The sequence below is a fragment of the Brevibacterium sp. CFH 10365 genome (assembly GCF_009299785.1).
Taxonomy (GTDB): domain Bacteria; phylum Actinomycetota; class Actinomycetes; order Actinomycetales; family Brevibacteriaceae; genus Brevibacterium; species Brevibacterium limosum.
The window spans coordinates 57672-115342 of sequence record NZ_VIGO01000004.1 but is presented as its reverse complement, the minus strand read 5'-3'; the positions used below and the strand labels follow the sequence as shown (position 1 = coordinate 115342).

Here is a 57671-nt window from a genome sequence, read left to right as displayed (position 1 = left end):
CAGTGGGGTGGAATTGGAAGAACTCGAGGTCGGCGACCTCGGCGCCGGCACGGATGGCCGCGGCCAGACCGTCTCCGGTTGCAGCGGACGGGTTCGTCGTGTGCGCAAAGAGCTGCCCGGCGCCGCCTGTGGCAAGCACGATCGCATCGGCGCTCAGATGTTCGAGGCGGCCGTTGCGGAGAACAGTGACTTCCGTGGCTCGAACCGGTCGGCGATTGTCGTCTTCGGTGAGGATGTCGACGAGCATCGTGTCCTCGCGCAGTGTGACCCGCCCTGCGGCCACCTCGGCTCGCAGCTTCTCCGCCAGCGCGGTGCCGATCGCCCGCCCGGTCGCATCGCCTCCGGCATGGAAGATGCGCGGATGCGAATGTGCCCCCTCCAGCCCTCGGGACCAGGCCCCGGTCGGACCGGTGTCGAAGTCCACCCCCGCCTCGGCGAGGGAGACGATCGCGTCCCCGCCTGCCTCGCACAGGGTGCGCACGGCCTCAGGGTCACAGTGCCCGGCACCTGCCGTGAGCGTATCCGAGACGTGGGAGCCGACCGTGTCATCAGGACCGATGACACCGGCGATGCCGCCCTGCGCCCATTCCGTGTTCGACTCGCCGAGGCGGTCCTTCGTCACGAGCGTGACCGTATGGCGGTCGGAGAGGTGCAGTGCCGCGGTCAGCCCCGCGATCCCGGAGCCTGCGATGATGACCCGGCTCATCAGATCCGCGGCTTCGCGGCGAGCATCCGTTCGAGGGACACGCGGGCAGGGTCGGCCACCTCGACGTCGACGGAGATCTGGTTGACGACCTGACCGGCGATGAGGGATTCGAGGACCCACGCGATGTAGCCCGGGTGGATGCGGTACATCGTCGAGCAGGGGCAGATGACGGGATCGAGGCAGAAGATCTCGTGCTGCGGATGCTCGGCGGCCAGCCGCTGGACGAGGTTGATCTCGGTTCCGATGGCGAACGTGGTCGGTTCGGTCGCCGCGGCGATGGCCTTCGTGATGTAGGCGGTCGACCCGGCCTCATCGGCGGCCTCGACGGTCTCACGCGGGCATTCGGGATGGACGATGACGCGCACGTCCGGGTGCTCGGCGCGAGCCTTGTCGATCTGGGCGGGGGTGAAGCGTTTGTGCACGGAGCAGAAGCCCTGCCACAGGATGACGCGGGCCTCACGCAGCGTCTGCTCGTCGTTGTTGCCCAGCGGTCGGGCGGGATTCCACAGGGGCATCTCATCCAGGCCGATGCCCATGTTCACCGCGGTGTTGCGGCCGAGGTGCTGGTCGGGGAAGAACAGGACGCGCTGCCCGCGTTCGAAGGCCCATTCCAGGACCACCTCGGCGTTCGACGAGGTGCACACGATTCCGCCGTTGCGGCCGCAGAAGCCCTTGATCGCGGCCGAGGAATTCATGTAGGTGACGGGGATGACCGGGACGCGACCGTCCGCGTCGGGTTCGGTGCCGAAGAGCTCGGCCAGCTGCTCCCAGCAGTCCTCGACCTGATCGATGCTTGCCATATCGGCCATCGAGCAGCCGGCGGCGAGGTTGGGCAGGATGACAGACTGCTCCGGTTTCGACAGCAGGTCGGCGGTTTCGGCCATGAAGTGGACGCCGCAGAAGACGATGGCCTCGGCTTCCGGGTGGTTCTGGGCGGCTTGGGCGAGCATGAACGAGTCGCCGATGTAGTCGGCGTGTTCGACGACCTCGACGCGCTGATAGTGATGGCCGAGCATGACGACACGATCGCCGAGGGTGGCCTTGGCGGCGCGGATGCGGGCATCGAGCTCGTCCGGCGCTGCCAGCTTGTACTCCTCGGGAATGTCGCCCTGACGTGGGGCGATGGCCGGAATCGGGTCGGCCATCGAGGACCCGGGCCCATAGCCGGGGCGTTCGTCGACGTCCCACGGGGCATCGAGCAGCTCCGTCGAGCACATGTCGTCCTGTCTGCCGCTCGCCGAGATGTCTTTGAGGGTGAGTTCGATCGACGCTGTCGTGGTCATCATCGTCCTTCGCTCGGTGGGCGGAGCTCGTGCCTGACGTGTCTCGCACCGGGGTGAGAGCCGCCCGAAATCTTTTGCGCACTTGTGCGCTTAATTCTTTGCGCAGATTTGAGCTTAATCCTGTGGGCGGGCAATGTACAACTCTCAGGCGGTGGTGCGGCGCCGGAAGTCCGGTTGTGTCGCTGTCGATGGCTCTGCGCCGGGGGATGCAATAGGCTGTGGTCTGGCTCGCAATCCGAGTCGATGCGCACTGCGGTGGGCGCCCCCGTGAGAGTTACTGAGGCTTCGGACCGGAGCGTCGGTCTCGCCCCGCCCGCGCCGGCACCGACGACATCGCATATCTGAAGGATTCTCATGCCCGAAGCGGCACATTCGAACCAGTCCACCTCCACCGCCGACGTAACCGGCGCCCCCACCGCCGACGCCAACGGCAGCGCGACTGCCGGCTCCGATGCCACGGCGGGGGCCGCCTCGGCGGAGCAGCCCGCCCCGTACGGCAGCCCGCAGACCTCGGCTCCCGCGGCGCCGCCTCGGCGAATCCGGACCCTCGACCTCATCAAGGCCAAGGCCGAAGGCCGACGGTGGGCGATGCTGACCAGCTACGACCAGTACACGGCGGCCCTGTTCGAACAGGCCGGGGTCGAGGCCCTGCTCATCGGCGATTCCGCGGCGAACAACGTCTTCGGCCACGCGACCACCCTGCCGGTCACCGTCGACGAACTCATCCCGCTGGCCCGGGCCGTCGCCTCGGCGACGAATCGTGCGCTCATCGTCGCCGATCTGCCCTTCGGCAGCTACGAGATCTCCGATGAGCAGGCCGTGGCCACGGCCGTGCGCTTCATGAAGGAAGCCGGAGTCCACGCGGTCAAGCTCGAGGGCGGGGCGCGGATGGCCTCACGGATCAAGGCGATCACGGCGGCGGGCATCCCCGTCATGGCGCACATCGGCTTCACCCCGCAGGCCGAGCACAACCTCGGCGGATACAAGGTCCAAGGCCGCGGCGACGCAGGCAACGCGCTGCTCGACGATGCCCGCGCCGTGGCCGAGGCCGGAGCGTTCTCCGTGGTCATGGAGATGGTCCCCTCCGGGCTGGCCGGGCAGGTCACCGCCGAACTCGACATCCCCACCGTGGGCATCGGCGCCGGTGCGGACTGCGACGCCCAGGTCCTCGTGTGGCAGGACATGGCGGGCCTGCGCACGGGGAAGGCCCCACGCTTCGTCAAGCGCTACGCCGACCTGCATTCGGTGCTCACCGAGGCGGTCGGAACGTATGTCGAGGAAGTGAAGTCCGGGGTCTTCCCCGAACCCGAGAGGAGCTTCGACTGATGGAGGTCGGCGGCATCCAAGCGCTGCGCCGGTGGAGGGCCGAGCAGTCCGGCCGCATCGGTCTCGTCCCGACCATGGGTGCCCTGCACTCCGGGCATCAGGCGCTCATGACCCGTGCCCGCGCCGAGTCGGATCTCGTCGTCGCCTCGATCTTCGTCAACCCGCTCCAGTTCGGCGCCGACGAGGACTTCGTCCAGTACCCGCGCCCGATCGAAGAGGACCTGAAGAGGTGCGAGGAAGCCGGAGTCGACTTCGTCTTCGCCCCGGCGCTGGCGGAGATGTACCCGTCCGCGCCCGAGGTGCGCGTCGTCGCCGGTCGCATGGGTGCCGTGTTCGAGGGCGCGGCCAGGCCCGGGCACTTCGACGGCGTGCTCACCGTCGTGGCGAAGCTCTTCACCCTCATCGCCCCCGATATCACCGTGTTCGGGCTCAAGGACATCCAGCAATTCGTCCTGGTCAAACGCATGATCGCCGACCTCAACTTCGATATCGAGATCATCGGCCTGCCCGTCGTCCGCGACGCCGACGGCCTGGCGATGTCGAGCCGCAACTCCTATCTGGACTCCGAGGATCGGGCCCGTTCCCTGGCGATTCCGCGGGCTCTCGACGCCGCCGCCGAGGTGGCCGAGGGTGGCCGTGAAACGGCGGGTTCGGATGCCGGCGGCGGCGCGGGTGTGGGCCTGCCTGCCGCGGTCGAGGCCGCCGCGCTGGCCGAGCTGGAACCGGCCGCCGAGCGCGGGGATCTCGAGATCGTCTACTGCAGCCTCGTCGAGGCTGCGACCCTGCGACCGTGCCCGCCGGACTTCACGGGACCAGCTCTGCTGCTCGTGTCCGCGACGGTCGGCGGGACACATCTCATCGACAATCTGCCGCTGGAATTCTGATCACACAGGTGCGCGTCTGAACGTCCCGCGGCGAGGATCAGCCTCGGCGCCCCGCCCTTTCAGCGGTCCGGCGGGCCTCAGAGGGGGATCGCGATGACGGCGATGCCGATGATGAGCAGGATGACCGTGGAGGCGGCCTCGATGAAGAAATCGGCGCTGCGGTGCGCCATCGCAGAGGCGGCGAGACTGGCCATGCACGCAAGCACGAGCTGGTAGGACAGGAGCACGCCGAGAATGAGGAGGACGAGCACCGTATAGTCCACGCCGGTCGGGGAGGCGGGGACGAGGGTCGGCAAGATTGCGAGGAAGAACAGGCCGACCTTCGGGTTGCTCAGCGACGAGATGATGCCGCGGCGATAGGACACGACCGAGCGCAGGTGACCCCGCGAGGTCGACTCCATGACTGAGGCGATCTCGGTGACGGGGCCGTCCGCGGGGGCGGTCGACGAGGCGGGGGAGACGTCTGTGGTGGATCCACCTGTCGCCTCGGCGGTCTTCAGCTCACGGCGCAGGCGAAGGGCCTGCCGACCCGCGAGGATGCCGAGGAGACAGAGGTAGAGACCGCCGCCGATCTTGAGCACCTGCACCGCGGCCGGGTAGACGGTCAGCAGTGCGGAGACGCCCGTGAGCGCGAGCACCATCCAGATCACGGTGCCCGTGGCCGTGCCGAGCGCATAGACGAGTCCGGCCTTGCGGCGCAGCGAGGACAGACGGATCGTGAGGATCGTCTCGGGACCGGGGGTGACGGCCAGTGCGGCGGCGGCTCCGGTGATGGTGAGGATCTCGGGTCCGGTCACGGCGCTCCTTCGGAAGATGAGTGAGTCGACGGGGATGAGGCACAGGGGTGTTCTCCGATCTCAGTGGAGACGAACACTATTCTGCCTGAGCCGATCAATCGGGAACAGCAACTGATCATGAACGATCATCAGGCAGTTCCTAACGATTTTCCGGTGATCGGCGGCTACCCTTGGGAACATGTGGGATCTCAACCGGCTGCGAGTCTGGCGGGCCGTCGCCGCCACCGGCTCCGTGGTCGCAGCGGCGAAGAGCCTCAACTACACACCGGCGACCGTCAGCCAGCACATCACCACCCTGCAGAAGGCCGTCGGGGCACCTCTGTATCGGCGTTCGGGACGCGGCATCGAGATCACCGAGCTCGGCAGACGCTTGGCCGATGATTCGGCGGAGGTCTTCACCGCGGTCGGCCGCCTCGACGACCTGGTCGAGAGCTTCCGCAACGTCAGCCGACCCCGTCTGCGGATCGCAGCATTCACCTCGTTCAACGCACGTCTGCTGCCGGGCATCATCGAGACCGTGGCCCGCGACCATCCGCACCTGCGCTTCGACATCCAACTCAACGAACCGGCGAAGAACCGGCGCGGGCACTGCCTCATCGAAATCCGGGCCGAGGTCCCGCAGGACGGTGAGATCCACCTGCCGGAGATGACGCGCATCCCGCTCTTCGACGACGACTACCGGGTCGTGGTCCCCGCAGATCACAGGTTCACAGGCCGTGAGACCGTGCCCTTCATCGAGCTCGAGGACGAGCACTGGGTCGACTACGACATGTGGGCCGGGCCCTCGAGCAAGGTCGTCGACCATGCGTGTGCCGCGGCCGGTTTCGAACGCAGGAGCTTCGCCGCCTGTGAGGATGACTTCGCAGCACTGGCCCTCGTCGCCTCGAGCTTGGGCGTCACGGTGCTGCCGCGGCTGTCGACCGTGCAGCTGCCGCCGGGACTCGTCGCCGTCGACCTCACCGACCCCGTCCCGAAGCGCCGGGTCGTCATGCACGTGCGGGAGAACGATGCCCACCTGCCCCACGTCCGCGCCTTCGTCGCCGCCACGGAATCCGCCGTCCGAACCCACCTCACCACCCCTTAATTACTACCCGACGGCGGCCCAGCAACCTCGCGCGAGGTTGCTGGGCCGCCGTCGGGTAGTCCTGGGAGGGGAGATGCGCTGTTCCTCATAGTGGGCTGAGATCCCGCCGGGAGGGTGGTGGGATAGGCTGTTGGGGTGAGTTCTGAAATCGAAATCGGCAGAGGCAAGCGCGGCCGTCGCGCCTATTCCCTCGACGACATCGCCATCGTCCCCGCTCGGCGCACCCGCGATCCCGAAGACGTGTCCCTGAGCTGGCAGATCGACGCCTACCAGTTCGAGCTGCCCTTCATCGGCGCTCCCATGGACTCGGCCATGTCACCGGAGACGGTCATCGCCCTCGGCAGATTCGGCGGCCTCGGCGTCCTCGACCTCGAAGGCCTGTGGACCCGGTATGAGGACCCGACGCCGCAGCTGGCCGAGATCGCCCAGCTGCCGGCAGAGATGGCGACCGCTCGGATGCAGGAGCTCTACTCCGCACCCATCCAGGCCGAACTCATCACCGCTCGCCTCGAGCAGATCCGTGAAGCCGGAGTCACCGTCGCCGGCGCCCTGACCCCGCAGCGGACTCAGGAGTTCTACAAGACCGTCATCGACGCCGGAGTCGACATCTTCGTCATCCGCGGCACCACGGTCTCGGCCGAGCACGTCTCGACCCACTCCGAACCTCTCAACCTCAAGCAATTCATCTACGAACTCGACGTGCCCGTCATCGTCGGCGGAGCCGCCACCTACACCGCGGCCCTGCACCTCATGCGCACCGGTGCCGCCGGCGTCCTCGTCGGCTTCGGCGGGGGAGCGGCGGCCACGACTCGCAAGACTCTGGGCATCCATGCTCCGATGGCCACGGCCGTTGCCGATATCCACGCCGCCAGGCGGGACTATATGGACGAATCCGGCGGCCGCTACGTCCATGTCATCGCCGACGGCGGGCTCGGCACCAGCGGTGAGATCGTCAAGGCCTTCGGGGTCGGCGCCGACGCCGTCATGCTCGGCACCGCCCTGGCCCGGTCGACCGAAGCTCCCGGCCGCGGAATGCACTGGGGCGCCGAAGCTCACCACCCCGAGCTGCCGCGCGGCCACCGGGTGGAGCTGGGCACCGTCGGCAGCCTCGAGCAGGTGCTCTTCGGGCCCGGGCGCACCGCGATCGGCGAACTCAACCTCGCCGGCGCCCTGCGTCGGGCACTGGCCACCACCGGCTACCTCGACCTCAAGGAATTCCAACGCGTCGACGTCACCGTCTCGCCCTACCAGACTGGTTCGGTGGTCTGAACTGTTCCGCCTGGCACTGACCCCCAAATGGCTGGGGTCCCTGCTCCTCGTGCTGGTGCTCGTCACCTGCTTCGTCGGTCTCTCCGCGTGGCAGGTCGACCGAGCCCAGCACAAGAACGACGTCGCCGAATCCTCCGGAGTGAATGAGCTCAAGGACTTCAATGACGTCATGGACGCCCAGGCTCCGATGCCCGGCATCCTCGCCGACCAGCGGGTCAGCCTGTCCGGGCACTGGATCCCCGACGCTCAGATCGTCATCCCCGGCCGCGTCCAGGACGGCGAGTCCGGGTATTGGGTGGTGACGATGTTCGCTCCCGACGGGGGCCACCTCGGTGAGGGTGTCGACGTCGCGAACGCGGAAGAGAAGACGATCGCGATCCCCGTCGTCCGCGGATTCACCACCGACGAGGACACGGCGATGACCTCCGAGGCCCGGGACGGCCAGGTCGAGCTGACCGCGCGGATCGGACCCATCGAAGGCCCCGTCGAGGGCAATGATCTGCCCGACGGGCAGGTGCACACGGTCTCGACCTCGCAGATCATCAACATGTTCCCCGACCTGCTCACCTACTCCGGATTCCTCATTCCCGAAACCGCCGACGGGGCGGCCGCCTCGGTGGGCACCGACGGCCTCGAGCAGGTTCCGACCACGACGACCCGCGACGAGGGCGGATTCGATCTGCAGTCGGCGGTCTACGCCCTCGAATGGATCATCTTCGCGGCCATGGCCCTCTACATGTGGTTCCAGCTGCTGCGCGATGACTACTTCCGGCGCCGCCTCGGCGAGGATTCCCAGGATTCGGAGAAGAGCGTCGAGTATGTTGTCGTCAAGCCCGCGGGCGATGCGACCATCGACCCCGAGGTGATGTCCGGGCTGACCGGACTGCCGGCCCACCGCCACGGCGGGAAGAAGCCCGGGAAGAGACCCGGAAAGCAGGCCGGCACGACCGTCGGATCGACCTCGACCGACGATCCCGCCGACACCGACCCAACCGACACCGACACTTCCACGACCGGAGGAAACTGAGCGTGAGCGAAGAACACGAGTCCTTGGACTCCCGCCCCGACTTCGACGAGAACGATGTGTGGAGCGTCAAACGCTTCACCTCCGCGCGCAATGCGCTGAAGTTCTACCGTGTGATGGCACTCATCACCGGCACGATGCTGCTCATCCTCACGGTCGAGATGATCTACAAGTACCTCATCGCCGCCGATTCCGAGACCGCCCTGACCTTCGGCGACTTCAACCTCGCCGCGGCCATCGCGATCTGCCACGGCTGGTGCTACGTCGTCTACCTCATCGGCTGCTTCTGGCTCAATCAGCAGATGCGCTGGTCGCTCGGCCGCTACCTCATCCTCGCCCTGGCCGGCGTCGTGCCCGTGATGTCGTTCATCTTGGAGCGCCGCATCCACCGCCAGGTCGACGCGGAGCTCGAAGCCGCCGTCGTCGTCGCACCCAAGTCCTAGGACTCAACCCACCCTCGCCGAGGCGGCCCACCGGACCGTGGGCAACCGCGGCTGCTGTGCCGTCCGCACCCACCCTCGCCGAGGCGGCCCACCGGACCGTGGGCAACCGCGGCTGCTGTGCCGTCCGCACCCACCCTCGCCGAGGCGGCCCACCGGACCGTGGGCAACCGCGGCTGCTGTGCCGTCCGCACCCACCCTCGCCGAGGCGGCCCACCGGACCGTGGACACTGGCCGGTAGTTGGTGCTTGCCCCGAATTCGGGCGTCTGGTCGCCGACGCTTAGAATTGGATCATGACGCAATCCCAGAGCACGCAGGTGCCCCCTGTCCTCGTCGTCGATTTCGGCGCCCAGTACGCCCAGCTCATCGCACGGCGCATCCGCGAAGCCGGCCTGTACTCGGAGATCATCGCCCACGACGCCCCCGCCGTCGAGTTCGCGGCGAAGAACCCCGTGGCCATCGTGCTCTCCGGTGGACCCTCGAGCGTCAACGACGCCGCAGCCCCGAACTTCGACACCGAGGTGTTCGACCTCGGCATCCCGACGATGGGCATCTGCTACGGCTTCCAGCTCATGTCGACGGCGCTGGGCGGCCGCGTGGCCAAGACCGCTAAGCGCGAATACGGATCGACCCCGGTCTCCGTGTCCCAGACCGGCGCACTGCTGGCCGAGACCCCCGAGAACTACAAGGTCTGGATGTCCCACGGGGACTCCGTCGCCGAGGCGCCCGCCGGCTTCGACGTCCTCGCCTCCACCCCGGACACTCCCGTCGCGGCCTTCGAATCCGCGGCGAAGAGGTTCGCCGGTGTGCAGTGGCATCCCGAGGTCCTCCACTCGGAGAACGGACAGCAGATCCTCGAGAACTTCCTCTACAACGTCGCCGGCCTCGAAGCCGACTGGACGAACGAATCCGTCATCGACGAGCAGGTCGAACTCATCCGCGCCCGCGTCGGATCGAAGAAGGTCATCTGCGGACTCTCCGGAGGCGTCGACTCCTCCGTGGCCGCGGCGCTCGTCCACAAGGCCATCGGCGACCAGCTCACCTGCGTGTTCGTCGACCACGGTCTGCTGCGTCAGGACGAACGCGTCCAGGTCGAGCAAGACTACGTCGACTCGATCGGGGTCCGCCTGGTCACCGTCGACGCCCGTGAGCAGTTCCTGTCCCAACTCGCCGGCGTCACCGACCCGGAGGAGAAGCGCAAGATCATCGGCCGCGAGTTCATCCGCACCTTCGAGACCGCCGCCGCCGATCTCGTCCTCGAGGCCCAGGAGGGTGAGGGCGAAGACATCGCCTTCCTCGTCCAGGGCACCCTCTACCCCGACGTCGTCGAATCCGGCGGCGGCTCGGGGACCGCGAACATCAAGAGCCACCACAATGTCGGCGGCCTGCCCGACGACATCCAGTTCCAGCTCATCGAACCCCTGCGTGCCCTGTTCAAGGACGAGGTCCGGGCCATCGGCCGCGAGCTCGGCGTGCCCGAGGGCATCGTCTCCCGGCAGCCCTTCCCCGGCCCCGGCCTGGGCATCCGCATCATCGGCGAGGTCACCGAAGAGCGCCTGACCACCCTGCGCAGGGCCGATGCCATCGCCCGCGAAGAGCTGACGAAGGCCGGCCTCGACGGGGAGATCTGGCAGTGCCCGGTCGTCCTGCTCGCCGATGTCCGCTCCGTCGGCGTCCAGGGCGACGGCCGCACCTACGGCCACCCCGTCGTGCTGCGCCCGGTCTCGAGCGAGGACGCGATGACCGCCGACTGGACGCGCATCCCCTACGATGTGCTCTCCGTGATCTCCAACCGCATCACCAACGAGGTCGACGACATCAACCGCGTCGTCCTCGACGTCACCTCGAAGCCCCCGGGCACCATCGAATGGGAGTGATCCTCCGCGACCGTTGACGGGTGAACGTGCGGACGCCCTCACCGAGGCGGCCTCGAACGCGACCCCCGACTACTCGTCCTGAACACCGTTCAGTTACAGTGGTAGGGTGCTCGAGGCCGCCTCGGGCGTTCCCGATCCCGGTCCGGGAGGATCACGAGCAATGGAGTACTCATGACACAGGCCCACAGCGCAACCTCGGCGGGGATCACCCGTCCCCGCTCCACCGCCGGCGATATCGCCCTCATCGCGGTCTTCGCGGCGATGCTCGCGGCTTTTGCGATGATGCCCCCGGTCCCGGTGGGTCCCCTCGGTGTGCCGATCACCCTGCAGACCTTCGCGATCGCCCTGTGCGGAATGGTGCTCGGACCCTGGCGCGGATTCGCAGCCACCCTGCTCTACGTCGTCCTCGGTCTCATCGGTCTTCCGATCTTCTCGGGAATGCGCGGCGGAATCGGCGTCCTCGCGGGCCCGAGCGCCGGCTACATCCTCTCCTTCGCCCTCTACGCTCTCCTCGCCGGCCTCATCGCCGGCTGGGCAGTGCGTCGCTTCAGCGGAATGAAGCTCGGTGCGGTGCTGTTCCTCGGCGGTTTCGGCGGCAGCCTCCTGCTCAATCACCCGCTGGGCATCCTCGGCATGTCGATCAACGGCGACCTGCCCCTCGGCGTCGCAGCCGTCGCGGACCTTGCCTACTGGCCCGGTGACGTCGTGAAGAACATCCTGGCCGCCTCGGTGGCGGTGCTCATCCACCGCGCGTTCCCCGACGTGCTGCGCCGCCGGGGTATCAGCGTCGAGTCGGTGTCGGCCAGGCAGGCGCAGGGCACGAAGTGACACGGGAGATCCGGATGAGCGACGTCGGCGTCGGAGTCCTCGACGACGGACCCGACGGCGATGTCGTGCGCCCGATCCTGCAGGACGTCAACCTCACCCTGACCGAGGACATCGTCGCCGTCATCGGCGCGAACGGTTCGGGGAAGTCGACTCTGCTGCAGCTGTTCAACGGACTGGTCACCGCGAACGCGGGGCAGGTCCTCGTCGACGGGGTCGATCCGCGTCGGCAGCCGGCGAAGGTGCGTTCGCGGGTCGGCTTCGTCTTCACCGATCCGGCCGCGCAGCTGGTCATGCCGACCCCGATCGAAGACATCGAACTGTCCCTGCGCAAGTCTGTGCCCAAGCGCGAGCGGCGGGCCGCGGCCCTGGCGGTGCTCGACGAGCTCGGCATCGCTGACCTCGCCGAACGCAGCGTCTACGAACTCTCCGGCGGTCAGCGTCAGCTCGTGGCCCTGGCCGCGGTGCTCGCCGTGGATCCGCAGATCCTCGTCCTCGACGAGCCGACGACCCTGCTCGATCTGCGCAACAGGGAGCGGCTGCGCGTGCATCTGCACGACCTCGTGGCCCGCCGCGGGGTGCGCATCATCCTGACCACCCATGACCTCGAGTTCGCGCAGATCGCCCAGCGTGCGATCGTCGTCGAGGACGGTCGGATCGCTGCCGATGCCACCCCCGCCGAGGCGATCGAGACCTACCGGGACCTCATCATGAGCGATACGCCATGACCGGGCAGGTCACGTGGCGCAGGAACGCCGGCATCAGGGCCCGACCGCAGCTCTTCGGGAAGGTGGCGCATCCGCGGGGATGGCTGCACGACGTGCCGACGGGAGTGAAGCTGGCGGTGATCGCCGTGATCGGCATCGTTGCGCTCATCTTCCGTGACGCGGTCATCAACTGGTCGATGTTCGCCGTCCTCGTCGTCATCGGCTTCACCGCCCGGCTGCGGCTGAAGCACGTCCTGCGCACGTGGATCTACGTGGCGGTGCTCGTGGCGATCGTCATGGGACTGCAGTACCTCTTCGGCTCCATGGAGTCGGGTCTGGCCGTCGGCGGGACCGTGTTCGCCTGTGTGCAGGCGGCGCTGATCCTGACCCTGACGACGTCGGTGGCACAGCTGCTCGACACGTTCACCGTGCTCGTCTCACCGCTGCGATTCTTCGGGGCCAACACCGAGGCGATCGCGCTGACGGCGAGCCTCATGGTCCGAGCGATCTCGCATATCTCCGGACTGCTCGGGGAGGCCGAACGCGCCGCCCGCGCCCGTGGGCTGGATTCGAGCATCAAGGCCCGGATCGTGCCGGCGATCCTGCGGTCGGTGAAATATGCGCAGGACACGGGGCGGGCGCTCGATGCCCGCGGCGTCGTGGACTGACCTGCAGCGTCGACTATGTCCGGACCGACTCTGCAGACGTCAGGCACCGGATTCTCTCGGCTCAGCCGGTCTTGAGCCGGGACTCAGTGGAACACCCGGTGTGAGGAGTAGCCTCGGCGGAAGAGGACTCGAACCCCTCCAGAACCGAAGGAGACATGATGACCGGCACCGAGAACACAGTCCTGTTGGCCATGGACTTCCAGAACGGCATCGCCGGCGACGACGCCTTCGCCTCCACCGGTGTGCTCGAACGAGCCAGAGACGCCGTCGCCGCAGCGCGTACGCACGACATCCCCGTCGTCTGGGTGCGGGTCGCCCTGCGTGCGGGGCACCCGGAGTTGGCGGCAACGGCTTCGTTCGCGCAGATCGCCGCTCACGGCGACGTCGACGAAACGCATGCCTCGACGAGCATCCACGAGACTCTCGACCGCCATCAGGGTGAGCCGATCGTGACCAAACGTCGCATCAGCGCCTTCACCGGCAGCGACCTCGAGGTCCTGCTGCGCGGCTATGGGGCGTCGTCTCTCGTACTCGCCGGAGTCGCCACGAGCGGAGTCGTGCTCTCGACGGTGCGTCAGGCCGCCGATCTCGACTTCGAACTCACCGTGCTCTCCGACGCCTGCGCCGATCGCGACCCCGAGGTCCACCAAGTGCTCACCGAGAAGGTGTTCCCCAAGCAGGCGAAGGTGGTCACTGTCGCCGACTGGACGATGAGTCTCGGCTGAGGCGCCGGCCTTTCAGTAGGGGAGAGGGTTCTCCAGCCCGGAGTTGACCATCGAGCTGAACCCGCGACCGAGCACCTGCGGGGCGGGATTCTCGATCGCCCGCGAATAGTGGCCGACGAGCTGTGAACACACGCTCTTCCAGCTCCGCGCCTGCACCTGCTCACGACCGGCGACACCGAATGCCCGACGCTTCGCCTCGTCGCCGAGGAGATCGGCCGCATGCGCTCGCATGGCGCGCAGGTCCTTCGGGGTGTAGAGCCACCCGGTGTGGGAGGAGTCGACGAGGTCGAGCGGGCCGCCTCGGGCAGGGGCGATGACCGGCACCTCGGAGGCCATCGCCTCCTGGATCGTCTGACAGAAGGTCTCGAGCTCACCCGGAGCGACCATGAGGTCGAAGCTCGCCACCGCTTGGGCGAGGGCATCCCCGCCGAGGAACCCGGTGAAATGAGCCTCCGGCAGCAGCCGCTGCAGACGTGACCGCCAGGGACCGTCACCGACGATGACGACCTTCGCCCCGGGCAGGTCGGTGAGCGCGGCGAGATCCTCGACCTGCTTCTCCGCCGCCAGGCGGCCGACGAAGCCGATGATCTTCTCACCGTTCGGGGCAGCGGTTCGTCGCCACACCTCTGACCGATGGCTGGGATCGAACCGGGAGGAATCGACCCCACGGGCCCACAGGGCCACCTCGGCGACACCGAGCCCTTCCAGCTGATCGATCGTGTACGACGATGGGGCCAGCGTCAGGGAGGAATGCTGGTGGAGGTTGCGCACGTGATTCCACAGCATGGCCTCGATGCCGTGCATTCCGTACCGGGCGGCATAGGCGGGAACCTCGGTCTGGTAGATCGCCACGGTCGGCAGGTCGAGCGCCTGAGCGGCGAGCACCCCGCGCCAGCCGAGGACGAACGGGCTGGCCAGGTGGACGACGTCGGGGGCGAAACGCTGCAGCAGCCGGCGGATGCGGGTGACACCGCCGGGGGCGACGCGGATGCGCCGATACTTCGGCAAGGCGATGGAGGGGACCCGGACGATGCGGGCGCCTGCGACCTCCTTCGGTCCGTCCCTGCGCGTGCCCGGAGCGATGACGAGGACCTCGTCGCCGCGGTCGGCCAGATGGTCGAGGACGCGCAGGAGTGAGTGGGTGACCCCATTCATATTGGGGAGGAAGGATTCTGCAATGATCGCTACTCTCACGGCTTCCAGCTAAGGCCCGTCGAGTGACGAACGTGTGACCCGAAGGCGACAGGTCGGCGACATCTGGCCGAAATCGGCCCGGCACTTCCCGCCTCGGTGTCCGGATGGTGACCTGTTCGCGACGATTCTGAACCCCGCGTAAACTGAGGTGTCGGAAATGCTCGCGCAGCACATGGAACGAGGGGAATGGCCGTGGTCTGGTTCATCGTCGGCGGTTGTGTACTCGCTGCCCTCATCGTCCTCTTCCTCATCCTCACGGTCCTGCGCTTCAATCAGCTGTCCATGGCCCGGTCGGTGTGCGACGAAGCCAAACGCCAGCTCATCGGCGAGATCCGCGCCCGCCACGCCCTCGTGCCCGCCTATCTCGGCACCCTCCAGCAGATCGCCGGGCAAGACCTGTCCACGCTCGAACTCGCGCTCGCCTCCGCCGAACGCGCACCCTTCGACCACCGCGGAGCCGCCGCCGAAAACGCCCTGACGGCTGCCGTCAACGACGCCGCCCTCATCCCCGCGGCTCTCACGGAGAGGTCTCTGACCTCGGACTACGCCCGTTCCCAGCAGGCGGCGGTCAACGAAGAGATCGACACGACGATCCAGCTGCTGCACGGTCAGCTGCAGGTGCTGACCGAACGGATCCTCGCCGGCGCCCGCTTCTACAACACGAACGTCGAACGCTATCACCGGCAGCGGATGCGCCCGGTCTCCCGACTCTTCAGCAACGTCTTCAAGGCCCGCGCCCCGTTCACCGAGGCGATCGATGACGATGGCAGTCCCGGCACGGCGGGCCCCGCCTCGGCGAGGATGACGCCATGACCCGCTTCCGCCTCGATCTGGGCTACCGCGGCACGGATTTCCACGGCTGGGCCAAGCAGCCGGGTCTGCGCACGGTCCAAGACGCCGTCGAATCCGGGCTCGAACGGATCACCGGCACCGAGGCGGCCACCGTCGTCGCCGGACGCACCGACGCCGGAGTCCACGCCCGACGCCAGGTCGTCCACATCGATCTCGGCGATGAGGCGATCGAGAAGCTCATCGGCCAGTCGAATCGATCCGCCGAGGCGGCCCTCCTGTCCCGGCTGCGCGGAGTCCTCGCCGCCGACGGGTTCCACGACATCGTCATCCACGCCGTGACCGAGGTGCCCGATGACTTCGACGCCCGGTTCTCCGCGTTATGGCGGTCGTATCAGTACCGGCTGGCCGATCACCGATCCTTCATCGATCCGCTGCTGACCCCAGTGACCCCACGCCACAAGGGTGAGCTCGATGCCGAAGCGATGGCCGAGGCCGCGAGCGAAGTCCAGGGCCTCCACGACTTCCTGCCGTTCTGCAAACCCCGCGAGGGAGCGACGACGATCCGCACCCTTCACGAACTGCGAGTCGAACGCGATCAGGACGCGGTCATCACCATCGATCTGCGAGCCGATGCCTTCTGCCATCACATGGTCAGGGCACTCGTCGGCGGACTGATCAAGGTCGGATCCGGCAATTGGGCGGTGACGCGTCCGGCCGAACTCATCGCCGAGGCCGACGCCGGGCTGACCCCGGACGTGCCCATGTTCGTCACTCCCGCCGAAGGCCTGGTCCTCACCGAAGTCGGCTACCCGGCACCCGAGGACTATGCCGCCCGTGCCGCGCAGACCATGGCCCGCCGCGACCAGGAGTAGGTCCGCTGCCGACCGGGAAAACGCGGTCTGCCTAGCCGCTCTTGACGACCGATGTCGTGTTCATGTGAGAATTCCTCTTTCCAGGTGTGAGAATCCTGTGTAGATTTACATCCAGGTAACCTTACGTTCGCATTGGCACTGCAGGATGGGCACGTCTCCCTCTCCACCGCACGGTTGATGTGTGCACCACGAAATCCTGAAGGAACTGAATATATGTCCAAGCTTGTCTCCAAGGTCGTGGCTACCGGGGCGGCGGTGTCGATGCTGACGCTGCCCGGCCTCGCTCCGGCCATCGCCGCACCCGGGCTCGGCGAGGGGCAACCCTCGACAACGACGACCTCTCCTGCCGACGATTCCCAGCCGAACGCGGACGACGCGGCAACCGCGGCGAACGACGCTGCCACGTCCTCGGACGACGCACAGACCGATGGCGCTGCCACGCCGACCGACGAATCCGCCTCGGCGCAGGCAGCCGAGGCCGGCACCCAGGTGCAGCTGCTCAACATCACCGATTTCCACGGACGCATCTCCGACGCAGGGGCCACGGTGGCTTCCGTCGTCGAAGAACAGCGCGATGCCTTCGCGGACAAGGGCGGAACGGCGATGCTGTCCGCTGGTGACAACATCGGCGCCTCTCCGTACAACTCGTCCTCGGCCAAGGACACGCCCACGCTCGACGTGCTCAACGCGATCGGCGTCGAAGCCTCGGCGGTGGGCAACCACGAATTCGACCGCGGGGTCGAGGACCTCACCTCGCGCGTGAACACCGAGGCGGACTTCCCGCACCTCGGCGCCAACGTCTACGACAAGGGCAGCAAGAACGTCGTCGACGGCCTCGACGAGTACACGATGGTCGATGTCGACGGAGTCAAGGTCGCCGTCATCGGCGTCGTCACGAAGGAGACCGCCACACTGGTCTCCCCGGACGGCATCTCCTCGATCGATTTCGGTGACCCCACGGACGCCGTCAATCGGGTCGCCGACGAGATCGACGAGTTGCCGACCGACGAACAGCCGGACATGACGGTCGTCGAGGCCCACCTCGGCGCCTCATCGACGAAGAGCCTCGAGGATGCGAAAGCCTCGAACGCGGAGTTCGACAAGCTCGTCACCGAGGCCGATGCCTCGATCGACGTGCTCTTCACCGGCCACACCCACCTGCCCTACAGCTTCGAGGCCCCGGTGCCCGGCGATGCGGACCGGACCCGCCCGGTCCTCGAAGCCGGCAGCTACGGTTCGCATGTCGGCCAGGTCCAGCTCACCGCCGACGGCGACGGCGAATGGTCGACCGATGCCGCCGAGCTGCTGAGCACCGAGGACAAGAGCTATGACTCGCCCGTCGTCGACGAGGTCGAGAAGATCGTCGCCGAGGCGGACGAAGCGGCCAAGGTGCCCGGGTCGGTCGTGCACGGAAAGATCTCCGAGGACATCACACGCGCTTTCACCGACGGCAACGAAGACCGCGGTGGCGAGTCGACCCTGGGCAACCTCGTCGCCGATGCACTCAAGGACGGCGTGAAGGGGTCGCAGCTGGAAGAGGCCGACTTCGGAATCACGAATCCCGGCGGTCTGCGCACCGACCTGCTCTGCGATCACATCTACAACACCGAGGAGAAGTGCGAGGTCACGGCCGCGGAACTCAACGAGGTGCTGCCCTTCGCCAACGATCACGGAGTGGTGACGATGAAGGGTGCCGACGTCATCGGGCTCTTCGAAGAGCAGTGGCAGCCCGAGGGCGCGCGCAACCAGTTCCTTCACCTGGGCATCTCCGACGAACTCGACGTCGTCTACGATTTGTCGGCCGAGCGCGGCGAGCACGTGAAGTCGGTCAAGGTCAACGGCGAAGCCATCGACGCGGACAAGGACTACCGGGTCGCGACCCTGAGCTTCCTGGCCGCCGGCGGTGACAACTTCTCCTCCTTCGCCGAGGGCACATTCGAGCAGTCGGGACTGACCGACTTCGACGCGTGGGTGAACTACTTCGAAGAGAACACCCCGGTCTCACCGGATCAGAACGAGCGCCAGGCCGATGCGGTCAAGGACGTCATCAACAGCGGTGATCTGAGCGCCGAGCTGACCGGCCCGGACACCATCAAACCTGGTGAGAGCGCCGAGTTCGTGCTCAAGACGAATGCGAAGTCCGAGGTGGCAGGTCCCGTCGACGTCACCGTCGACCGGCCGGACGGCTTCACCGCCGAGGCGGCCGCGCGGTCCGAGGATCAGTCGGCTTCCGCCGGTGCCACCACGGACAAGGCCCCTGAGGTCAGCGCCGAGGCGGCTGCGAAGACGATCACCCTCGACTCGATCCCAGCGGGGGAGTCCGAGACCCCTGTGACCGTGACCGCACCGGACGACGCTTCGGGTGAGGTGACCGTCAAGGTCAGCCTGCAGGCCAACGCCGAGGGTCCGTGGTGGGATGACAATCCGCTGCCTCTGGCGCATGAGTTCGAGGCCACCGCCGCAGTCGGTGACGACGCGAATGCTGCGGCCGGCGATGACGGGTCGGCCGACGGCGGCAACGCAGACGGTGGTGCCGCAGACGGCGGGTCGGCTGATGGTGGCGACAACGCCGCAGGCAGTGCCGATGGCGGCGACAGCGCTGCCGGCGGCAACGCCGATGGTGCGAACGCGTCGGCCGACGGCGGTTCGGCCGACGAGTCCGGAAGCGATGCGAGCGGTTCGAAGGACGGCGGCGACCTGCCGCGCACCGGCTTCGAGACCTTCAACATCGTCGCTGCGGCCCTGGCGCTCATCGTGGCCGGAGGCACCGCGGTCACGGTGGTCCGTCGCCGCAAGCTCAGCCTCCAGAGCTGAGTCGGCGGCCGCCGTTCATGCGGCGAAGCTGCTGCCAGCTGAGCGAAGCTGATCTCCCGACGGGCCGGTCGGGAACAGGCTGAGCCGTGCTAGGGCCAGAGCCACGGGGCCGGGCTGATGCCAGAGTCACGGGTCGGGGCTGATGCCAGACAGGCGGGGCCGGAGTGTCTATCTCCGGCCCCGCCGTTGTTCGCAGGCGCATTTCTCGCGGAACCATCCCGCACCGTCACTGCCGAGTCCACCACCTACGTGCCGGAGACTGTGGTTCGCTCGGGAGATCTGTGCGTGGCATCCCTCACTGTCAGTGCCGTATCGAACAGGTGGTCGCAAGGTGCACCGGTGCAAAGGGGTGTTATGCCGCTGCGGAGGGGTGTTGCGAGGAAAGCCGGGTGCTGCGGCTGACGGTGAGGGATGCCCGGGGGAGTCAGCGGCGGGGCGGTGCGTCGGTCCCGGCTTCAGCTCCGGCCCCAGCCTCGGCCCCGACCTCGCCCTCGGCCCTGGCCTCGGCGTCGGCCTCGGCCTCAGCCCCGGCCCCGGCCTCAGCCCCGCCCTCGGCCCTGGGGTCGGCGTCCGGCTCGTCCGCGGCAGTCGGGGCCGGCGGGAGACCGGCGCGGAAGGTCTCGAGGTGAGTGAGCACCGGGACGAGGAAGAGGATGCCGACGGCCGGCACCACGATGCCCGAGTCGTTGATGAGGGTGCCGACTCCCAGCAGGATCGCCAGGCTGATCAGCGTTGCCCGCAGCAGCGGGATCCGCCGGTAGGCGTCCTGGAGTCCGCGCAGTCTGAATCGCGCAGGATCGAGCGCCATCCAGAACACGCCGATGATGATGAGCGGCAGCACCAGAGTCATCCACGACTGAGTGAGGATGTCGATGTTCATCCCGATCTTGCGGGCCAGGACGCTGAGCGCCTGACCGCTGATGATCGAGTCGAAGAAGCGGCCGAAGTGCGTGCGCTGGTCGGCCGGACGCAGCCAGTCTAGGAACAGCACAGTGAGCATGACGACTCCGGCGACGCCCACCGTCAGCCCCAGGCGCTTGAGCGAGAAGCGGATGCTCGCCGCGGCCAGCACGAGGTAGGCGACTCCGATGATGAGCGTCGGCACGGAGCCGAACTTCGTGCCCAGACCGGGTGCGGCGAGGATGACGCAGGAGACGAGCACGGGCAGAGTGACGATGAGGACGCGATGGAGCGGCTTGGTCACCAGGGATGCGAACCCGGCGACCGCCAACAGCAGCGCACAGCAGTACAGCGCCAACGCCGAGTTGCCGATCCCGTAGAACCGGGACGCGATGAGCAGCGGCTCACCCAGCAGAGTCGACATCTGCAGCTGGGAACCGGTGACGACGTCGTAGGCGAGAACGGCGACGGTCACGGTGGAGACGAAGAGCACCGGCCCGAACTTGTGCCGCCGCCAGGGGCCGACCAGCGCCGCCACTCCGAGCAGCAGCGCCCACCCGGCCAAGGCTCCGAGCATCGCGATGTCCGGGTTCGTCGCCCGCTCCCACGGCACCGTGTTGACCAGGTACGTCGAGATCGGCATCGCCGCGAAGACCACGCCGAGGCGGTACGCCCCGGAATGGACGAGCTCACGATGGTTCTTCCGCATGAACCACGCCAGCGCCAGAAGGCCGACCATGAGCACGGCGACGACGGGGAAGAACCACGTCGACAGATCGTTCTGCGTCTTCACCGCCACCTGCCGGTCGAGCACCGCCTGATAGCGCGATTGCCAATCGGAGCCGTCCGCCCCCGAGGTCATCGGTGCCCCGGCCGCATTGTCCATCTCCTCGGCCCCGGACAGAGCTACGAGCGTCGGCGCCAGGTCAGGCACCTGCACCAATCCGGGCTGCCGCGTCGATGACGATGTGAGCAGCCCCGCCGGCTTCCCCGGTTCGACCACCATCGTCGCCTGCATCGACGAGCCCTCATGGGTGCCGTCGGCGATCGAGGAGAACACCACCGGAACACGTCCCTCGCCGAGGCGGTTCGGCTGCTCCGCACTCATCCACCCGGTCGATTCGAGGATGTCCCCGACCTGAGCGTCGAGGTCCTTCAGCGAATAGCCGTCGGCAGCGGTATTGCCGAGATCGACGAGGGTGAGCTCACCGTCCCCGGCCGATCTCGCGACGTCGGTGCCCAGGTCGGAGCCGACGGGCGACCAGCTCTCGACATGCCCGGAAGGAGTGGCGGCGGCGATGGCGGCACCGTTGCCGAAGGCGCGGATATCGGGCACCGCCTCGGCGAGGGCACCGAGCGACGCATCGTAGTTGTCACCGCGGGCCACCTGCGCGTACACGTCCCAATCGGCGACCCAGCCGTCGAGCGGTGACGCCGGTACGCGGCATTGGTCACGCGGTTCGTCGGCGGCCCGCCGGCCGGATCCCAGACCCAGCCAGCCGTCGACCGGGCAGCTCGTCGAGCGCACGGAGCGCGGTGTGATCGTCCCGATCTGCCCGCCCTTCATCATCACCCACAGGTGCGGGGTGGTGCGCGGATCGAGGTCCTCGAAGCTGAACCCGGAGACGTTGATCGACACGACCCCGGAATTCGCCGAGGCGGCCCCACCGTCGTCCTGGCCCGCAGCCGGGGCCGCCTGCCCTGCTTGGGGCAGGCCGAGAACGAGCAGGGCGATGGCCAGAATCCCGAGGAGAAGCCGGGCGGCGGGAGAGGTCACGGGGGCTGTCACCGGTGAGCCTCCTCGGCGTGTTCAGCACTGAGGGCCAGCAGGAAGGGCAGCAGCACCATGGCTCCTGTCGACGGCACAGCGACCCCGGAATCGGTGAGCACGAGCCCGACGCCGAGCCCGGTGGCGGCGGCGAGGAAGCCGAAGTGCAGGTCGGAATCGGTGAAGAGCTGGGGGAGTCGTCCCCGCCACTTGTTGACCAGGCGTCCGGTGCGGCTGCCCGCGTGGACGCGGGGGAAGTGGAGGAGATAGCGGAGGAAGACGAGGACCGCGATGAGCGCGAGCGGGGTGACGATGGCCAGGGCCGGGTTGACCTGGATGATGTGGAGGTTCGCCCCCAGCTTGCGGCCGACCACCTGCAGGGCCTCGCCCGTGACGATCTGGTCGAAGAACGTGCCGAAGTGCGAACGTGCCCCGGCCGGGCGCAGCCAGTCGAGGAAGGCGATGCCGATGAGGATGGCCAGCGACGCCACACCGATGAGGGCGAGGCGGAGGAGAGTCAGACGGATCTTCGACAGCAGCGCGAGCAGGACCATGAGGCCGGCGAGGATGGCGATCGTACCGCCGAACTTCGCACCCCAGGACGGATTGCCGGAGACGAACACGGCGGCGAGACCGATGATGACCGGCACGATGATCACGGCACGAGTGTGGCCGCGTGCTCGCAGCCAGGACACCACGAGTCCCAAGAAGATGAAGAGGCTGACGATGAAGATCGCAGCGCCCTGATTGCCCAGTCCGTAGTAACGGCCGCCGACGATCGGGTTGTATCCGAGCAGCGAGTTCGCCTGCAGGTGGGACCCGGTGGCCAGGTCGACGGCGAGGATGAGCAGGTTCGCCCCGGCCAGCGCGCCGACGCGTCCGCGCCAGGTCCGACCCCACGGCGGGATGAGAGCGAGGACGAACAGAGCGGCGGCCGTGCCGATGACCGAGAGGAACAGACCGAGCCCGGGATCGGCCGTCCGCGACCAGGGGACGAGTCCGGCGAGGAACGCACCCATCGGCAGGGACGCGACGCCCAAGGACACCCAGCCGAGGAATCGGTGCACGCGCGGGGCCCGGGTGGCCCCGCCTCGGCGACCGAGGATGGAGCGGTTGAGCAGAACCGCACACGCGATGAAGAGGACGTAGAAGATGATGTCGAGGGTGATCGAGAACGTCGAGAGGTTCTGGTGGATCGTCGTCGACTTCTGCGCCTCCGCGACGAGATCGTCGATGCGCTGCTGCGGATCATCATCGGTTGGGGTGAAGTCGAAGCCGACGGCACGCGGGGAATCGACATCGAGGACATCGAGGATGCCCGGCGCCAGATCGGTGATCTGCAGCAGCCCCGGGGTGCGGGTCGTCGCCGAGGACAGAGACCCGGGTTCGAATCCGGGTCCGGAAGCGATGAACGCCCGCAGCTGCGGCATACCGGAACTGTCGCCGAGGCCCGCGACGATGATCGTCGGATCGGCCGCCCCGTCCTTCGCGTTCTCCCGCATTTCTGTCAGACGCACGCCGAGGCGGCGGTCGGCTTCGGCGACGCGGGTCTCCCGGTCGAAGTTCGGCGGCACGGTGTAGGAGTAGTTCGGGATCGGGTCGAACAGCCAGGAGCGGATGCCGATCGCGCCGAGGTCGACGACGTCGAGGCGGCAGTCCGTGGCGGTCGCGTTCTCCGTGAAGTTCGTCACCACCCCGCTCTCGTCCGCGGTGGCATAGGCGGCGCCGGGGCCTTCGGCGGCGACGCAGGATTCGAGCAGAGAGTCCTCATCGTCCGCCTCGGTGCCGGCAGGCACGGCCGTGCCGGATTCGGCGACGGTGCGCGCGAGCATCCCGAAGTCGACGGAGTACCCGGAGCCGACATTGGGCTCCTTGACCGCGTCGAAGCCCTCGATCCGGGCCGTCGTCGCTCCTGCCGCAGATCGATCGGCATGGGCTTCATCACTCTTCTTCGCCTCCTTCGCTGAGGCGGCCCCGGAGCCCTCGCCCTCGTGCGCCGGTTCTGCGGCACCGGCATCGGAGTCGAGGGAATCGTGATCGACGTCCGTGGTGGGGGCGATCATCGTCGGGCAGCGGGCCGAGTCATCGGGGTCGGCATCCTCGGCGACGGGGGAGGGCCCGGCCTGGGCACGGGCGCCCGCGCCGAAGGACAGCCAGCCGGAGGCGGGACAGGTGGCCGCGCCGATCGTGCGCACATTGAGATTCGCGGCCGCACCCTCGGAGAGAAGGCGATAGAGGTTCGGAGTGCGCTCGGGATCGATATCATCGATGGTCAGACCCGGAATGCCGAAGACGACCGTCTTCCCCGCCGGGGAGCTGCTGGGGTCCGTGGCCTGGGCCGAGGATGCGCTCACGTCCGCAGTCGGGCCTCCGCCCGATGCCTGAGCGGAGACGGGACCGACGCCGAGCCCTGCCGTCAGGAGCCCGACCAGGAGACCCAGCATCAGGATTCTCAATGCGGGAAGTCGGAAGGGCAGGCTGGAGAGAGTCGGCACAGATCAATACTATCGGCTCAGGTTTCGACTGGTCCTGAGACCGCTCTGGGCGTTTGCTCCCCGGGCCTGGGGCCATGTATATTTGATTGTCGTTGTGTGTGCTTGTCGCACTCCCTTACATAGCCTCATGCGTTGCAGGCCCGTAGGTGAGGGGAATGCGTCGATAGGCTCACCCGATTGAAGACAACCAGCGCTTGAGACCCATTGGACTCACGACCCGATGAGGATCCGGCGCTGCACTGAACAAGATACGAAAAGAAGGCTACTTTTGCGTACGTACACAGCTAAGCCCGGTGACATCGAGCACCAGTGGCACGTCATTGACGCCACTGACCAGGTGCTCGGTCGCCTTGCTTCGCAGGTTGCACGCCTCCTGCGCGGCAAGCACAAGACCACGTTCACTCCGAACACCGACACCGGTGACTTCGTCATCATCATCAACGCCGACAAGGTCGCGCTGACAGGTGCGAAGCTCGAGAAGAAGCGCGCTTACCGTCACTCCGGTTACCCGGGTGGCCTCAAGAGCGTGAACTACGCCGAGCTCCTCGCCACCCACCCCGAGCGTGCAGTCGAAAAGGCTGTCGCCGGTATGGTCCCGAAGACTCGTCTCGGACGTGCCCAGATGCAGAAGCTGAAGGTCTATGCAGGTGCCGAGCACCCGCACGCCGCTCAGAATCCGCAGCCGTACGAACTCAGCCAGGTCGCGCAGTAAGCGCCTGAGCTCTAGACATCCCGAGGAGAACCGTGGCTGATACCACCAACGCGACAGAAACTGTCGAAGAAGAGATCACCGAATACACTTCCGAGACTCCCGCATCCGCTGGCCTGGGCGAAAGCACCGCCGGCGGACGTGGACAGTCCCTGACCGCTCCCGGCAACGGAGTGGGCCGCCGCAAGCAGGCAATTGCTCGCGTGCGCCTCATCCCCGGTACCGGTGAGTGGACGATCAACGGACGTACTCTCGAAGAGTACTTCCCGAACAAGCTGCACCAGCAGCTCGTCAACGAGCCCTTCACGCTGCTGGACCTCGGCGGACGTTTCGACGTCGTCGTGCGCATCTCCGGCGGTGGACCCTCCGGCCAGGCTGGCGCCGTCCGCCTGGGAGTGGCTCGTTCGCTCAACCAGATCGACGCGGAGTCCAACCGCGCCGAGCTGAAGAAGGCCGGATACCTCAGCCGCGATGCTCGCGTTCCTGAGCGCAAGAAGGCCGGTCTCAAAAAGGCCCGCAAGGCACCTCAGTTCTCGAAGCGCTGATCTCACTGGCGAACCGACTGTGGCTGGTCTGCCACTGAGTCGCAGTCATCGACAGTTCAGCATCATGAACATGAGAATGCGGTCCCGAACCAGGTTCGGGGCCGCATTTGTCATATCCGGACTCGGCGGCGCACGCTCGCTGCCGTCACCGTTGGGGCGGTGACCCCCGTCGCGCTCACCCCGCGGCGCTCAGCTCTGCGGCGCGCAGCCTCGCGGCGCGCAACCTCGCGGCGCGCACTCCTGCGGCGCTCACCCGCGCGGCGCGCAACCCGTCGTTCAAGCCGAAGCGCAGATAGCGAAAGGTGCACGGGTCGATTTCTGCGCTCCGTCTTGAACCAGCCATTGGCACGCTGCGATCGGCCGCCTCGGCGAGGGTGCCGTGACGCACCCAGCGGATCGACTAAGATCGACTCCGACATTGACGAAAGGATCCTCACATGTCTCGACTCTTCGGCACCGATGGAGTACGCGGTCTGGCCAACCGCGACATCACGGCCAAACTCGCGCTCCAGCTCTCCGTCGCCGGCTCCCGCGTGCTCAGCCGCGGCTGGACCGGTGAGAAGCGACCCTTCGCGGTGGTCGGTCGTGACACACGGGTGTCGGGCGAATTCCTCTCCGCCGCCTTGAGCGCAGGAATCGCGTCGACCGGAGTCGATGTGCTCGACGCGGGAACGCTGCCGACTCCTGGCGTCGCCGAGGTGGTCAAGGACACCGGTGCCGCATTCGGCGTCGTCATCTCCGCCTCCCACAACCCCATGCCCGACAACGGGATCAAGTTCTTCGCCGCCGGCGGCACGAAGCTCGACGACGCGGTCGAGGACGAGATCCTCGAGATCTTCGACCAGGACTGGGACCGCCCGACCGGTGCCGACGTCGGCCACATCTCCCGCTACCCGGCCGCCGCCGATGAGTACACCGAGCACCTCGTGCGCAGCCTCGGCGCCGAGAGCGCGCGCCCCCTGTCGGGGCTCAAGGTCGTCGTCGACTGCGCCCACGGCGCCGCCTCGATCGTGGGACCTGCCGCTCTGCGCCAGGCCGGTGCCGAGGTCATCGTCTCCGCCGCCGAACCCGACGGCTTCAACATCAACGACGGAGTGGGATCGACCCACCTCGAACCGCTGCAGCGCCTCGTCGTCGAGACCCAGTCCGATCTGGGCGTGGCCTTCGACGGCGACGCCGATCGCTGCCTGGCCGTGGACTCCCTGGGCCGCGTCGTCAACGGCGACCAGGTCATGGGCATCCTGGCGATCGGACTCAAGGAACTCGGTGTGCTGAAGGGCAGCACCCTGGTCACGACCGTCATGTCGAACCTGGGACTGAAGCAGGCGATGGACAAGTACGGCATCAGGACCGTGCAGACCGCTGTCGGAGACCGGTATGTGCTCGAGCGGATGCTCGCCGACGGGTATGTGCTCGGCGGGGAGCAGTCCGGACACGTGCTCATGCTCGATCACGGCACCACCGGCGACGGAGTGCAGACGGCCCTGCACCTGATGAAGCGGATGGCCGATGCCAAGCGGACCCTGGCCGACCTCGCCGCGGAGATCCCCCAGCTGCCGCAGGCGCTCGTCAACGTCAAGGGCGTCGACAAGAACAACGTCGATCATCCGCAGGTCGCCGCCGAAGTCGCCGCCGTCGAGGCCGAACTCGCCGACACCGGCCGGGTGCTGCTGCGGGCCTCGGGCACCGAGCCGCTCATCCGCGTCATGGTCGAAGCCGCCACCGAGGACACCGCCACCGCCCAGGCCGATCGCCTGGCCGCGTCGGTCAAACAGCACCTCGCGCTGTAGCGGCTGAGGGGCTTCTGTCCGAGCTCCGCGGCACTCACCTCACCGTCGCTCAAACTGCCTCACCGCCGCTCAACGCCGCTCAACTTCGCTCAGGTAACGCGAAGCTCGAAAAAGTCGTCACTGGCGACGACTTTTTCGAGCTTCGCGTTACCCGAGCCTGTGGATTCGAGTTCGCGTTTATCCACAGGTGCGGAATTGACTGTTGTGGTGGATTGCTCGGCTCCGGAATGCTTGACGCATGTTCGCGTGTCTGACCTCGGCCGAGCTCAACGCAGCCGGATTGAGCTCCCACCAGCTGCGAGTCGCCGAACGCTGCTGCCTGAGGAGAGTCCGGCGCGGCATCTACGTAGTGACGGCGGTCTGTACCGATCCGGCGCATCAGTTCATCGCTGCCGTCGGTGCAGTGTCCGGAACCACCTTGCCGCGTGAGTCGGCAGGGGCGCTGAAGAAGAATGAAGATCTGCGCATCCTCGTGCGTTCCTATGTCGATGACCTTCCGGACGGAGCGGTCTTCTCTCACCGGAGTGCCCTGATCGCCCACGGCCTCTCGATCCCGTTTTTCGACAACGACGCACCTTCCCGAGTTGAATTCGCCCATCCGGAGATCGGCGCGCGGCGTTCCTTCGTCCACGTCTGGAAGAGGCCGCTGGAAGGGGACACCGAGGTCGTCAATGATTGCCGGGTCACCACATTGCTTCGGACCCTGCTGGACGTGTCCCGCGACTGCCCTCTGGCTTTCGCCGTCGCTGTCGTGGACGAGGCGATCCGGCGAAATCTCGTTTCTGCCCGAGAGTTCGCGGACTACTGTGCCCACAATCCGGTGAGAACCCGGCAGGGACGCATCAACGCAGCAGTTGCGAATGTCGATGCTCGGCGGGAGTCTGTTGCCGAATCGATCACAGCGGTCCGGTTCGTCGAATACTCAGTGCCGGGATTCGAACCGCAAGTGGTGATTCGCGATGAGAATGGGGACTTCGTAGCGAGGACCGACTTCGCCAACCAGAAGGCGCATGTCATCGCTGAATTCGACGGTGCCGGCAAGTACTATCTCGACGGTGCCGACCCGAAACAGGCGTTCGAACTTGAGCGCCGCAGAGAGTATTCTCTACGCAATCTTGGCTTTCAGGTCTTCAGAATCACCTGGAAGGACCTTTTCAAAGGTGACCTCTTCCTGCGCATCAAGGACAGCGTCAAACGGCGCAGCACACAGACGGCCTGACGCGTGACCTCTGCAGCCGATCTTGCAAGCCGACGGCACACTGCTCACGCGAGAAGTTGTGACTACCGGCCTGCCGAGTCGCATGGCCTCCCTCAGGTCACGCGAATCTCGAAAAAGTCATCACCGGCGACGAGTCTTTCGAGAGTCGCGTGACCTGAGCGGCGGCCGGGGTGGCTCACGGTCTCCGGAGTGGGCTTCCGCGACCGGATGGCAGGACGAAATCGCTTCCCGAACTCCCTCGCAGCGCTCCGACGTAAGTGCGATGTAAGTGTCGGCTGGCAGCATCGGGGCATCCGACGGCGGGTCAGAGTCGACTGTCGTCGGATGAGAACCTCACCTCTTCCAACGATCGGAGATCCATGACTCTGCAATCCCAAACTGTCCTCAGCGATGCCAAGCGTGAGGACCCGGCCGATCCCACTGCACAGCTTGCTGCGATGGTCGGCCCGACGATGATCCACCTGCCCGGCGACCCCGGCTACAACGAAGCGAGGACGCTGTGGAACACAGCCGTCGATCTGCGGCCCGCCGCAGTCGCCGAACCGGCCACCGCAGCTGAGGTGTCAGCCGTCGTCACGGCCTCCAGTCAGCTCGGGCTCCAGGTCGCACCGGTGAGCACCGGCCACAACGCCGGTCCGCTCGTCCAGCACGACCTCGCTTCGACCGTCCTGGTCAAGCTCGCAGCCATGGACGGCATCGAAATCGACCCGTCGGCAGCCATGGCGAGAGTCCAGGGTGGTGCGCTGTGGGGCGACGTCACCGAGGCGGCCGGTCGTCACGGACTCGCCTGCCTGCACGGATCGTCCCCCGATGTCGGCGTGGGCGGGTACCTGCTGGGCGGAGGTATCTTCCTCTACGCCCGTCGACTCGGCATGGCCACCAGCAGCCTCACAGCCGTCGAGATCGTCCTAGCCGACGGAGAACTCATCCGCGCCGACCACACTCAGCATCAGTCGCTGTTCTGGGCTCTGCGCGGTGGCGGCGGCAACTTCGGCATCGTCACCGCTTTCGAATTCTCGCTCTACCCGCTGGAGACGGTGCACGCGGGAATGATGGTCTGGGACATCGACGACGCCGACCGTGTGGTGTGTGCCTGGGCCGACTGGGCGCCGAATGCGCCGCACGAGATCACGACGTCGATGCGCATCCTCAACCTGCCCGAGGCACCGGGCATACCCGAGTCCGTGGCAGGCCGACCCGTCGTGTGCATGGACGGGGCCGTCCTGGCCGATAAGAAGCGTGCAGGAAGGGTGCTTGCGCCGCTGCGGAATCTGTCCCCGCGGGTCGACACCTTCGCGCAGGTGTCTCCGAGTTCGATTGCCCGGCTCCATATGGATCCGGAAGGGCCGACCCCGGTCACCGGGGACACTGCACTGCTGGGACGACTGACAGACGAGGCCGTCGATGCGTTCCTTTCCGAAGTCGGCCACGGGACGGAGCACTCTCTGCTCTCGGCCGAACTGCGACAGCTCGGCGGAGCTCTGGCCAGGAAACATCCCGACGGTGGGGCGCTCAGCCGGATGGACGGGAGCTTTCTGCTCTTCGCCGCAGCGATCGCCGACACTCCTGAGAACGAAGATCGGGGGAAGCACGATGCTTCCGAACTGGTCCGGGCCATGGCGCCGTGGAGCACCGGACGTCAGTATCTCAACTTCGCTGAGGAGCCGGTCGACGTCGGCGACAGCTACGGCGAACGTGAGTGGCTGACGCTGACCAGGGTCAAGAGCGCCTACGACCCTGAGAACGTGTTCGCGGCTAATCACCCGGTGCCGCTGGCTCACACGTGAGCCTGGCGTCAGCACCCGGACTCGCCCCGGTGCGGTACGGGAACGGCACCGGGAAGTCGATGCGGCGGTAGAACGACTGGGACTCATGCCGGTGGCGGAGAGCGGAGGATGTATCTCCCATCCGCTCTTCCGCCTCGGCGAGGCGCGCGGCAGCCTTTCCGGCGAACAGCCAGCATCCGGACCACTGGGCGAGTTCGAGGCCCGCGCGGGAGTGCACGATCGCTGTCTTCGGTCTGCCCCACATCAGCTGCGCCTTGGCCAGCGAAGCATGGGCACTGGCGGCCAATGGCAAGCGCACGCCCTCGTGGGCGAACCGGAGCGCGGTGCGGTACCAGTCGAAGCATTCGGCGTCACCGTCATCACGCATCGAACACGCGACGTCGAGCAGAATCGGACCCACATCGGCTTCGGCCGCGTCCTGTCGCGCGATGGTCCAGGCCGTGAGTGCTCCGACAACTGCGTCGTGGCACCGACCAGATCGCCGATCGATCTGACTGCGGGTGCGCCACCACATCACCTGCCGTGCCTTGGGCCCGGTCGCTTCGCCGGCGGCCCTCAGCGATTCCTCGGCCCTGTGCAGGCGTGACATGTGGGTGAGGACAAGGGCCCGGATGATGCGCAGCATCGCATCGGTTCCCGTCGTCCGCTGGTCGAGTCTTGACGCTTCTCCGAGGAGCCGCAGTGCGCGACGGAGGTCTCCGGTCAGTGCCATGACTGTCACCATGTCTTGGAGCAGGATCGCACACAGATTCTCGTGCCCCAGTCCGGAGTGGAGGGCTTCCAAGCGTTCCAACAGCGACAGCGCCTCGTTGTGACGCCCCTTCGCCATGAGGACATAGGCGAGTTCGCGGCGCAGGACCGATCCACGCATCGTCGGATCCGCTGCATCCTCATTGCGGGGCGTGAGGTCGCCTGCGGGGTCGATGACGGCGAGGTCGGACCGGATCTCGTCTTCACGATTGCGAGCGAGTGTTCGGTGGGTGTAGAGCAGGTCCGAACTCGGATCGAGTCCCAGTTCGTCGAGTGCACGGTGTGCCTCGGCGAACGCGCCGGGCAGTTCCGCATCGTGACCCGTCTGCTGCAGAGCCGAGATCCTCAGAACCTGAGCGTGCTCGTTCTCCGGGTGCTCATGCGTCAGGCGAGTGAGTAGTCTGAGCGCAGTGTTCCCGTCGCCGAACTCCAGATGGAATTCGGCGCATCTCTCCCGAATCCGGGTGTGCAGACCGCTGAGCTCGGCCTGCCAGTCCGCCGTGTCAGGCAGGTCGACGTCGGGAAACGGCTCGCCGCCCCACTGGGCGGCGGCCGCCTCGAGGCATCGGAGCGTCTCCAGGTCGTGGTCGGGCATATCCTCGGCGAGGGCGGTCCGGGCACTTTGCTCGAAACGCCACGCATCGACAGAGCTCCGATTGAGGTCGAGTCTGTAGCCGTTCGGTGAACTGAGCAGAACACCGTGCCCCAACTGCTTGCGCAGACGGTGGATCTGGACGTGCAGGCGAGTGGTGACACGCTCGGACCACTCATCCGGCCACAGCGCTTCGACGATGCGTGACGCCGGCGTCCAGGCGCGGAGCCGGAGAACCAACAGAGACAGAAGGGCTCGCTGGGTGCGTCCCTGTATCCCGCGAGCCACACCATCATGGAGAATCTCCACGCGTCCCATTACGCGCATATCCATCCGGTCAGCGTAGAGTCTCGCGATACCGTGAGGAATACCTCGACGAACCTCACAGTTTCTGCCTGCGTGTCCCTCGTCCTGATCACTCCGTCGCAGCGGACGCCTCTCAGGTCACGCGAATCTCGAAAAAGACGTCACTGGTGGCGACTCTTTCGAGATTCGCGTGACCCGAGAGGAAACGGGACGGAAGTAAGCCCGACGGACGGCCCCGGTCCCCGGTTGCACGCACGACGTTAGGCGGAGGCCGGTCGACAGCCGGCGCGGCCGCCGAGCGTCCCGTCAGCTCGAAGCGTCCCCGCCGGCGCGGCCGCGAAGCGTTCCCGTCAGCTCGAAACGTCCCCGCCGGCGCGGCCGCGAAGCGTTCCCGTCAGCTCGAAACGTCCCCGCCGGCGCGGCCGCGAAGCGTTCCCGTCAGCTCGAAACGTCCCCGTCAGCTCGAGGCGAACTGGGTGGCGTAGAGCTCAGCGTAGCGGCCGCCGCGACCGACCAGCTCCTCGTGAGTGCCCGACTCGACGATGCGCCCGGCCTCGACGACGAGGATCGTATCGGCCTGCCGGATGGTCGACAGCCTGTGCGCGATGACCAGAGCCGTACGACCGTGCATCGCCTGGGCCAGGGCCTGCTGGATCGCGGCCTCATTCGTCGAATCCAACGCCGAGGTGGCCTCATCGAGCACGACGATCTCTGGGGAGGCCAGCAGCATCCGCGCGATCGTCAGCCGCTGCCGCTCACCTCCGGAGAGCCTGTACCCGCGCTCGCCGACGACCGTGTCCAGTCCGTCGGGAAGTGCGTCGATGACTCCTCGCAGCTGTGCGCGGGAAAGTGCGTCCCACATCTGCTCCTCGGTGGCCTCGGGATTGACGAGCTGAAGATTCGCACGGATCGATTCGTGGAAGACATGACCGTCCTGCGTGACGACGCCGACGGCTTCGCGCAGGTCGGCAAATGACAGATCCCGGACATCGACGCCGCCGATGGTGATCTCACCGTCCGTGACGTCGTAGAGGCGCGGCAGAAGTGAGGCGATCGTCGACTTGCCCGCCCCGGAGGAACCGACGAGGGCGACGGTGTGCCCGGCGGGAATGGTGAAGCTCAAGTCGTGGAGGACCTCATCGCCGCCGCGGGTATCGAGCACGGAGACGTCCTCAAGACTGGCCAGGCTGACCTGAGAAGCGCTGGGATAGGCGAAGTCGACGTGATCGAACTGCACATCAAGCCCACCGGCGGGCAGAGCCTTCGGCTGCGAGGGTTCCTTGAAGTACGGCACGAGATCGAGGATCTCGAATACACGCTGGAAGGACACGACTGCGCTCTGGATGTCCAGGCGTGCATTGGCGAGCATCGTCAGCGGAGTGTAGAGCCTGGTCAGCAGCAGTGCCAGGGTCACGACCTGACCGGCGTTGAGGTTGCCGACGACTGCCTGCGCACCTCCGACGCCGTAGACCAGCGCGAGCGCCAGGGCAGAGACCAAAGTCAGCGAGGATACGAACGTCGACTGCAGCATTGCGACCTTGACCCCGATGTCGCGGACCTGACCGGCGCGGTCGGCGAACTCCTCGTTCTCCTTGCGGGGACTGCCGAAGAGCTTGATCAACGTGGCACCGGCCGCGGAGAACCGCTCCGTCATCCTCGTCGACATGTCGGCTGAGTTGTTCGCGGCCTCGAACTGCAGTGACGCGAGCTTTCCGCTGAGCATGCGAGTCGGGATGATGAACAGCGGCAGCAGGAGGATCGACATCACGGTCACCTGCCAGGAGATCGTGACCATGACGCCGACGGTCAGAACCAGGGAGACGAAGTTCGACACGATCCCCGACAGGGTGTTCGAAAACGCCCGCTGAGCACCGATGACATCCGTGTTCAGCCGTGAGACCAGCGCACCGGTGCGGGTGCGGTTGAAGAACGCGATCGGCATCGACTGGACGTGGTCGTAGACAGCCGTGCGCAGATCGAAGATGAGCCCTTCGCCGATCCGGGACGAGAGGTATCGGTTCGTGATCGAGATGGCGGCATCGGCGATGGCCAATCCGCCGATCGCCACGGCCAGCCACACCACAGTGGAGACGGGCCCGCCGCCGGTGATCGCATTGACGACGTCGCCGGCGAGCACCGGGTTGAGCACGCCGATGACAGCGGTCAGGACGGAGAGGACGAGGAAGATGATGAGCTTGCGCTTGTGCCTGGCCGCGTAGCCGGCGATCCTCTTGTAAATGCCCGGCTGGATGGTCGTCTGCGGAGTCTTCTGGTTTTTGACGGAGGAGTACATGACGCGGTGCGCGGAAGGCATACTCATGGCGGGTCCCTTTCTGCTGCCGAAGCGACCGAGCATGCACGGACATCGTCCGTGCCGGTGCGGGGATCGCCCGCGTCCGGTCGCCGCCGCGGGCGGGTGGCCCGGCGGCGGAGAGTAGAACAGTGCACACAGTGCAACTGATGTCAGGGCGAAACTATTTCCTCACCCGCAGGCGAGCCCCATCACAGCACGCGCCGCACTGCCGCATACTCTCGGCCGGGCCCCACCGATCCCCGGCGACCAGCTTCCGCAGCTGCATCTTCCGGTCACAGCTTGCGCAGCTGCACCTTCCGAATGGTGTGATCGGAGGATTTGTGGAGCACGAGGTCGGCTCGGCCGCGGCTGGGCTGGACGTTCTCGCGCAGGTTCGGGAAGTTGATGGAGTCCCAGATCTCCGTGGCCAGGGTGATGGCCTCCTCATCATCGAGCTGCGAGTAGCGGTGGAAGTAGGAGTCCTCGTCCTGGAACGCACCGTGCTTGAGCTTGAGGAAGCGCGAGATGTACCACTGCCGGATATCGCGGGAGCGCGCATCGACGTAGACGGAGAAGTCGAAGTAGTCGCTGATGGCCAAGCCCACGGTCCCGTCCTGACGGGGACGGGCGGGTTGGAGGACGTTGAGGCCCTCGACGATGAGGACATCGGGGGAGCGCACGACCACCTCGGCGCCGGGGACGATGTCATAGGTGTGGTGCGAATACACGGGCGCGCGGACCTCGGGAGCCCCGGACTTCACGGCGGAGATGAACTTGAGCAGTTTCCGCCGGTCATAGGATTCGGGGAACCCCTTCCGCCCGTTCAGGCGCCGGCGGTCGAGTTCGGCGTTGGGGTAGAGGAACCCGTCGGTGGTGATGAGCTCGACGCGCGGAGTGTCGGGCCAGCGGGCGAGCAGCTCCCGGAGCACACGTGCGGTCGTCGACTTGCCCACGGCCACCGATCCGGCGACGCCGATGACGAAAGGTGTGCGCTTGGCGTCCTGCGGTTCCAATCCGCGTTCGTGCAGGGGAGAGAAGAATTCCCTGGTCAGGTCGTGTTTCGCTCGCCGTGCGGAGACGTAGAGGTTGAGCAGCCGTGACAGGGGCAGGTAGACCTGCGCGACCTCGTCGAGGTTGATACGATCGCCGAGTCCGCGCAGCCGTTCGATATCGCGCTGCTTCAGCGGCAGGGGAGTGGCCTGGGCGAGCGTGCCCCACACGTCCCGGTCGAATTCCCAGAACGGGGACGTCGTGTCCGGCTCGCTGCGCCGGACGGTGTTGAGTCCGGCGAGTCTGCGCGCACGGTCCAGCTGAGGGTCGACATGGCTCATTCCCCCATTGTGTCATGCGTCATGTTCGCGACCCGCGCCAGGGCGGCGATCGCACTCACCCTCGCCGAGGCGGCCGCTTCGACCCGCAACCACCCCAGCCGAGGCGGCCCCGTCCCGCCCCGTCCCAACGCGCCCGCGCGCGTGCAGTTCGTCACGTTGACCCGATCGTGACTCGCCGGAATACACGAGAACGCCCGCGAGTGCGTAAAATCTCCCTCATGTGTGGAATCGTTGGCTATGTATCCAAGGCCCCCGTTGACAATGCCGATCATTCGGCGCTCGATGTGGTGCTCGGCGGCCTGAAGAGGCTCGAGTACCGCGGCTACGACTCGGCAGGAGTCGCGCTCGTGACGCCCGACGGTCAGCTCGCCTCGGCGAAGAAGGCCGGGAAGTTCTCCGCCCTGACCGAGGAGATCCAGGCCAACCCGCTGCCGGCGGCACAGACCGGAATCGGCCACACCCGCTGGGCCACCCACGGCGGACCCACCGACGTCAACGCCCACCCGCACCTGGCCGACGGCGGCAAGCTCGCACTCATCCACAACGGGATCATCGAGAACTTCGCCCACCTGAAGAAGGACCTCGTCGCCGACGGCGTCGAGTTCCTCTCCGAAACCGACACCGAGGTGGCCGCCGCCCAGCTGGCCAAGAACTACCGGTCCACCGGTGACCTCACCGCCGCGATGCGCAAGACCGCCGGCGAACTCGAAGGTGCCTTCACCCTGCTCGCCGTCCACGCCGATGCGCCCGGTCGGGTCGTCGCCGCACGCCGGAACTCGCCGCTGGTCATCGGACTCGGCGAAGGCGAGAACTTCCTCGGCTCCGACGTCGCCGCGTTCATCGACTACACCCGCACGGCCGTGGAGATCGGCCAGGACGAGGTCGTGACGATCACCCCGGAGACGGTCACGATCACGGATACGCAGGGCAACCTCGTCGAGGGTGAGCAGTTCGAGGTCGATTGGGACACCGCCTCGGCGGAGAAGGGCGGCTTCGCGTCGTTCATGGACAAGGAGATCCATGATCAGCCGCAGGCCGTGGCCGATACTCTGCTCGGCCGCCTCGACACCGACGGCCGCCTGACACTGGACGAGATGCACATCGACGAGTCGGTGCTGAAGTCCGTGGACAAGATCGTCGTCATCGCCTGCGGCACCGCCGCCTACGCCGGGCAGGTCGCGAAGTACGCGATCGAGCATTGGTGCCGCATCCCCACCGAGGTGGAACTCGCCCACGAATTCCGCTACCGGGACCCGGTCGTCACGGAGAAGACGCTGGTCGTGGCGATCTCGCAGTCCGGGGAGACCATGGACACGATCATGGCCGTGCGCCACGCACGTCAGCAGGGTGCGAAGGTCATCGCGATCTGCAACACCTTCGGATCGACGATCCCACGCGAATCCGATGCCGCGCTCTACACCCACGCCGGCCCGGAGATCGCCGTGGCGTCGACGAAGGCATTCCTGTCGCAGGTCGTGGCCTGCTACCTGCTCGGCCTCTACCTCGCCCAGCTGCGGGGCAACAAGTTCCGCGATGAGATCGGGTCGATCCTCGCCGAACTGCAGACCATCCCGGAGAAGATCCAGCACATCCTCGATGAGACGAAGTCGCAGGTCCTCGCCCTGGCCGACCGCAATCAGGAAGTCGGTTCGGTGCTGTTCCTCGGCCGTCACGTCGGCTACCCGGTGGCGATGGAAGGTGCGCTCAAGCTCAAGGAGCTCGCGTACATCCACGCCGAGGGCTTCGCCGCCGGTGAGCTCAAGCACGGGCCGATCGCGCTGATCGATGACGGTCAGCTCGTCATCATCGTCGTCCCGTCGAAGCGCGGTCGGGATTCGCTGCATGCGAAGGTCATCTCGAACATCCAGGAGGTGCGCGCACGCGGTGCGAACACCGTCGTCATCGCCGAGGAAGGCGACGAAGAGGTCGATCAGTTCGCCTCCGAGGTCATCTTCGTGCCCGAGACGACGACGCTCATGGCACCGCTGCTGACAACCGTTCCGCTGCAGATCTTCGCGATGGAGCTGGCCACGGCCAAAGGCCTCGACGTCGACCAGCCGCGCAACCTCGCGAAGTCGGTCACGGTCGAATGATCCGCTTCGGTGCCGGATCCGACGATGTCCGGTCCGGCACCTGAGTCGGTCGGAGTTTTCTGAGGAGGTCCGGTTATGGCGATTCTGGGGATCGGCACTGACATCGCCGATGTGCCGCGCTTCGCCGAGCACATCGAACGGGTGCCCGAACTCCTCGACCGTCTGCTCACCCCCGGTGAGCAGCTCAAGCGCAACGGCAAGCGCAGGACGGATGCCTCCTTGGCGGCGCGGTTCTCCGCGAAGGAGGCGCTGAAGAAGGCCATCGGCTTCCCCGGGTGGCTGCCCTGGCAGTCCGCCGAGGTGGTCCCCGCCCTATCCGGTGCGCCGAGTTTCCGCCTGCGCGGGCTCGTGCTCGACCACTTCCGCGCCATCGGCGGGACGAACATCCACCTGTCGATCACCCACGATGCGCACCTGACGATGACCTTCGTCATTGCCGAGGGGGAGGGTCCCTCGCTGAGCCCCGGCATCGAGGGAGCCGCAGAACACTTCACCCACTCGATGTACGGGAAGGGATCGCGCCTCGGTGACAGGCCTGATCACTGAACGCCCGAGCGTCGGACGGCCCTCCGCCGGGTTCGGGAACCCGGCATAGACTCAGGGCATGAGCACTCTTCCTGACACAGCCGAGCCACGTCCCGTCCACCTGCCCACCGCCGATGACGCGAACGACATCGCTGCCGGCCTGGTCACCCTGCGTCGGGCCCTGCACGAGAACGTCGAGGTCGGACTCGACCTGCCGGTGACGCAGAAGCTCGTCCTCGAGGCCATCGAAGGCCTCGACGTCGAGGTCACCGCGGGGGAGCGGCTGTCCTCGATCGTCGTGGTGCTTCGCGGCGGCGCGCGAAAGACCGACTCGTCCGGGGTCGTTCCGGCCGTCCTTCTGCGCGGGGACATGGACGGACTGCCCGTCACCGAGGCGACCGGATTCGACTTCGCGGCCACCTCGGGGAGGATGCACGCCTGCGGCCACGACCTGCACACGGCCGGCCTCGTCGGCGCGCTCAAACTCCTCCACCGCGACCGCGACTCACTGCCCGGCGACGTCGTGTTCATGTTCCAGCCCGGCGAAGAAGGCTATGACGGGGCCGGGAAGATGATCGACGAAGGCGTCCTCGATGCCGCCGGCCCCCGCGTCAGAGCCGCGTTCGGCATCCATGTCTCCGCCGACGCCGACCTCGGTGTCGTCAGCTCTCGACCGGGCCCGTACATGGCGGCGTTCTCGAAGATGACGATCACCGTCAACGGCAAGGGCACGCACGCCTCCCGCCCGGCCACCGGCAAGGACCCCATCCAGGTCGGCGCCATGCTCGTGGGCCAGCTGCAGGAATACGTCACCCGCCGTTTCGACATCTTCGACCCGCTCGTGGTCACCGTCGGCCAGTTCAACGGCGGCACCGCGCCCAACGTCGTCCCCGACTTCGCGACGTTGGTCGTCAGTGTGCGCACCTTCTCCGAATCCGTGACGTCCCGCGCCGAGGTGGAGCTTCCTCAGCTCGTCCGTGACCTCGTCGCCGCCCACGGTCTGTCCGCCGAGGTCGAGTACGAACAGATCCTTCCCCCGACGATCAACGACGACGCCGAGGCGGAGTTCTTCCTCTCCACCTTCACCGACCTCTTCGGTGAGGAGCGGATGGTGCGCAAGGCGAATCCGCTGCCCGGCTCCGAAGACTTCTCCCGCGTCCTCGACGCCGTGCCGGGTGCGTACGGACATTTCGGAGTCGCCCTGCCGAACCTGCCGGTCGACGAACGCGAAGCCAACCATTCCCCGCGCGCACGCCACAGCGACGACGGCCTGGCCGACCAGGCTCTGTTCCTCGCGCACCTCGCCGGGCGCAGGCTCGCGCAGCTGGTCGAGGACTGATCCGGACGGCGCCGGCAGAGAGCACCCGGGCAGACATGTGCTGTTCTGAAAGGCTCTGCCCCGACCGACTCTGGCCTCGAAGAGCGAGAAGGCATACGGTGCAAGGAAGAACCGAACCGTGACGATGTGCAGGAGCAGCCGATGAGTGTGTTCGCCTACCCGAGCGAGATCATCCGGGAAGCCGAGGTGCCTCTGCTCGAGGCCGGTGTCCCGCTCATGGCCCGTGCTGCGCGGGCGCTGGCGAACATCAGCATCGACACCCTCACCGCCCGCTTCGGGCGGGTCACCGGAGCCAGGGTGTGCGTGCTGGCCGGTCCGGGAAACAACGCCGGCGATGCGCTCTTCGCCGCCTCGACACTGGGCAGGCGCGGTGCCGCGGTCACCGTCATCACCCTCTTCGACCGCACTCACGACGAGGGGCTGACCGCCGCGCGCCGTGCCGGAGCACAGGTCCTCGCGTTCACGACGGCCGAGGCTGACGCCACCGACGCCTTTCGGGAACTCTCCCGCGCCGACCTCGTCCTCGACGGCATTCTGGGCACCGGCGGCAGGCGCGGACTGCCCGAGCACATCGCCGACCTCGTCGCCGATTGGGCCCCGCACCGCACCGGGAGCCTCATCGCCGTCGATGTGCCCTCCGACCTCAGCCCGGATAGCGACGGCGCCGAGGCCCGCCTGCATGCCGACCGCACCGTGACCTTCGGCGGCTTGAAAGAAGAGCTCGTCGACCCGCGCGTGCACGAGTTCACCGGCAGCATCGACGTCATCGACATCGGCTTGGGACTCGACACCGAGCAGGCCGTGGCTGAACTCCTCGACGCAGACGACCTCAGCAGGGACTTCCCCCGCCCGCAGGCGGGCGGCCACAAATACTCCCGCGGCGTCGTCGGGGTCCTCGCCGGCTCCGAGGACTATCCGGGTGCGGGCGTGCTCACGACCACCTCGGCGGTGAGCACCGGGGCGGGGATGGTCCGCTATCTCGGCTCTCCGCTCGTCGCCGAGTACGTCATCGGTGTCCACCCCGAGGTGGTCAGCGCCTCCGGCCGGGTCAATGCGTTCGTCTTCGGGCCCGGCGACCCCGAACCCGAATTCGTCCAGAGCGCCACCGACGCCCTCAGCGACTCACACATTCCCGTGATCATCGACGCCGGCGGACTCGAGATGGTCGGGCGTGCCGAGGCGATGGTCGGCACCTGGATGGCCGAGCGGCCGATCATCATCACTCCGCACGCCGGTGAGCTGGCCCGCCTGCTCAGCCGACTGCTCGGCGAGATCATCACGGCCGGTCGCATCGGACAGGACCCGGCCGGGTGGGCCCGGCAGGCCGCGGATCTGACCGGGACGATCGTGCTCCTCAAGGGCCACCACACCGTCATCGCCGCTCCCGACGGTCTGGTCGTCCTGCCCGAGCCGGGTCCGGCGAGCCTCGCCACTGCCGGGTCCGGCGACGTGCTGGCCGGGATCCTCGGCACGCTGGCCGCGATCGCATCGGCGCGGCACCGTTACGACGGCGATGACCAGCCCGTTCCGAGCCGCGAATGGGCTCGGCTGGCCGGTCTCGGCGTGCTCGTACACAACGCTGCCGGAGGGCGGGCCGTCACCGCCTCCGGGTTCGCCGATGCCCTCACCGAGGTGGTCGAGGAACTCATCCACGGAGCGAGCTGAGCCGCAGCCCACCGGCGCCGAGGCGGCTGCCTGCCGATGCGGACGCGGAGCCGGAGGACGCCTACCGCGGCGCCATCGGACTCAGTGGATGAGGATCTGCGTCGGCGTCGATCCCTCCCACTTCATCGCTTTGACGAGGCTGGATTCGTACATCGACACGCAGCCGGCCGTCTTCATCGACTCCGTGTTCGCGTGCAGGAAGATCGCCGAACCCTTACCTGGAGTGCGCGCCTCGTTGTAGCCGATGACCTGGGCATACTTATACGGTTTCGGTTGGTAGAGCGATTCGCCTTCGTATCCCTCCGACTTCAGCTGCATCGTGTTGTAGCCCTCGGCTTTCGTCGCGTCACCGTCGACCCAGACATGGTCGCGGGTGACCTTCGTCCAGTCCTTCTTCAGGCCCGGATCGGCCGAGGTGCCGAATCCGTCGCGCATCCAGAACACGCCCTTCGGGGTCTTCCCGTCGCCTTCGCGCTTGCTCGACGTCGTGCCGTTGTATCCGAGCCGGGCCTTATATGGGCCGCTGTCGCGGACGTACCGGTCGCCGGACTTCTTGCACAGGTAGATATCGGCGGTGATCGTCGACCGCTGCTTGACCTCGATGGCCTTCGCCGCCGTGACTGACGTGTGCGCCTCGACGCCGGTGCAGTACTTCGCGGCCGCCTCGGCGGGGCCAGTCTGTCCGGTCACTGTGAGGACCGCCGCGAACAGGCCGGCCGCGATCACCATCGCGGTGGTGCGGGCTGATGTGGTGTGCATGATGTCTCCTTCTTCATCGGATGGTTCTGCGGACTCTTCTTCGCCGAACGCATCGTCGGCTGCACCTGCGGCGCCGGCAGAAGAAGCGCCGACGGCCGCGGAGGAACAGCGTAACGAAGGTGCTGGTCTGGGACTGAGCATTCTCACGATGAAGATCCGGCCGGGGCGCCGCCTCTGTGGGATCGGCCCCTTCCGGCTCCGGCGGAAGGGACCGATACTGCTTGCGGGCATGGGTCGGCGGTAGTCTTATCCAGTGACATCTTTCGACATCCCCGAGGCTCTCGTACGGGCCGAGATCGATGAGGCGGCCCTGCGGGACAATGCCGCAGTCCTTGCCGATCGCCTCGCACCCGCCCGCCTCAAATGCGTCGTCAAGGCCAATGCCTACGGCCACGGCGTCGACCTCGTCGCTCCCGCCCTCTTCGCGGCCGGATGGCGCGAGTTCTGTGTGGCCACGATCCCCGAAGCGCTGCACCTGCGCAGCCTGCTCGGCCCCGAAACCGAGATCATCGCGTGGCTCTACGGACCGACGACCGACCTCGACGAGGCGGTGCGCGCTGACATCCAACTGGGCATTTCGACGGTCGAATCCCTCGACCGACTGTTCGAAGCGGCTCGCCGCACCGGCATCACAGCCCGAGCCCATCTGAAGGTCGACACCGGGCTCGGCCGCAACGGACTGTCCCCGGAAGCGCTCGTCCGCGCCTACGACTGGCTGCGCCGCCACGCCGAAGACAGCCGCAGCGCTGACACCGACGACGCCGACCTCACCGACGACCCCGGTGCCACTGCCGATATCCGCATCGTCGGGATCATGAGCCACTATGCGGTCGCCGATGAACCCGAACGCCCCGAGACCGCAGCGCAGAGCGCGGTCTTCTCCTCCGCCCGCGGACAGCTTCGGGCAGTGCTCGACGCCGCTGACGGCCGCCTCGGCGAATCGGATGATCTGGACGTCCACATCGCGAACTCGCCGGGCGCGCTCACCCTGGGACCGTGCCCGGGCACTTCGGCGAGGGTGGGGCTCGCCCTCTACGGGCTGTCCCCGCTCGAGGACGGGGACCCGACGGTCCTCGGGCTGCGACCGGTCATGCGGCTGGTCTCCACCGTCATCAACCTCAAGGATATTCCCGCAGGTCACGGTGCCTCATATGGACTGACGTTCACCGCTGCGACCGACACCCGGTTCGCGCTCGTGCCCGGGGGATACGGGGACGGACTGCCGCGGGCGGCTTCGAACCGCGCCGAGGTGGCCATCCGCGGTCGTCGCTACCCCGTCGTCGGGCGGATCGCCATGGATCAGATGATCATCGACATCGGTGCGGGCAACGACGAGGTGGCCATCGGCGACGAGGTCGTCATCTTCGGGCCCGGTGGGCCGAGCGCGGCCGAGTGGGGGACCTGGGCGAACACGATCAACTACGAGATCGTCACCCAGCTCAGCGCCCGCGTCGACCGCACAGTACGGAAAGGAGACGGGCGTTGAGGTTCCATCTCGAATCGCTCGAGCAGATGCGCACGTTCGCTGCCGCGTTGGCCGATCATCTGCGAGCCGGTGACCTGCTCATCCTCACGGGCAACCTCGGTGCGGGGAAGACGACGTTCACCCAGTCGCTGGGGAAGGCCCTCGACGTGGCCGGCAGGATCACCTCGCCGACGTTCATCATCGCACGCGTTCACCCGTCGCGCAGCGGCGGTCCCGCACTCGTCCACGTCGACGCGTATCGGTTGGCCGACGGTGAGGAGCTCGAAGACCTCGACCTCGACTCCGAGCTCGACGAGTCGATCACCGTCGTCGAATGGGGCGCCGGCATGGCCGAGCAGCTCAGCAGCGACCATCTCGACATCACCATCGCCCCGGTGTGGGACGAGGACACCGACGACGAGGAACTGATCGGGGCCGACGACGAAGACGAGTCTGAGGACGAACGGCGCACCGTCGACCTCACCGGTCACGGGGATGCCTGGGCCGCGCGCATGCCGCGAGTTCAAGCTGATATCTCGGCACTGGCGAACGTGAGAGTCGAAAACCCGGCCTTCGCGGACCTTCCCGCTGAGGGTTCGGCGAATGAGGGAGACGAATCATGATCATTCTGGGCATCGACACCTCACAGTCGGCCTCCGTGGCGCTCGTCGACACGGACACCGGTTCGGTCATCGCCGCTGAGCAGGCCGATGACCAGCGTAAACACGTCGAATTCATCGGTCCCGCGCTCGCGGACGTGCTCGCCGCGGAAGTCCAGCCCGAACTCGTCGTCGTCGGCATCGGGCCCGGTCCCTTCACAGGACTGCGAGTGGGCATCGCCGCCGGCATCGCCGTCGGCCAGGCCCGCGGAATCCCGGTCAAGGGCCTGCTGTCCCAGACCGCGATCGCCGAAGAATTCGTGTGCACCTCGGCGGGAGACCCGCCGGCAACCGACACGGTGAACGCGTCGGCAGCCGTCTCGACCGCCGCGGACGAAACCGGCCGCCCCGTACTCATCGCCTCGGACGCCCGCCGCAAGGAGGTCTATTTCAGCGTCTATGACTCAGCCGATGCTTCACTGAGTGCTGGGCCCTTCGTGGCGAAGCCGACCGAGGTCGCCTCAGTCCTCGCCGACAACGGCTTTCGGCTCGACCCGTCCGGAACTGAGCAGGGACGGAATGAGGCCGCATCAGCCGATCCGTCGACTTCGGCAACGGCTCCGATCAGCGAGAAGCTCGGCCGAGGATTCGTCCTTTATCCCGACACACTCGGAGCCCCGAGCGCCGAGTCCATCACCGACCCCCGTGCCGAATACCTCGCCCTCGCAGCGGCACGTGAACTCGCCGCCGGTCGAGAACTGAACGAACCGATTCCCGAATACCTGCGCGAACCCGACGCGAAGGCGACACCGGTGCGCGAGAGCTCGCTGAGATGACCTCCACGACCATCGTCGAGCTTCCCTGGTGGCACCTCGCCGAAGTAGCCGAACACGATACGGCGATCTTCGGACCCACCGCGTGGACGCTCGGCTACTACTGGTCGGTCAAGGCACAGAACGGCACGATGATGCTCGCCGCCAGGTCCGCCTCGGCGGATGATGCGGACGCGGACTGCGCAGCTGCAGACAGGGACGCAACCGCCTCGGCGGGGGAGCTGGCCGGGTGGATCGTCATGTCCAGTGCCGGGGCGGAAGCCGATGTCATGACGATCGCGACCACCGAGGCGGCACGCGGTCAGGGCATCGGCCGGGTCCTCCTGCAGGCCGGAATCGATTGGGCGAAGGAACGCGGTTCCGAGGTCGTCCACCTCGAAGTCGACGAACGCAATGCCGCGGCGCTGGCAATGTACGCATCCTTCGGATTCTCAGAATGGGGACGGCGCCCGGACTACTATCCGGGCGCCGCGGGAATTCTCATGCGTCTGCGGATCGGCGACTAGGCGACCGGAACCGCTCGACGCTCGGTGGCGTCGGTGAGATCGACGAGGAGGTCGCCGTTGAGACGGAAGGCCTCCATGGTCTCGGCAATGACGACCTGCTCGTCGCCGCCGGTCGACGCCACCAGATCGAGGAGTCTGCGGTAGGCGTCCTTGTACGGCTTCGTCTTGCCGAGCGCCGAGAAGTCCCACATCGTCAGTGAGGTCGCGGGCAGGCAGTAGTGCCGACCCATGAGGGTGCCGATCGCCTGGCCGCCGGAGAGATCCCCGAGGTAGCGCGTGTAATGGTGGGCGATGACCTGTTCGGCCCGTTCGAGCCCGGCAAGGTGCGCGGCATAGGCGGCAGCGCCGGACATCACGGGCAGCTCCGCGCCGTCGAGAGCGGCGAGGTCGGCCTCGATGCGCTCGGAGCGGAAGAGGTTCACATCGTGGAAGGGCGCGAAGACCGGATCGTCGGCGAACTCCCGCGACTTGGACTCGAGGACGGCATAGATGACCTCGTACTGCTTGAGCAGGAGAGCGTAGGCTCGCGAGTCGAGCCGTCCTTCCATGAGATCGACCATGAAGGTGGTGTGTTCGACCTCGTCGTGGATGGTGGCGGTGCTGGCCTTGAGGCGAGCGGAGAACGGTTCAGACATGATGTTTCCTCATTGAGAGATCGTCGATCCGAATGACGGTTCGCGATAGTGGAACTGTGGGGTGAGCCCGCCCCGGTTCGGAACTCTCGTGCCGAACCGGGACGGGCTCGCTGGCTCACTACATAACTTGTCTGAGACCAGTTTAGCGTTTGCGCATCCGCGAGAACATAACAGAACCTGCGCCGAGGATGATCAGACCGAGCGCGATCGGCAGAGTCATCAGATCGGCACCGGTACGCGGGAGATCCGATCCCTCGGAGCTGCCCGAGGCGGATTCTCCTGTGGACGAAGCTTCGGGTCCGGCAGAGGACGAGCCTTCTGCACCGGCGCCGTCGGCCGCACCTTCGGACGCGCTCGAACCACTGGCGGAACCGGCCTCGGCTCCGTCAGTCGCACCGTCGTCACCGGCTCCAGCCCCGTCGGCCGACCCGCCGTCCGAGTCGCCTTCGCTGTCGGCATCGTCATCGGCGGCTTCGTCCTCGGTCACCGTGACGGTGAACTCGGCGGGGTCGGAGGGCACACCGTCGACCGTGGCGATGGCCGAGTAGGCGTAGGTGCCCTTGGCGCTCGGTGCCTTGGCAGAGAAGTTGCCTTCTCCGTCGGCGGTCACCGTGACGTTGTCCTCGGCGGGAACTGTCGCGGCGAAGGCCTTGATCTGGCTTTCGGCGCTCTTCTCAGCCACGGGTGTCCATGCGAGGTTCACCTCGGCCTTCGGAGTGGTCTTGCCCTTGACGAGCCGGTCCTCGCCGACGGTCTGGTCTTCGACGACAGGCTTGGCAGGCTTGTCCTCGTCACCGTCGGAACCGCCGTCGGAGTCATCGCCGTCGGCAGAGCCACCGGCGTCCGAGTCGGAACCGTCGGCTGAGCCGTCGGCTGCGGCGCCGGCCTTCGAGCCGTCATCGTCGCCTTCGGCGGCATCGGCTGCACCCTCGTCGGAGCCTTCTGCGCCGTCATCGTCGCCTTCGGCCGCATCGGCTGCGCCGTTGTCGTCGCCCTCGGCAGCGTCAGCGGCCCCCTTGTCATCGGACTCGGCGCCATCGGTGTCACCTTCAGCGGCATCGGCATCGCCCGTGTCGTCGGACTTGCCTTCGGCCGCATCGGCAGCGCCATCTTCGGCACCTTCGGCACCGTCGGCCTCACCCTCGGCAGCGCCTTCGTCGGTACCTTCTGCACCGTCGTTGTCGCCTTCGGCAGCATCGGCCGCTCCGTCGTCACCGGCTTCGGCGCCATCGGCGGCTCCGTCGTCACCGGCTTCAGCACCGTCGGCCGCTCCGTCGTCCTCATCATCCTCACCTGGGAACAGAGCGTTCTGCTGTTCGTCGGTCAGGTCGAGAGGTTCGCGGTAGAGTTCGGCATCACCGGTGGGCAGGCCGTGGGCGACCCAGGTGAGCACGTCGTAGTCCTTGGACTCATCGAGGTCGGCGGTCTTCGCGGTGACGTCGACGTCGATCTTGCCGTCCTTGATCTGCGGAGGCATCACGTACTGCACTGCGGTCGTGTTGCCGGCCGTGACGTCCTTGCTCGCCAGGTCGCGATCGACGATCGCCGCATAGGCACCGGCCGAAGGCTTGCCGGTGCTGGCATCGGGGAGGTTGTCGTAGCCGTCTCCCGTGACGTTGACGGTGAGACCCTCCTCGGCGCTGGCCGACTTCACCGAGTGTGAGGTCGAGACGTCAGGAGCAGGGGCCTGCGCGGTGTATTCGACGGTGAGCGGGTTGGCTTTCTTGCGCGGCTGGATCGAGGTGCTCGCCCCGGCCGTGGTGTACCAGTACGAGTCCTGACCGGTCTCGACGTTGAAGTCGATCCAGTCCTGCGGCATCGCACCCCACCAGGACTCGTTCTCCGCGGTCTTCTCGGACTGCAGGTTGCGGCCGTCGGTATCGGTCTCCACGCCGAGGTAGTCGGGGGTGAACTCGAAGCCTGAGTCGGTGACGTCGACCTCACCCTGCTGGATTTCGACGATATCGCCGTCACGCGCATCGAGCTTCTTCCAGATCGACGTGTCGTCCATGTCGGTGCCGAACCCGGAGTAGGTGCCGGTGATCGTTCCCTTGCCGTCCTTGACCTCGAGCTTCGGGTCCGAGATCGTCCAGTAGGTCATGCCGCCGTAGTACGCGAAGGACCAGGAACCCTCCCACTGGATCGAGGCGTTGTCCGCGGCGGGGTCAACCGTTCCGGTGCCGTTCTTGATCTCGACGTGGTCACCGGTGTGGTTGTTCGCGGCCTCGGCATTGATCTTGCCGTTGACCTTGTTGCCCTCACCATCGGTGCAGCGGTTCTCGAAGTTCGACAGTTCGCCATTCGTCTTGACGATCGAGGTGTTCCCGTCGACGAACTTCCCCGAGTCATCGACCGAATAGACCGACTTGGCATCACCGGCTGTCCAGATGCGCGCCATCCCCGCGTCCCCGGCCTCACCGGCGATGAGGAAATTGCACCCACCGAAGTAGGCGCCGCCGGTGGATTCGTTATTGACCGACCAGCTGAATACCGCGTCGTCGACGGTTTTGTCGACCGCTCCGAACGCAGGGGCGCTCATGCCCATCCCCAGCAGACCGGTGGCGGCCGCAATCGCCGCCCCGGCCGCCAGCGGCGAAGTCAAGCGTCGTGCCTTCACGGCACGTGCGCGCGCACTCTTGTGCGTCATAGATTCTCCTCATTTTCAACGTCGTACACGGCGAAGACCGCGTGCTGCCAGGCATCAGAAAAGATCCTGGATTCATCATCAGCAGAAGTTGTGGATTCGCTGAACGATAAATAGACTACACAGACATATCGTAAAAAGCCAAGGTTAGCCTTACTTATGAATGTGTAGCCTTGCCTCAACTAAATGACTTTCAGAGATTTCGAGTAACTCATGCAGAAGTGGTCTTTGCGCCGGACTGTGCGCCGTCGATCGTTCCGCCGCACCGCCTGGCTCGCCGGTGGTCTGGTGGCCGCGGTCCTGTTGTGGAACAACGGAATCCACAACATCGGGTCGATCAACGCCCAAGGTGAGGGCGGCTGTCAGCAGCCTCCCGCCCGGTCGACGCCGGATGTGCCCGATGTTCCCGACGTCGACCGGGAGGCCCTGCCGGACCCGACATCGATCAAGGGACAGACGACCGCGTACACCCAGGCAGGGGAGATACCGCCCGTCTCAGACACCGCCGTACACGAAGCGAACCTGCCGGTGACGGTGAAGAGCAACGACGGCCCCGACCAGACTGTGAAGAAGACCGACCGGATCCTCGCGATGAACCAGAACGGCGGGATCGCCGCCGCCGTGGTCGGCCTCGGCCTCGGCTGCAACCTCGTCGGCCGTGACATCGCCACGGACTTCACTCAGCTCGTGCCCGGGGCCGAGCAGCTGCCGCTGATCACCCAAGGCGGACACGAGATCAACGCCGAGGCGGTGCTCGCGCTCTCGCCCGACGTCGTCCTCACCGACACGACCATCGGGCCCTATGACGCGCAGCTGCAACTGCGCAATGCCGGCATTCCCGTCATCTTCATCTCCTCGTCCTACTCCGAGGGCGTGCGCTCGGCGGGGCCGCAGATCCGAGAGGTCGCCGAAGCGCTCGGGGTGCCCGAACTCGGCGACAGACTCTCCGAACGCAACGTCCGCGAGATCAACGACACACAGAAGGCCGTTGCGAAACTCGCTCCCGAGGATCCGGCCGACCGCCCGCGGACCGTCTTCCTCTATCTGCGCGGCAACATCTACTACTGGTTCGGAGTCGGCTCCGGTGCTGACTCGCTCATCCAATCCGTCTCCGCCCGCGATGTCGCCGCCGAGGTCGGGTTCGAAGGCATGTCGCCGACGAACTCCGAAGCCCTCATCAAGGCCGCCCCCGACGTCATCATCGTCATGACCCTGGGACTGGCCTCGGTGGGAGGCATCGACAAAGCCCTCGAACTGCCCGGCATCAGACAGACGCCGGCGGGCAAGAACCGTCGACTCGTCGACATGAGCGACTACGAAGTGATGAGTTTCGGCCCGCGGTCGGCACAGGTGCTCGCGGCACTCGGCACCGCGATCTACGCCCCAGAGCTCGCCTACCACCCGGATCATCCGCCGACATCCATCGAGAAGCGTCTGAAAGAGATCAATGAGGAATTGGAAGAGGATGAGGCATGAGTGAGTCCACCGAGATTCGGGACCGCTCGCTGCGCCGGTCCCGTCGTCGTCTCGACCCGACCGCGGCCGGCAGCGATCTCGCCGCCTCAGAACCGACGAGCCGCCTCGACGCCGTCGGTAGGAGGCGGGACCTCGACCTCGGGAGCATCCGCGGGCAGCGCACCGCCCGGGCGGGGACCCTGTTCCTCGTCCTCATCATCGCTCTCCTCGCCGCCTGCCTGCTCTCTGCCGCGATCGGTCAGCTCTTCATTCCGCCGCTCGAGGTCGTCGGCTCCCTGCTGAATAAGGTCGGACTCGACTGGCTGCCGGGACCGAGCCACGACTTCGGCGAGGAGGCCCTGTGGCAGGTGCGCTTCCCACGCGTGGTCATGACCGTCCTCGTCGGTGCAGCGCTCGCCGTGGCCGGTGCCATGATGCAGGGCGTCTTCGGCAACCCGCTGGCCGAGCCCGGCGTCGTCGGCGTCTCCTCCGGTGCCGCGGTCGGCGCCAGCGCCTCGATCCTCTTCGGCTGGTCCTTCCTCGGCGCGTTCACCACCCCGACCTTCGCCTTCGTCAGCGGACTGATCACAACCTTCATCGTCTACACGGTCTCCCGTTCGGGAGGGCGCACAGAGGTGATCACGCTCGTGCTCACGGGTGTGGCGGTCAATGCCGTCGCCGGGGCCGCGATCGCCTACATCACCTTCGCCGCCCCCACCTCGGCGAGGGAGCAGATCGTGTTCTGGCAGATGGGCAGCTTCAACGGCAGCCTGTGGTCTCAGGTCGGGCTGATCCTCCCGCTCATCGTCTTCGGGATCATCATCGCCCAGACCCTGGCACCGGGGCTCGACATCCTGTCGTTGGGGGAGAAGAGCGCCCGCCACGTCGGCATCAACGTCGAGCGGCTGCGCATCATCGTCATGGCCGTCGTCGCCCTGCTGGTCTCCGCGGCCGTCGCCTTCTGCGGGATCATCGCCTTCGTCGGTCTCGTCGTCCCGCACATCATCCGCATGATCATCGGTCCCGGGCACCGGCTGCTGCTGCCGGCCAGCGTGCTCGGCGGTGCCGTGCTGCTCTCGGTCGCCGACCTCGCCGCCCGCACCCTCGTCGAGTTCGCCGATCTGCCGATCGGCATGCTCACCTCGCTGGTCGGCGGACCGTTCTTCTTCTACCTCATCAGACGCAGCCGCAAGGAATCCGGAGGTTGGGCATGAGCATCATCACCGTGGGCAGGTCAGCGGTCCGCCGCCCGGATTTCCCCGTCGCCGGCAAGCCGATTATCTCCGTGCGCGGAGCCGAGGTCAGCTTCGGCGAACGCACGATCCTGGCGGGCATCGACCTCGACATCCGATGCGGGGAGGTGCTCGCGATCGTCGGCCCCAACGGCGCCGGCAAATCGACCCTGGTCAACGTCATCACCGCCGACGTCGAACTCGACGCCGGCAAGGTCTTCATCGACGACGAGGTGGAGTACTCCTGGTCGACCCGCGAACTGGCGATGCGCCGGGCGGTCCTCCTCCAGGACATCGGGATGGCGTTCCCCTTCACCGTCCTCGAGGTCGTCGAGATGGGCCGCTCCCCGTGGGCTGGCATGCGCGAATCCCAGCACGACGACCTCATCGTCGCCGGCTCGATGTCGAGGACGGAGACCGTGCAGTTCGCGGCCCGGAAGTTCACCTCCCTGTCCGGAGGTGAGAAGGCTCGCGTGGCCCTGGCCCGGGTGCTCGCGCAGGCGACCCCGGCGCTGCTGCTCGACGAACCGACCGCGCCGATGGACATCCGGCATCAGGAGCTCGTCCTCCAGCAGGCCCGCGACTACGCCTCCACAGGGGGAGCCGTGGTCATCATCGTCCACAACCTCGACCTCGCCGGTGCCTATGCGGACCGGATCGCGATGATCTCCGACGGAACGATCATCGCCGACGGCTCACCCACCGAGGTGCTCACCGCCGACCGCATCAGCGACGTCTACGACTACCCCGTATCGATCGTGGCCGACCCGAACACCGGAGCACCGCTGGTCGTTCCCGTGCGCGCCGGCCGAAAGGAAGACTGACCCATGCTGACGACAGCACTCGACCGGACCATCGCTTCGGTGCCGGTGAAGCGGATCCTCGCGCTCATCACGATCTCCACGCTGCTGGCCGTGGCCGTGGGCCTGACGGCGACGATGCTCAATCCGACCCCCGCCGAGGCTGCTCCGAAGGTGTCCGTGTCCGGCACCCCCAAAGCCGACGGAGAGTCCACGCTCGAACTCTCCGGCTCCGGTTTCCAATCCGTCGAAGGCGGGTTCGGCGGCATCTATGTCCTCTTCGGTTGGGTTGACGATTCCTCCGGAGGATGGCGGCCGAGCAAGGGCGGAGTGACGGGGTCGAACTACCGCTACGTCTACGACGATGAGACCAAACCGGCCGGATATCAGCTGTTCGTGACCTTCCCGGGATCGAGCACGGCGTATGCCGCCAACGGCGGTGAAGTCGCGGCGAACGGCACCTGGAGCGGAACGATCAAGGTCCCCGGTGAGAAGTTCACGACTTACGACCGGTCTCAGAGCGAAACGCAGGTCGACTGCAGCGAAGTCCAGTGCGGGATCATCACGATCGGCGCCCACGGCGTCGACAACGCGAACAACGAATCCTTCACCCCGGTCGACTTCTCCGCCTCAGGTGCCGCCGCCGGCAAGAGTGCGGAGAAGAGCGAGAAGGACGAGGAGAAGTCGTCCGAGAAGAAGGACGATGAGGCCGCCTCGGAGGACAAGGCCGAGACGACGAGCACCAGCGGCGGATCCGACGACGGTTCCGGCGGGGGCGACGCTCCGGTCGTCGACCCCGCACAGAACCCGAATGTGGCACCGGTGGCCAGCGAGCCGCCGATGAGCACGTCATGGCTGATCTTCTTCGCCATTCTCGCCGGAGTCCTCGTGCTCGGGTCGATCATCGCGATCGGTCTCGGGTTCGGCATCGGCGGCTACCTCGCGGTCAAGAGTCTGCTCCTGGGCGTCAGCCCGGCGGCGATGGAGAAGGAACGCGACCGGCGTGAGCGCAAACGGATCCGGACCCAGCACAGACTGGCCAAGCGCCGGCTCGCGATGCAGCGGAAGAAGAAGCTGCAACTGGCCAAACTCGAACGCGGCTCCGAACGTGCCGTGGCGCATGCGAACCATCAGAGCCTCGGCCCCGGCACCGGCAAGCTCCCGCCGCAGGTCATCGCCTTCTTCGAAGACGAAGACCGGAAGGCTGGAGGGCGTCGCAGCGGAGACGACAGCGTCGGTTCGGCTCCGAGCTTCTACACCGGAGGCGTCGTCACCGGCGGAACCGAGCCGGACACGGACGGCACGGATTCGGGGATCGGCGGGGCTGCCTCGGCGGGGGAGACCGACCCGGAGGATCGCAAGGACACGCGCGTCCTCACTCGGGTGGCCGCGGACGACGCCGAGACCACAACCATCCCCACGACGAACTCATGACACGCGCACGGACCGTCCTGCGGGACGAGAACGGACGAGGAAGCACGATGCACACTCACACCTCCTCCCGCAGGGGCAGGATATTCGCACGCACCGCGGCAGGGATCGCGGTCTTGGGGCTGCTCGGATTCGGGCTCACCGCTCCGGCGCAGGCGATGACGGCGCCGTATTCGGTGCCGGGCGCCACCTCGACGACCTCGCCCGTGGACGATGCGACGGACACGGGCGGGCAGGAGATCGACGATGCGGTCTTCGAATGGTCGGTCAATGATGAGTCGACGGGCGGATCCTACTTCGGCGGATGCAACTTCCTGGCCGCGGGTGAGGCGGGGGATTCGGGCATGGCGCGGATCTGGACGAAGGATGACGCGGGAGAACTGTTCAAGACGAATGGCGATGACAACTTCGTCGACGGCAACGTCTCGATCGTCAAGGAAGACAATACGTACTCGAACTTCGGGAAGCGCTGTGCGACACCGACGGCAGTGGACGGGGAAGGAAAGATGCAGTATGCCTCGGTCAACAACAAGGTCAACGCCCAGGCCGAGAACAATCACACCGGTGATCGCGTCCGAATCGACAACGGCTCGGGCACGGTCGATCCCGACAACGACAACGCCTCGATCCAGTGGGAGGGCTCCTGGACGTTCGCCTACTACGGCGGCATGACCTACTGGACGATCTCGGATCCAAAACTCGAGGTCAAGGACGGTAAGGGCACCATCACCGGCACCTACTCCGGATACGGTGCCGACATGGACGACCTGAGCATCTGGAAGAAGCTCGATGCTCGTGACGGTGACGTCGTCGAAATCCAGAAGGGCAAGGTCGACGTCACCGACACCGGTTTCACGTTCACCCCGGACTTCCTCGACGTTTCAACGAGCGCAGACGGGCGCAATGTGCAGGCCCCGAAGACTGCGGAGAACGAATCCTGGTGGGGCGCCATGCCGCAGGATTGGAACGACTTCAACCTCGAAACTGGCCAGGACTCCTACTGGTACACGACCGCCGGAGGAGCCACCTCACTTCAGCCGCGAAAGAAGACCAACGACCTCACAGTCAGCTACGACAAGACCGTCGAGGACCCCAAAGACGGGGATCACACCGAGCCGCCGGGGCCGGATCCGAAAGAGCCCGGTGACCCCGGTGACGACGGGAATGGCGATGACGACAAGAAGAGCGCCGGCGACGGCACAGCGACCCTGTACTGGTCGCTGAACCGGGAAGCCAATGGCGGAGCATTCTTCGGCGGCTGCAACTTCCTCTCCGCAGGCAAGGCCAAGGACTCCGGCAGCGCACGGGTCTGGCCCTCCGGCGGTGGCGGATTCTACAAGTCGAAGTCCGGGAACGTGACGATCCAGAAGCCGACAGGCTCGACGTTCAAGCAGGCCTCCTGGGATTCTCGGTGCCTCGACGCCGAGGGTGAGGCCGTGTCGACAACCCGTAAGGACTCATGGACCCAGTCACGGGTGGCGATCAAGGACGGCGAAGTCAGTGAGTCCGATGACGGTGTGACCGTTCAGTGGAAGGGCAGCTTCACCGTCGCCTTCTATGGTGGCATGACCTACTGGTCGGCGACCGACCCGAAGCTAGAGGTCGATGGCAGCGGCAAGGGCAAGCTCACAGCCGACCTCAGCGGCTACGGGGCCGATATGTTCGACTCGTCGAAGTGGGTCACTCTCAACCCCGAGACGATCACGATGGCGAACTTCACCAACATCGACATCGACGCGCTCCTCGACGACGGTCACATCACGGCCACCCCCGACTACCTCGGGGTGAAGTATGACAACAAGGGCAAGTCGGGCTCCGCGGGCAGCGCGGTCGGCGGCTCGGACGAGAACGCCTCGGCTCAAGCGAAGAAGACCGGTGGGAACAGTGACTACTGGGGTGCCTTCCCGCAGGACTTCATCGACTTCCAGCACAAGACAGGCCAGTACTCCTACTGGTTCACCTCCGACGGCGCGCGCGATCCCTACAAACCGGCCCAGCCTATGACCGTCTCACTCGGAGACTACGAGCCGAGTGCGGGAGACTACGCCCCGGCCGCAGGCTCCGGCGCACCCGGACAGAGAGCCTCGGGCGGCGGCGGTCAGCCGGGAGCCGGTCAGGCCGGTGCCTCAGGTGCCGGGTCCGGAGGCGGCGCAGGCGCCGGTGCAGGCAAGGGCACCGACGACAAGAAGTCGGAGAAGAACGGGGACATCGACGATGAGACCGTATTCGCCCAGGAAGCCGAGGAAGCCCGGGCCGCATCCGAGGTGCCCGTTCGGGCCTGGATCGTCATGGGCACCGGGCTGGCCGTAGCAGTTGTGGCCGGGTTCGGCGTCCGGTCGGGAATCCGACGCCACATCGGCCTCGATCCCTCGGACCTCATCTGAGGGTGCGAGACCAGGCGCAGCAGGGCTCGGTTCGCGTGGAGCCCACCGTGAGCAGGGCCCTGGCCCGAAGGGCCCGGAGGGTAGGCTGGACAGCATGACACATATGCAATTGGCAGATACCGATCTCTTCGTCCATCCTCTCCAGTTGGGCGGCAACCCCTTCGGTTGGGGCGCGGATCGGGATCAGAGCTTCGCTGTCCTCGATGCCTATGCCGAGGCCGGCGGAAACTTCATCGACACCGCCGATGCGTACTCGGCGTGGGTCGAGGGAAACTCGGGCGGAGAATCCGAGACCATCATCGGCGAATGGATGAAGGCTCGCGGCAATCGCGATGAGATGGTCATCGCCACCAAGGTCGGCATGCACCCGAAGGGTCGGGGCCTCGACCCGGCGAACATCCGCAACTGCGTCGATGACTCCCTGCGCCGACTCGGCACCGATCGCATCGACGTCTACTACGCCCACAAAGACGATGACGACGTCGACCAGGTCGCCGTCGCCGAGACCTTCGACGCTCTCGTCCGCTCCGGCAAGGTCAGCTACCTCGGGGCGTCGAACTTCAGTCTCGAACGACTGCAGAAGGCACGGAAGATCTCGACGAAGCTCTCTCTGGCCTGCTACCGAGTCGTCCAAGACCGGTTCAATCTCGTCTCACGTGCCGCGGTCGACCCGCAGAAGCAGGCGTACCTGCGAACTGAGGGCATGGCCGAACTGCCCTTCCACTCACTGGCCTCCGGATTCCTCACCGGCAAGCACACCGGCGGCGACGCCACCGGCAGCGTCCGCGGTGAACGTGTGGCCGATTTCGTCGACGACCAGAAGGCGCTCGGTGCCCTCGAAGTCCTCCACGACGTCGCCGCCGACCACGGTGCGTCGATGACAGCCACGGCCATCGCCTGGCAGCTCACTCACGATTTCATCCCCTCGACGATCGCCTCGGCGCGTGTGCCCGAACAGCTCACCGAGCTGCTCGCCGGAACCGAGATGCAGCTGAGCACCGACGAGAAGGACGCCCTCGACGGAGCCTGGGTGGAAGCATGAGTGAGACCAGTCCACGCCTGGTCACCTGGGAGAACGGAACCGACCTCGTCATCGAGCTGCCGGTGGCCCGCGACGTCGAAAGCGTCTGGGACGCCCTGACCGACAGCGAGACCGCACGGACATGGTTCGCGCCGTTCCGCCTCGGCGAGGAATCGGCAGATGCGGGGGACGATGTCGATGTGCCCGCTTCCCGGCCGCTCACCTTCGAGCTCGAGGACGCCGACTTGGACGGCACTGTCCTCAGCTGCGAAGAGTACGACCACGTACTGCTCGAACTCGAAGCCTTCGGAGTTCTGGGCATCCGGCTCCTGCCGGTCGAAGGAGATTCGGGTGAGGAGACCCTGCTGGTGTTCACCCACAGCGCCGCCGATGTCGAATCTGCTCGAGCCCAGGCAGCCGAATTCGGCCCCATGTGGGACACCCACCTGCGTTTGTTCGCCCGGGCCCTCGGCCTCGAAATCGACGAGGCGACCGAACCCGAACTCAACGCC

At 66.7% G+C, this 57671-nt stretch carries 46 protein-coding genes (2 of these 46 cut by a window edge); 34 read left to right on the top strand and 12 right to left on the bottom strand.

Annotated features, from left to right (window positions below):
* A protein-coding gene (gene nadB / locus FHG09_RS09140; RefSeq protein WP_152347350.1) for an L-aspartate oxidase crosses the window boundary here: on the bottom strand, nucleotides 1–706 show its 5' portion. The gene continues 947 nt to the left of window position 1, outside the view; 706 of the gene's 1653 nt are visible here — the first part of the coding sequence; it begins with the start codon at nucleotides 704–706; its stop codon lies beyond the left edge, outside the window.
* On the bottom strand, nucleotides 706–1923 hold the full coding sequence (gene nadA, locus FHG09_RS09135; RefSeq protein WP_413773148.1) for a quinolinate synthase NadA: 1218 nt from the start codon (nucleotides 1921–1923) through the stop codon (nucleotides 706–708). Before nadA ends, nadB begins: the two co-directional genes overlap by 1 nt.
* Before the next feature lie 420 nt (nucleotides 1924–2343).
* Between nadA and panB the strand changes: the two genes are divergently transcribed.
* Together panB and panC are read left to right on the top strand one after the other, a co-directional pair.
* Nucleotides 2344–3315 (top strand): 3-methyl-2-oxobutanoate hydroxymethyltransferase, encoded by a 972-nt coding sequence (gene panB, locus FHG09_RS09130; protein WP_227492658.1) that lies wholly within the window; start codon nucleotides 2344–2346, stop codon nucleotides 3313–3315.
* Nucleotides 3315–4199 carry a pantoate--beta-alanine ligase gene (gene panC, locus FHG09_RS09125; RefSeq protein WP_152347348.1) on the top strand — a complete coding sequence of 295 codons (885 nt, stop codon included), beginning with the start codon at nucleotides 3315–3317 and terminating at the stop codon, nucleotides 4197–4199. The genes panB and panC overlap by 1 nt, the downstream gene beginning before the upstream one ends.
* Before the next feature lie 77 nt (nucleotides 4200–4276).
* On the opposite strand, the gene FHG09_RS09120 is transcribed toward panC, so the two are convergent.
* A complete protein-coding gene (locus FHG09_RS09120) occupies nucleotides 4277–4996 on the bottom strand; it encodes a LysE family translocator (RefSeq protein WP_152347347.1) in 720 nt (239 codons plus the stop codon).
* A gap of 178 nt (nucleotides 4997–5174) precedes the next feature.
* Between FHG09_RS09120 and FHG09_RS09115 the strand changes: the two genes are divergently transcribed.
* The 9 genes from FHG09_RS09115 (at nucleotide 5175) to FHG09_RS09075 (ending at nucleotide 13616) form a co-directional block, all read left to right on the top strand.
* Entirely contained in the window at nucleotides 5175–6080 is a 906-nt protein-coding gene (locus FHG09_RS09115) for a LysR family transcriptional regulator (RefSeq protein ID WP_152347346.1), read from the top strand.
* A gap of 135 nt (nucleotides 6081–6215) precedes the next feature.
* Nucleotides 6216–7349 (top strand): GuaB3 family IMP dehydrogenase-related protein, encoded by a 1134-nt coding sequence (locus tag FHG09_RS09110; protein ID WP_152347345.1) that lies wholly within the window; start codon nucleotides 6216–6218, stop codon nucleotides 7347–7349.
* A 49-nt stretch (nucleotides 7350–7398) separates the two neighbouring features.
* Nucleotides 7399–8376, top strand: a complete 978-nt coding sequence (locus FHG09_RS09105; RefSeq protein ID WP_152347344.1) for an SURF1 family protein — start codon at nucleotides 7399–7401, stop codon at nucleotides 8374–8376.
* Nucleotides 8377–8378: 2 nt separating this feature from the next.
* The gene (locus tag FHG09_RS09100; RefSeq protein WP_152347343.1) at nucleotides 8379–8816 is read left to right on the top strand and encodes a DUF3817 domain-containing protein; all 438 of its coding nucleotides are present in this window, start codon (nucleotides 8379–8381) and stop codon (nucleotides 8814–8816) included.
* A 291-nt stretch (nucleotides 8817–9107) separates the two neighbouring features.
* Nucleotides 9108–10691 (top strand): glutamine-hydrolyzing GMP synthase, encoded by a 1584-nt coding sequence (gene guaA / locus FHG09_RS09095; RefSeq protein ID WP_152347342.1) that lies wholly within the window; start codon nucleotides 9108–9110, stop codon nucleotides 10689–10691.
* A 171-nt stretch (nucleotides 10692–10862) separates the two neighbouring features.
* Complete coding sequence (locus FHG09_RS09090) at nucleotides 10863–11519, top strand: biotin transporter BioY (RefSeq protein ID WP_152347341.1); 657 nt, start codon at nucleotides 10863–10865, stop codon at nucleotides 11517–11519.
* 14 nt (nucleotides 11520–11533) lie between these two features.
* The gene (locus FHG09_RS09085) at nucleotides 11534–12244 is read left to right on the top strand and encodes an energy-coupling factor ABC transporter ATP-binding protein (protein ID WP_152347340.1); all 711 of its coding nucleotides are present in this window, start codon (nucleotides 11534–11536) and stop codon (nucleotides 12242–12244) included.
* On the top strand, nucleotides 12241–12891 hold the full coding sequence (locus FHG09_RS09080; protein WP_152347339.1) for an energy-coupling factor transporter transmembrane component T family protein: 651 nt from the start codon (nucleotides 12241–12243) through the stop codon (nucleotides 12889–12891). The genes FHG09_RS09085 and FHG09_RS09080 overlap by 4 nt, the downstream gene beginning before the upstream one ends.
* 155 nt (nucleotides 12892–13046) lie before the next feature.
* The gene (locus FHG09_RS09075; RefSeq protein ID WP_227492657.1) at nucleotides 13047–13616 is read left to right on the top strand and encodes a cysteine hydrolase family protein; all 570 of its coding nucleotides are present in this window, start codon (nucleotides 13047–13049) and stop codon (nucleotides 13614–13616) included.
* A 12-nt stretch (nucleotides 13617–13628) separates the two neighbouring features.
* On the opposite strand, the gene FHG09_RS09070 is transcribed toward FHG09_RS09075, so the two are convergent.
* Entirely contained in the window at nucleotides 13629–14810 is a 1182-nt protein-coding gene (locus FHG09_RS09070; protein ID WP_193627334.1) for a glycosyltransferase family 4 protein, read from the bottom strand.
* Nucleotides 14811–14996: 186 nt separating this feature from the next.
* Here FHG09_RS09070 and FHG09_RS09065 point away from each other — a divergent pair, with 186 nt between their 5' ends.
* The 3 genes from FHG09_RS09065 (at nucleotide 14997) to FHG09_RS09055 (ending at nucleotide 19288) form a co-directional block, all read left to right on the top strand.
* Complete coding sequence (locus tag FHG09_RS09065) at nucleotides 14997–15623, top strand: LemA family protein (protein WP_193627333.1); 627 nt, start codon at nucleotides 14997–14999, stop codon at nucleotides 15621–15623.
* Nucleotides 15620–16474: a tRNA pseudouridine(38-40) synthase TruA gene (gene truA / locus FHG09_RS09060; protein WP_152347338.1), complete on the top strand. Its 855-nt coding sequence runs from the start codon at nucleotides 15620–15622 to the stop codon at nucleotides 16472–16474. Before FHG09_RS09065 ends, truA begins: the two co-directional genes overlap by 4 nt.
* A gap of 213 nt (nucleotides 16475–16687) precedes the next feature.
* Nucleotides 16688–19288, top strand: coding sequence for a bifunctional metallophosphatase/5'-nucleotidase (locus FHG09_RS09055; protein WP_152347337.1), 2601 nt, complete (start codon nucleotides 16688–16690; stop codon nucleotides 19286–19288).
* Between the two features lie 424 nt (nucleotides 19289–19712).
* Here FHG09_RS09055 and FHG09_RS09045 read toward each other — a convergent pair whose 3' ends face one another.
* Both FHG09_RS09045 and FHG09_RS09040 read right to left on the bottom strand, forming a co-directional pair.
* Nucleotides 19713–21977, bottom strand: a complete 2265-nt coding sequence (locus tag FHG09_RS09045) for a hypothetical protein (protein ID WP_227492656.1) — start codon at nucleotides 21975–21977, stop codon at nucleotides 19713–19715.
* Nucleotides 21974–24400 (bottom strand): hypothetical protein, encoded by a 2427-nt coding sequence (locus FHG09_RS09040; protein WP_152347336.1) that lies wholly within the window; start codon nucleotides 24398–24400, stop codon nucleotides 21974–21976. Before FHG09_RS09040 ends, FHG09_RS09045 begins: the two co-directional genes overlap by 4 nt.
* Nucleotides 24401–24719: 319 nt before the next feature.
* Between FHG09_RS09040 and rplM the strand changes: the two genes are divergently transcribed.
* The 5 genes from rplM to FHG09_RS09015 all read left to right on the top strand — a co-directional run bounded on the left by rplM (nucleotide 24720) and on the right by FHG09_RS09015 (nucleotide 30501).
* On the top strand, nucleotides 24720–25163 hold the full coding sequence (rplM, locus tag FHG09_RS09035; protein WP_092011710.1) for a 50S ribosomal protein L13: 444 nt from the start codon (nucleotides 24720–24722) through the stop codon (nucleotides 25161–25163).
* A gap of 32 nt (nucleotides 25164–25195) precedes the next feature.
* Nucleotides 25196–25705 (top strand): 30S ribosomal protein S9, encoded by a 510-nt coding sequence (gene rpsI, locus FHG09_RS09030; protein WP_135810123.1) that lies wholly within the window; start codon nucleotides 25196–25198, stop codon nucleotides 25703–25705.
* 437 nt (nucleotides 25706–26142) lie between these two features.
* Entirely contained in the window at nucleotides 26143–27495 is a 1353-nt protein-coding gene (glmM, locus tag FHG09_RS09025) for a phosphoglucosamine mutase (protein ID WP_152347335.1), read from the top strand.
* A gap of 238 nt (nucleotides 27496–27733) precedes the next feature.
* Nucleotides 27734–28714, top strand: coding sequence for a hypothetical protein (locus FHG09_RS09020; protein ID WP_152347334.1), 981 nt, complete (start codon nucleotides 27734–27736; stop codon nucleotides 28712–28714).
* 359 nt (nucleotides 28715–29073) lie between these two features.
* Nucleotides 29074–30501: an FAD-binding oxidoreductase gene (locus FHG09_RS09015; RefSeq protein WP_152347333.1), complete on the top strand. Its 1428-nt coding sequence runs from the start codon at nucleotides 29074–29076 to the stop codon at nucleotides 30499–30501.
* Here FHG09_RS09015 and FHG09_RS09010 read toward each other — a convergent pair.
* From FHG09_RS09010 to coaA, 3 genes are all read right to left on the bottom strand, one after another.
* Nucleotides 30470–32176: a BTAD domain-containing putative transcriptional regulator gene (locus tag FHG09_RS09010; RefSeq protein WP_152347332.1), complete on the bottom strand. Its 1707-nt coding sequence runs from the start codon at nucleotides 32174–32176 to the stop codon at nucleotides 30470–30472. The genes FHG09_RS09015 and FHG09_RS09010 overlap by 32 nt on opposite strands.
* A gap of 430 nt (nucleotides 32177–32606) precedes the next feature.
* Nucleotides 32607–34469 carry an ABC transporter ATP-binding protein gene (locus FHG09_RS09005; RefSeq protein ID WP_152347331.1) on the bottom strand — a complete coding sequence of 621 codons (1863 nt, stop codon included), beginning with the start codon at nucleotides 34467–34469 and terminating at the stop codon, nucleotides 32607–32609.
* A 266-nt stretch (nucleotides 34470–34735) separates the two neighbouring features.
* Complete coding sequence (gene coaA, locus FHG09_RS09000) at nucleotides 34736–35773, bottom strand: type I pantothenate kinase (protein WP_152347330.1); 1038 nt, start codon at nucleotides 35771–35773, stop codon at nucleotides 34736–34738.
* A gap of 218 nt (nucleotides 35774–35991) precedes the next feature.
* On the opposite strand from coaA, the gene glmS reads away from it, so the two are divergent.
* From glmS to FHG09_RS08980, 4 genes are all read left to right on the top strand, one after another.
* Nucleotides 35992–37866 carry a glutamine--fructose-6-phosphate transaminase (isomerizing) gene (gene glmS / locus FHG09_RS08995; RefSeq protein ID WP_152347329.1) on the top strand — a complete coding sequence of 625 codons (1875 nt, stop codon included), beginning with the start codon at nucleotides 35992–35994 and terminating at the stop codon, nucleotides 37864–37866.
* A 75-nt stretch (nucleotides 37867–37941) separates the two neighbouring features.
* Nucleotides 37942–38412 carry a holo-ACP synthase gene (locus FHG09_RS08990; protein WP_152347328.1) on the top strand — a complete coding sequence of 157 codons (471 nt, stop codon included), beginning with the start codon at nucleotides 37942–37944 and terminating at the stop codon, nucleotides 38410–38412.
* Nucleotides 38413–38470: 58 nt separating this feature from the next.
* Nucleotides 38471–39730 carry a M20 metallopeptidase family protein gene (locus FHG09_RS08985; RefSeq protein ID WP_152347327.1) on the top strand — a complete coding sequence of 420 codons (1260 nt, stop codon included), beginning with the start codon at nucleotides 38471–38473 and terminating at the stop codon, nucleotides 39728–39730.
* A gap of 141 nt (nucleotides 39731–39871) precedes the next feature.
* Complete coding sequence (locus FHG09_RS08980; protein ID WP_152347326.1) at nucleotides 39872–41395, top strand: bifunctional ADP-dependent NAD(P)H-hydrate dehydratase/NAD(P)H-hydrate epimerase; 1524 nt, start codon at nucleotides 39872–39874, stop codon at nucleotides 41393–41395.
* Nucleotides 41396–41476: 81 nt separating this feature from the next.
* Here the strand turns inward: FHG09_RS08980 and FHG09_RS08975 are convergent, their stop codons facing one another.
* Nucleotides 41477–42154 carry a hypothetical protein gene (locus FHG09_RS08975; protein ID WP_152347325.1) on the bottom strand — a complete coding sequence of 226 codons (678 nt, stop codon included), beginning with the start codon at nucleotides 42152–42154 and terminating at the stop codon, nucleotides 41477–41479.
* A gap of 253 nt (nucleotides 42155–42407) precedes the next feature.
* On the opposite strand from FHG09_RS08975, the gene FHG09_RS08970 reads away from it, so the two are divergent.
* From FHG09_RS08970 to FHG09_RS08955, 4 genes are read left to right on the top strand one after another with little or no spacing between them, the layout of a single operon-like run.
* The gene (locus FHG09_RS08970; RefSeq protein ID WP_152347324.1) at nucleotides 42408–43640 is read left to right on the top strand and encodes an alanine racemase; all 1233 of its coding nucleotides are present in this window, start codon (nucleotides 42408–42410) and stop codon (nucleotides 43638–43640) included.
* The gene (gene tsaE / locus FHG09_RS08965; RefSeq protein ID WP_264674066.1) at nucleotides 43637–44242 is read left to right on the top strand and encodes a tRNA (adenosine(37)-N6)-threonylcarbamoyltransferase complex ATPase subunit type 1 TsaE; all 606 of its coding nucleotides are present in this window, start codon (nucleotides 43637–43639) and stop codon (nucleotides 44240–44242) included. The genes FHG09_RS08970 and tsaE overlap by 4 nt, the downstream gene beginning before the upstream one ends.
* Nucleotides 44239–45054 (top strand): tRNA (adenosine(37)-N6)-threonylcarbamoyltransferase complex dimerization subunit type 1 TsaB, encoded by an 816-nt coding sequence (tsaB, locus tag FHG09_RS08960; RefSeq protein ID WP_152347323.1) that lies wholly within the window; start codon nucleotides 44239–44241, stop codon nucleotides 45052–45054. The genes tsaE and tsaB overlap by 4 nt, the downstream gene beginning before the upstream one ends.
* Nucleotides 45051–45557, top strand: a complete 507-nt coding sequence (locus FHG09_RS08955) for a GNAT family N-acetyltransferase (RefSeq protein WP_152347322.1) — start codon at nucleotides 45051–45053, stop codon at nucleotides 45555–45557. The genes tsaB and FHG09_RS08955 overlap by 4 nt, the downstream gene beginning before the upstream one ends.
* Here FHG09_RS08955 and FHG09_RS08950 read toward each other — a convergent pair.
* Nucleotides 45554–46192, bottom strand: coding sequence for a heme oxygenase (biliverdin-producing) (locus FHG09_RS08950; protein WP_152347321.1), 639 nt, complete (start codon nucleotides 46190–46192; stop codon nucleotides 45554–45556). The two genes, FHG09_RS08955 and FHG09_RS08950, sit on opposite strands and share 4 nt — an antisense overlap.
* Before the next feature lie 142 nt (nucleotides 46193–46334).
* Nucleotides 46335–48839, bottom strand: coding sequence for an LPXTG cell wall anchor domain-containing protein (locus FHG09_RS08945; RefSeq protein ID WP_152347320.1), 2505 nt, complete (start codon nucleotides 48837–48839; stop codon nucleotides 46335–46337).
* A 225-nt stretch (nucleotides 48840–49064) separates the two neighbouring features.
* On the opposite strand from FHG09_RS08945, the gene FHG09_RS08940 reads away from it, so the two are divergent.
* From FHG09_RS08940 to FHG09_RS08910, 7 genes are all read left to right on the top strand, one after another.
* On the top strand, nucleotides 49065–50312 hold the full coding sequence (locus FHG09_RS08940; RefSeq protein WP_227492655.1) for a heme/hemin ABC transporter substrate-binding protein: 1248 nt from the start codon (nucleotides 49065–49067) through the stop codon (nucleotides 50310–50312).
* On the top strand, nucleotides 50309–51505 hold the full coding sequence (locus FHG09_RS08935; RefSeq protein ID WP_152347318.1) for a FecCD family ABC transporter permease: 1197 nt from the start codon (nucleotides 50309–50311) through the stop codon (nucleotides 51503–51505). The genes FHG09_RS08940 and FHG09_RS08935 overlap by 4 nt, the downstream gene beginning before the upstream one ends.
* Nucleotides 51502–52347 carry a heme ABC transporter ATP-binding protein gene (locus FHG09_RS08930; protein ID WP_152347317.1) on the top strand — a complete coding sequence of 282 codons (846 nt, stop codon included), beginning with the start codon at nucleotides 51502–51504 and terminating at the stop codon, nucleotides 52345–52347. Before FHG09_RS08935 ends, FHG09_RS08930 begins: the two co-directional genes overlap by 4 nt.
* A 3-nt stretch (nucleotides 52348–52350) precedes the next feature.
* Nucleotides 52351–53757, top strand: coding sequence for a hypothetical protein (locus FHG09_RS08925; RefSeq protein WP_152347316.1), 1407 nt, complete (start codon nucleotides 52351–52353; stop codon nucleotides 53755–53757).
* A 47-nt stretch (nucleotides 53758–53804) separates the two neighbouring features.
* Nucleotides 53805–56138: an HtaA domain-containing protein gene (locus tag FHG09_RS08920; RefSeq protein ID WP_193627332.1), complete on the top strand. Its 2334-nt coding sequence runs from the start codon at nucleotides 53805–53807 to the stop codon at nucleotides 56136–56138.
* A 94-nt stretch (nucleotides 56139–56232) separates the two neighbouring features.
* Entirely contained in the window at nucleotides 56233–57180 is a 948-nt protein-coding gene (locus tag FHG09_RS08915) for an aldo/keto reductase (RefSeq protein ID WP_227492654.1), read from the top strand.
* Nucleotides 57177–57671 carry the 5' portion of a hypothetical protein gene (locus tag FHG09_RS08910; RefSeq protein WP_152347314.1) on the top strand. It continues 81 nt past the right edge of the window, so the window shows 495 of its 576 coding nt (coding positions 1–495); the start codon lies at nucleotides 57177–57179; its stop codon lies beyond the right edge, outside the window. Before FHG09_RS08915 ends, FHG09_RS08910 begins: the two co-directional genes overlap by 4 nt.

What these genes read in the sequence shown, in the direction of transcription:
- panC (WP_152347348.1), top strand. Translation starts at nt 3,315, where the DNA reads ATGGAGGTCGGCGGCATCCAAGCGCTGCGCCGGTGGAGGGCCGAGCAG.
- FHG09_RS09065 (WP_193627333.1), top strand. Translation starts at nt 14,997, where the DNA reads ATGGCCGTGGTCTGGTTCATCGTCGGCGGTTGTGTACTCGCTGCCCTC.
- FHG09_RS09090 (WP_152347341.1), top strand. Translation starts at nt 10,863, where the DNA reads ATGACACAGGCCCACAGCGCAACCTCGGCGGGGATCACCCGTCCCCGC.
- FHG09_RS09040 (WP_152347336.1), bottom strand. Translation starts at nt 24,400, where the DNA reads ATGCTGGGTCTCCTGGTCGGGCTCCTGACGGCAGGGCTCGGCGTCGGT.
- FHG09_RS09020 (WP_152347334.1), top strand. Translation starts at nt 27,734, where the DNA reads ATGTTCGCGTGTCTGACCTCGGCCGAGCTCAACGCAGCCGGATTGAGC.
- guaA (WP_152347342.1), top strand. Translation starts at nt 9,108, where the DNA reads ATGACGCAATCCCAGAGCACGCAGGTGCCCCCTGTCCTCGTCGTCGAT.
- glmS (WP_152347329.1), top strand. Translation starts at nt 35,992, where the DNA reads ATGTGTGGAATCGTTGGCTATGTATCCAAGGCCCCCGTTGACAATGCC.
- FHG09_RS08925 (WP_152347316.1), top strand. Translation starts at nt 52,351, where the DNA reads ATGCTGACGACAGCACTCGACCGGACCATCGCTTCGGTGCCGGTGAAG.
- FHG09_RS08915 (WP_227492654.1), top strand. Translation starts at nt 56,233, where the DNA reads ATGACACATATGCAATTGGCAGATACCGATCTCTTCGTCCATCCTCTC.
- FHG09_RS09010 (WP_152347332.1), bottom strand. Translation starts at nt 32,176, where the DNA reads ATGGATATGCGCGTAATGGGACGCGTGGAGATTCTCCATGATGGTGTG.
- FHG09_RS08955 (WP_152347322.1), top strand. Translation starts at nt 45,051, where the DNA reads ATGACCTCCACGACCATCGTCGAGCTTCCCTGGTGGCACCTCGCCGAA.
- FHG09_RS08945 (WP_152347320.1), bottom strand. Translation starts at nt 48,839, where the DNA reads ATGACGCACAAGAGTGCGCGCGCACGTGCCGTGAAGGCACGACGCTTG.
- FHG09_RS09085 (WP_152347340.1), top strand. Translation starts at nt 11,534, where the DNA reads ATGAGCGACGTCGGCGTCGGAGTCCTCGACGACGGACCCGACGGCGAT.
- FHG09_RS09080 (WP_152347339.1), top strand. Translation starts at nt 12,241, where the DNA reads ATGACCGGGCAGGTCACGTGGCGCAGGAACGCCGGCATCAGGGCCCGA.
- FHG09_RS08930 (WP_152347317.1), top strand. Translation starts at nt 51,502, where the DNA reads ATGAGCATCATCACCGTGGGCAGGTCAGCGGTCCGCCGCCCGGATTTC.
- panB (WP_227492658.1), top strand. Translation starts at nt 2,344, where the DNA reads ATGCCCGAAGCGGCACATTCGAACCAGTCCACCTCCACCGCCGACGTA.
- coaA (WP_152347330.1), bottom strand. Translation starts at nt 35,773, where the DNA reads ATGAGCCATGTCGACCCTCAGCTGGACCGTGCGCGCAGACTCGCCGGA.
- FHG09_RS08975 (WP_152347325.1), bottom strand. Translation starts at nt 42,154, where the DNA reads ATGCACACCACATCAGCCCGCACCACCGCGATGGTGATCGCGGCCGGC.
- FHG09_RS08950 (WP_152347321.1), bottom strand. Translation starts at nt 46,192, where the DNA reads ATGTCTGAACCGTTCTCCGCTCGCCTCAAGGCCAGCACCGCCACCATC.
- FHG09_RS09015 (WP_152347333.1), top strand. Translation starts at nt 29,074, where the DNA reads ATGACTCTGCAATCCCAAACTGTCCTCAGCGATGCCAAGCGTGAGGAC.
- truA (WP_152347338.1), top strand. Translation starts at nt 15,620, where the DNA reads ATGACCCGCTTCCGCCTCGATCTGGGCTACCGCGGCACGGATTTCCAC.
- glmM (WP_152347335.1), top strand. Translation starts at nt 26,143, where the DNA reads ATGTCTCGACTCTTCGGCACCGATGGAGTACGCGGTCTGGCCAACCGC.
- FHG09_RS09075 (WP_227492657.1), top strand. Translation starts at nt 13,047, where the DNA reads ATGATGACCGGCACCGAGAACACAGTCCTGTTGGCCATGGACTTCCAG.
- FHG09_RS08985 (WP_152347327.1), top strand. Translation starts at nt 38,471, where the DNA reads ATGAGCACTCTTCCTGACACAGCCGAGCCACGTCCCGTCCACCTGCCC.
- FHG09_RS08920 (WP_193627332.1), top strand. Translation starts at nt 53,805, where the DNA reads ATGCACACTCACACCTCCTCCCGCAGGGGCAGGATATTCGCACGCACC.
- FHG09_RS09005 (WP_152347331.1), bottom strand. Translation starts at nt 34,469, where the DNA reads ATGAGTATGCCTTCCGCGCACCGCGTCATGTACTCCTCCGTCAAAAAC.
- FHG09_RS08935 (WP_152347318.1), top strand. Translation starts at nt 50,309, where the DNA reads ATGAGTGAGTCCACCGAGATTCGGGACCGCTCGCTGCGCCGGTCCCGT.
- FHG09_RS09055 (WP_152347337.1), top strand. Translation starts at nt 16,688, where the DNA reads ATGTCCAAGCTTGTCTCCAAGGTCGTGGCTACCGGGGCGGCGGTGTCG.
- nadA (WP_413773148.1), bottom strand. Translation starts at nt 1,923, where the DNA reads ATGTGCTCGACGGAGCTGCTCGATGCCCCGTGGGACGTCGACGAACGC.
- tsaB (WP_152347323.1), top strand. Translation starts at nt 44,239, where the DNA reads ATGATCATTCTGGGCATCGACACCTCACAGTCGGCCTCCGTGGCGCTC.
- FHG09_RS08990 (WP_152347328.1), top strand. Translation starts at nt 37,942, where the DNA reads ATGGCGATTCTGGGGATCGGCACTGACATCGCCGATGTGCCGCGCTTC.
- FHG09_RS09115 (WP_152347346.1), top strand. Translation starts at nt 5,175, where the DNA reads ATGTGGGATCTCAACCGGCTGCGAGTCTGGCGGGCCGTCGCCGCCACC.
- FHG09_RS08980 (WP_152347326.1), top strand. Translation starts at nt 39,872, where the DNA reads ATGAGTGTGTTCGCCTACCCGAGCGAGATCATCCGGGAAGCCGAGGTG.